General features: G+C 43.9%; 53 protein-coding genes, 1 pseudogene and 1 riboswitch (2 of these 55 running past the window's edge). Of the genes and pseudogenes, 28 read left to right on the forward strand and 26 right to left on the reverse strand.

Annotation, left to right across the window (positions count from 1 at the left end; genetic code table 11):
• Positions 1-1146, reverse strand: partial view of an alanine/glycine:cation symporter family protein gene (locus J8Z23_RS06940; protein ID WP_434635250.1) — the 5' portion only. 231 nt of this gene lie to the left of the window's left edge; the window shows 1146 of its 1377 coding nt (coding positions 1-1146); the start codon lies at positions 1144-1146; the stop codon falls past the left edge of the window.
• 122 nt (positions 1147-1268) lie between these two features.
• Positions 1269-1368: riboswitch (glycine riboswitch) on the reverse strand.
• A 527-nt stretch (positions 1369-1895) separates the two neighbouring features.
• Here J8Z23_RS06940 and J8Z23_RS06945 point away from each other — a divergent pair.
• On the forward strand, positions 1896-2054 hold the full coding sequence (locus J8Z23_RS06945; protein WP_005377784.1) for a hypothetical protein: 159 nt from the start codon (positions 1896-1898) through the stop codon (positions 2052-2054).
• 31 nt (positions 2055-2085) lie between these two features.
• Complete coding sequence (locus tag J8Z23_RS06950; protein ID WP_012841883.1) at positions 2086-2820, forward strand: hypothetical protein; 735 nt, start codon at positions 2086-2088, stop codon at positions 2818-2820.
• Positions 2821-2911: 91 nt separating this feature from the next.
• Here the strand turns inward: J8Z23_RS06950 and J8Z23_RS06955 are convergent, their stop codons facing one another.
• Both J8Z23_RS06955 and J8Z23_RS06960 read right to left on the reverse strand, forming a co-directional pair.
• Positions 2912-3295 (reverse strand): hypothetical protein, encoded by a 384-nt coding sequence (locus J8Z23_RS06955; protein ID WP_012841882.1) that lies wholly within the window; start codon positions 3293-3295, stop codon positions 2912-2914.
• Between the two features lie 100 nt (positions 3296-3395).
• Positions 3396-3761, reverse strand: coding sequence for a VOC family protein (locus tag J8Z23_RS06960; protein ID WP_005393412.1), 366 nt, complete (start codon positions 3759-3761; stop codon positions 3396-3398).
• A 219-nt stretch (positions 3762-3980) separates the two neighbouring features.
• On the opposite strand from J8Z23_RS06960, the gene J8Z23_RS06965 reads away from it, so the two are divergent.
• Positions 3981-5237 (forward strand): MFS transporter permease, encoded by a 1257-nt coding sequence (locus tag J8Z23_RS06965; RefSeq protein ID WP_301658810.1) that lies wholly within the window; start codon positions 3981-3983, stop codon positions 5235-5237.
• 113 nt (positions 5238-5350) lie between these two features.
• On the opposite strand, the gene J8Z23_RS06970 is transcribed toward J8Z23_RS06965, so the two are convergent.
• The 11 genes from J8Z23_RS06970 to proV all read right to left on the reverse strand — a co-directional run bounded on the left by J8Z23_RS06970 (position 5351) and on the right by proV (position 17462).
• Entirely contained in the window at positions 5351-7300 is a 1950-nt protein-coding gene (locus J8Z23_RS06970; protein ID WP_420666752.1) for an LTA synthase family protein, read from the reverse strand.
• Positions 7301-7486: 186 nt separating this feature from the next.
• Positions 7487-8899, reverse strand: a complete 1413-nt coding sequence (locus tag J8Z23_RS06975) for a sensor histidine kinase (RefSeq protein WP_434635251.1) — start codon at positions 8897-8899, stop codon at positions 7487-7489.
• Entirely contained in the window at positions 8889-9545 is a 657-nt protein-coding gene (locus J8Z23_RS06980) for a response regulator (protein ID WP_109168399.1), read from the reverse strand. The genes J8Z23_RS06975 and J8Z23_RS06980 overlap by 11 nt, the downstream gene beginning before the upstream one ends.
• 3 nt (positions 9546-9548) lie before the next feature.
• Positions 9549-10184, reverse strand: coding sequence for a tetratricopeptide repeat protein (locus J8Z23_RS06985; RefSeq protein WP_258644451.1), 636 nt, complete (start codon positions 10182-10184; stop codon positions 9549-9551).
• A gap of 14 nt (positions 10185-10198) precedes the next feature.
• Positions 10199-10993 (reverse strand): SDR family oxidoreductase, encoded by a 795-nt coding sequence (locus tag J8Z23_RS06990; RefSeq protein WP_048626330.1) that lies wholly within the window; start codon positions 10991-10993, stop codon positions 10199-10201.
• Between the two features lie 8 nt (positions 10994-11001).
• Complete coding sequence (locus tag J8Z23_RS06995) at positions 11002-11685, reverse strand: TenA family transcriptional regulator (protein WP_434635252.1); 684 nt, start codon at positions 11683-11685, stop codon at positions 11002-11004.
• 25 nt (positions 11686-11710) lie between these two features.
• Positions 11711-13270 carry an AMP-binding protein gene (locus J8Z23_RS07000; protein ID WP_434635253.1) on the reverse strand — a complete coding sequence of 520 codons (1560 nt, stop codon included), beginning with the start codon at positions 13268-13270 and terminating at the stop codon, positions 11711-11713.
• 80 nt (positions 13271-13350) lie between these two features.
• Positions 13351-13962 (reverse strand): thermostable hemolysin, encoded by a 612-nt coding sequence (locus J8Z23_RS07005; protein ID WP_434635254.1) that lies wholly within the window; start codon positions 13960-13962, stop codon positions 13351-13353.
• Positions 13963-14178: 216 nt separating this feature from the next.
• Complete coding sequence (proX, locus tag J8Z23_RS07010) at positions 14179-15186, reverse strand: glycine betaine/L-proline ABC transporter substrate-binding protein ProX (RefSeq protein ID WP_005393392.1); 1008 nt, start codon at positions 15184-15186, stop codon at positions 14179-14181.
• Positions 15179-16270 (reverse strand): glycine betaine/L-proline ABC transporter permease ProW, encoded by a 1092-nt coding sequence (gene proW / locus J8Z23_RS07015; protein WP_434635255.1) that lies wholly within the window; start codon positions 16268-16270, stop codon positions 15179-15181. The genes proX and proW overlap by 8 nt, the downstream gene beginning before the upstream one ends.
• A 4-nt stretch (positions 16271-16274) precedes the next feature.
• Positions 16275-17462: a glycine betaine/L-proline ABC transporter ATP-binding protein ProV gene (proV, locus tag J8Z23_RS07020; protein WP_005393388.1), complete on the reverse strand. Its 1188-nt coding sequence runs from the start codon at positions 17460-17462 to the stop codon at positions 16275-16277.
• 438 nt (positions 17463-17900) lie between these two features.
• On the opposite strand from proV, the gene J8Z23_RS07025 reads away from it, so the two are divergent.
• The 7 genes from J8Z23_RS07025 (at position 17901) to J8Z23_RS07055 (ending at position 26434) form a co-directional block, all read left to right on the forward strand.
• Positions 17901-19781: a DUF294 nucleotidyltransferase-like domain-containing protein gene (locus J8Z23_RS07025; protein WP_006741594.1), complete on the forward strand. Its 1881-nt coding sequence runs from the start codon at positions 17901-17903 to the stop codon at positions 19779-19781.
• Positions 19781-20527: a 3'-5' exonuclease gene (locus J8Z23_RS07030; protein WP_434635256.1), complete on the forward strand. Its 747-nt coding sequence runs from the start codon at positions 19781-19783 to the stop codon at positions 20525-20527. Before J8Z23_RS07025 ends, J8Z23_RS07030 begins: the two co-directional genes overlap by 1 nt.
• A gap of 191 nt (positions 20528-20718) precedes the next feature.
• Positions 20719-22380 carry a BCCT family transporter gene (locus J8Z23_RS07035; protein ID WP_005393381.1) on the forward strand — a complete coding sequence of 554 codons (1662 nt, stop codon included), beginning with the start codon at positions 20719-20721 and terminating at the stop codon, positions 22378-22380.
• Positions 22381-22692: 312 nt separating this feature from the next.
• Positions 22693-23226 carry a diaminobutyrate acetyltransferase gene (gene ectA, locus J8Z23_RS07040; protein ID WP_005393379.1) on the forward strand — a complete coding sequence of 178 codons (534 nt, stop codon included), beginning with the start codon at positions 22693-22695 and terminating at the stop codon, positions 23224-23226.
• A 34-nt stretch (positions 23227-23260) separates the two neighbouring features.
• Positions 23261-24526 (forward strand): diaminobutyrate--2-oxoglutarate transaminase, encoded by a 1266-nt coding sequence (gene ectB, locus J8Z23_RS07045; RefSeq protein WP_301658817.1) that lies wholly within the window; start codon positions 23261-23263, stop codon positions 24524-24526.
• 15 nt (positions 24527-24541) lie between these two features.
• Positions 24542-24928 (forward strand): ectoine synthase, encoded by a 387-nt coding sequence (locus tag J8Z23_RS07050; protein WP_005393369.1) that lies wholly within the window; start codon positions 24542-24544, stop codon positions 24926-24928.
• A gap of 84 nt (positions 24929-25012) precedes the next feature.
• Positions 25013-26434, forward strand: coding sequence for an aspartate kinase (locus tag J8Z23_RS07055; protein WP_005393366.1), 1422 nt, complete (start codon positions 25013-25015; stop codon positions 26432-26434).
• 252 nt (positions 26435-26686) lie between these two features.
• Here J8Z23_RS07055 and J8Z23_RS07060 read toward each other — a convergent pair.
• From J8Z23_RS07060 to J8Z23_RS07085, 6 genes and pseudogenes are all read right to left on the reverse strand, one after another.
• Positions 26687-27588: pseudogene (locus tag J8Z23_RS07060) on the reverse strand (cytochrome-c peroxidase).
• 380 nt (positions 27589-27968) lie between these two features.
• Entirely contained in the window at positions 27969-29120 is a 1152-nt protein-coding gene (locus J8Z23_RS07065) for an ABC transporter permease (protein WP_301658818.1), read from the reverse strand.
• Positions 29117-30283 (reverse strand): ABC transporter permease, encoded by a 1167-nt coding sequence (locus J8Z23_RS07070; RefSeq protein ID WP_434635257.1) that lies wholly within the window; start codon positions 30281-30283, stop codon positions 29117-29119. Before J8Z23_RS07070 ends, J8Z23_RS07065 begins: the two co-directional genes overlap by 4 nt.
• A gap of 22 nt (positions 30284-30305) precedes the next feature.
• Positions 30306-31286 carry an HlyD family secretion protein gene (locus tag J8Z23_RS07075; RefSeq protein WP_301658820.1) on the reverse strand — a complete coding sequence of 327 codons (981 nt, stop codon included), beginning with the start codon at positions 31284-31286 and terminating at the stop codon, positions 30306-30308.
• Positions 31287-31289: 3 nt separating this feature from the next.
• A complete protein-coding gene (locus tag J8Z23_RS07080) occupies positions 31290-32705 on the reverse strand; it encodes a TolC family protein (protein WP_301658821.1) in 1416 nt (471 codons plus the stop codon).
• A 130-nt stretch (positions 32706-32835) separates the two neighbouring features.
• Positions 32836-33063, reverse strand: coding sequence for a hypothetical protein (locus J8Z23_RS07085; protein ID WP_005377125.1), 228 nt, complete (start codon positions 33061-33063; stop codon positions 32836-32838).
• A gap of 477 nt (positions 33064-33540) precedes the next feature.
• Here J8Z23_RS07085 and J8Z23_RS07090 point away from each other — a divergent pair, with 477 nt between their 5' ends.
• Positions 33541-35160, forward strand: coding sequence for an ATP-binding protein (locus J8Z23_RS07090; RefSeq protein ID WP_134646509.1), 1620 nt, complete (start codon positions 33541-33543; stop codon positions 35158-35160).
• Positions 35157-35843, forward strand: coding sequence for a response regulator (locus J8Z23_RS07095; protein WP_006741509.1), 687 nt, complete (start codon positions 35157-35159; stop codon positions 35841-35843). The genes J8Z23_RS07090 and J8Z23_RS07095 overlap by 4 nt, the downstream gene beginning before the upstream one ends.
• Positions 35844-35920: 77 nt before the next feature.
• On the opposite strand, the gene J8Z23_RS07100 is transcribed toward J8Z23_RS07095, so the two are convergent.
• Together J8Z23_RS07100 and J8Z23_RS07105 are read right to left on the reverse strand one after the other, a co-directional pair.
• Positions 35921-38056, reverse strand: a complete 2136-nt coding sequence (locus J8Z23_RS07100) for a TonB-dependent siderophore receptor (protein ID WP_434635258.1) — start codon at positions 38054-38056, stop codon at positions 35921-35923.
• Positions 38057-38174: 118 nt separating this feature from the next.
• Complete coding sequence (locus tag J8Z23_RS07105) at positions 38175-39107, reverse strand: helix-turn-helix domain-containing protein (RefSeq protein ID WP_434635259.1); 933 nt, start codon at positions 39105-39107, stop codon at positions 38175-38177.
• Between the two features lie 539 nt (positions 39108-39646).
• Here J8Z23_RS07105 and zwf point away from each other — a divergent pair.
• The 4 genes from zwf (at position 39647) to J8Z23_RS07125 (ending at position 44106) form a co-directional block, all read left to right on the forward strand.
• Complete coding sequence (zwf, locus tag J8Z23_RS07110; protein ID WP_434635291.1) at positions 39647-41149, forward strand: glucose-6-phosphate dehydrogenase; 1503 nt, start codon at positions 39647-39649, stop codon at positions 41147-41149.
• Entirely contained in the window at positions 41146-41862 is a 717-nt protein-coding gene (gene pgl / locus J8Z23_RS07115) for a 6-phosphogluconolactonase (RefSeq protein WP_005397368.1), read from the forward strand. The genes zwf and pgl overlap by 4 nt, the downstream gene beginning before the upstream one ends.
• A 37-nt stretch (positions 41863-41899) precedes the next feature.
• Positions 41900-43348, forward strand: coding sequence for a decarboxylating NADP(+)-dependent phosphogluconate dehydrogenase (gene gnd / locus J8Z23_RS07120; RefSeq protein ID WP_005397369.1), 1449 nt, complete (start codon positions 41900-41902; stop codon positions 43346-43348).
• 230 nt (positions 43349-43578) lie between these two features.
• Positions 43579-44106 (forward strand): hypothetical protein, encoded by a 528-nt coding sequence (locus tag J8Z23_RS07125; RefSeq protein WP_434635260.1) that lies wholly within the window; start codon positions 43579-43581, stop codon positions 44104-44106.
• A 10-nt stretch (positions 44107-44116) separates the two neighbouring features.
• On the opposite strand, the gene J8Z23_RS07130 is transcribed toward J8Z23_RS07125, so the two are convergent.
• On the reverse strand, positions 44117-44320 hold the full coding sequence (locus J8Z23_RS07130; RefSeq protein WP_005397371.1) for a hypothetical protein: 204 nt from the start codon (positions 44318-44320) through the stop codon (positions 44117-44119).
• A gap of 575 nt (positions 44321-44895) precedes the next feature.
• Between J8Z23_RS07130 and J8Z23_RS07135 the strand changes: the two genes are divergently transcribed.
• Positions 44896-45033, forward strand: a complete 138-nt coding sequence (locus J8Z23_RS07135) for a hypothetical protein (protein ID WP_012841759.1) — start codon at positions 44896-44898, stop codon at positions 45031-45033.
• 60 nt (positions 45034-45093) lie between these two features.
• Here J8Z23_RS07135 and J8Z23_RS07140 read toward each other — a convergent pair whose 3' ends face one another.
• A complete protein-coding gene (locus J8Z23_RS07140) occupies positions 45094-46854 on the reverse strand; it encodes a sigma-54-dependent Fis family transcriptional regulator (RefSeq protein ID WP_434635261.1) in 1761 nt (586 codons plus the stop codon).
• A 239-nt stretch (positions 46855-47093) separates the two neighbouring features.
• On the opposite strand from J8Z23_RS07140, the gene exaC reads away from it, so the two are divergent.
• Positions 47094-48614 carry an acetaldehyde dehydrogenase ExaC gene (gene exaC / locus J8Z23_RS07145; RefSeq protein ID WP_012841760.1) on the forward strand — a complete coding sequence of 507 codons (1521 nt, stop codon included), beginning with the start codon at positions 47094-47096 and terminating at the stop codon, positions 48612-48614.
• Positions 48615-48747: 133 nt separating this feature from the next.
• Here exaC and exsE2 read toward each other — a convergent pair whose 3' ends face one another.
• Together exsE2 and exsC are read right to left on the reverse strand one after the other, a co-directional pair.
• Complete coding sequence (exsE2, locus tag J8Z23_RS07150) at positions 48748-49053, reverse strand: T3SS regulon translocated regulator ExsE2 (RefSeq protein WP_005397379.1); 306 nt, start codon at positions 49051-49053, stop codon at positions 48748-48750.
• Positions 49054-49061: 8 nt separating this feature from the next.
• Positions 49062-49508, reverse strand: coding sequence for a type III secretion system regulatory chaperone ExsC (exsC, locus tag J8Z23_RS07155; RefSeq protein ID WP_005397386.1), 447 nt, complete (start codon positions 49506-49508; stop codon positions 49062-49064).
• Between the two features lie 387 nt (positions 49509-49895).
• Here exsC and J8Z23_RS07160 point away from each other — a divergent pair, with 387 nt between their 5' ends.
• The 10 genes from J8Z23_RS07160 to J8Z23_RS07205 all read left to right on the forward strand — a co-directional run.
• On the forward strand, positions 49896-50318 hold the full coding sequence (locus J8Z23_RS07160; protein WP_434635262.1) for a YscW family type III secretion system pilotin: 423 nt from the start codon (positions 49896-49898) through the stop codon (positions 50316-50318).
• 600 nt (positions 50319-50918) lie between these two features.
• Positions 50919-51779: a helix-turn-helix transcriptional regulator gene (locus J8Z23_RS07165; RefSeq protein WP_006741517.1), complete on the forward strand. Its 861-nt coding sequence runs from the start codon at positions 50919-50921 to the stop codon at positions 51777-51779.
• A 148-nt stretch (positions 51780-51927) separates the two neighbouring features.
• Positions 51928-52908: a T3SS regulon anti-activator ExsD domain-containing protein gene (locus J8Z23_RS07170; RefSeq protein ID WP_434635263.1), complete on the forward strand. Its 981-nt coding sequence runs from the start codon at positions 51928-51930 to the stop codon at positions 52906-52908.
• Positions 52909-52920: 12 nt separating this feature from the next.
• Positions 52921-53349, forward strand: coding sequence for a YscB family type III secretion system chaperone (locus tag J8Z23_RS07175; protein ID WP_074191269.1), 429 nt, complete (start codon positions 52921-52923; stop codon positions 53347-53349).
• Positions 53346-55220 carry a type III secretion system outer membrane ring subunit SctC gene (sctC, locus tag J8Z23_RS07180; RefSeq protein ID WP_152814879.1) on the forward strand — a complete coding sequence of 625 codons (1875 nt, stop codon included), beginning with the start codon at positions 53346-53348 and terminating at the stop codon, positions 55218-55220. Before J8Z23_RS07175 ends, sctC begins: the two co-directional genes overlap by 4 nt.
• 5 nt (positions 55221-55225) lie before the next feature.
• A complete protein-coding gene (sctD, locus tag J8Z23_RS07185; RefSeq protein ID WP_434635264.1) occupies positions 55226-56527 on the forward strand; it encodes a type III secretion system inner membrane ring subunit SctD in 1302 nt (433 codons plus the stop codon).
• Positions 56514-56717: an EscE/YscE/SsaE family type III secretion system needle protein co-chaperone gene (locus J8Z23_RS07190; RefSeq protein ID WP_012841766.1), complete on the forward strand. Its 204-nt coding sequence runs from the start codon at positions 56514-56516 to the stop codon at positions 56715-56717. Before sctD ends, J8Z23_RS07190 begins: the two co-directional genes overlap by 14 nt.
• A gap of 17 nt (positions 56718-56734) precedes the next feature.
• A complete protein-coding gene (gene sctF, locus J8Z23_RS07195; RefSeq protein WP_005395161.1) occupies positions 56735-56983 on the forward strand; it encodes a type III secretion system needle filament subunit SctF in 249 nt (82 codons plus the stop codon).
• 3 nt (positions 56984-56986) lie between these two features.
• Complete coding sequence (locus tag J8Z23_RS07200) at positions 56987-57346, forward strand: YscG family type III secretion system chaperone (RefSeq protein WP_047009830.1); 360 nt, start codon at positions 56987-56989, stop codon at positions 57344-57346.
• A protein-coding gene (locus J8Z23_RS07205; protein WP_434635265.1) for a YopR family T3SS polymerization control protein crosses the window boundary here: on the forward strand, positions 57343-57671 show its 5' portion. Its footprint extends 307 nt past the window's final position; 329 of the gene's 636 nt are visible here — the first part of the coding sequence; its start codon is at positions 57343-57345; the stop codon falls past the right edge of the window. The genes J8Z23_RS07200 and J8Z23_RS07205 overlap by 4 nt, the downstream gene beginning before the upstream one ends.

A 57671-nucleotide genomic window follows, 5' to 3' on the forward strand; every position in this document is an offset into this window, starting at 1 on the left:
GAGGAACACAACGCAACGCTCACCGTAGTAGTTCCATCCAAGAATGGTTGTGAATGCAAAAAACATCAAACCAATTGACACCAGCATTGGGCCAAATGTATCCGCATTCAAACCTACCGCAAAGGCATGAGTCGTCATTGCTGCACCAGAAAAGTCGCTTTGCCATGCGCCAGTAAGGATCAACGCTAGGCCCGTCATGGTACAAATAATGATGGTATCAAAGAAGGTACCTGTCATTGAAATCAGGCCTTGTTTCACACAAGAGTCTGTTTTCGCTGCCGCTGCTGCCATAGGCGCGCTACCCAAACCAGATTCGTTTGAGAATACGCCACGAGCGATACCTGATTGGATCGCCAACATGATACTTGCACCTAAGAAACCGCCAGTCGCTGCTGTTGATGTAAATGCTGATACCAACACTAATTCAACGGCGTTGAACAATTGGTCTGCATTCATGATGATCACGCTTAAACACGCCAACACGTAAAATACAGCCATGGTAGGAACCACTTTTCCTGCAACGTTAGCAATGGATTTGATGCCACCCAAAGTTACGAAAGCAACCAAAAGAGTCAGTACAAAGGCAGAGAGCTCACGGTCAACACCGAGAGATATCTCACTTGCATCCAGAATCGCGTTTACTTGTGGAAACGTACCAATACCAAAACAAGCAACACCCAAAGCAAACACTGCAAACATGATCGCGAGGGCTTTTGAGCCAACACCGTATTGCAGATAGTACATCGGGCCACCAATCATTTGGCCTTTATCATCGACTCTTCGGTATTTAACCGCTAACAAACATTCGGCGTATTTAGTCGCCATTCCGAAAAGGGCGGCGAGCCACATCCAGAATAGGGCACCTGGTCCACCAAGTTTGATCGCGGTGGCAACACCAACAATGTTACCAGTACCAATCGTTGCAGAGAGCGCAGTACAAAGTGCTGCAAAGCTAGAAACGTCACCTTGTTTATCATATGACTTATCTTTACTGAATACCATCGCTAGCGCTGTTGGGAGATGTTTAAACTGGATCAAGCCGAGGCTAAAAGTGAAGTAAACACCGGTACCCACTAGCAAAATAAGCAGTGGTGGACCCCAGACAAAATTATCGATGGTTTGTAGTAAAGATTGTAGGTCGTTCATGATTTCCCCTTAATAAAACAACTAATAAGGAGAAGAGGGAAAGGACGAGATCAACGATCTCTAAAAGAACTAAGCTATTGGTTGTAGGCGGGAAGGCCAAGCAAAATAGTTAGGTTGTAACTTTCCACTCCTCTGTCCTTTTGCCTGAGAGTTTCACCTTGCGTGAGTGCAAGACTTGCTCCTTCGGCGACCGATTTAACGGTTCTCTCCAGAGGTTCCTCCAACTACAGTCCCCGCTACCTAGGTAGCACCTGAAATAGTTAATTCTTCGGCGAGTTATGCTAATCAAATGTTAAAATTTGATTAATAACCACTCTCCTGCAGTCTTCATCGGAACAATTACTCAATTAAATGAGTAAAGGTTAGTTAATGATGCTGGTCATCATTAACGTGTGAACTCTATCATGTTTTTGGTCCATTTCAACACCCTATATCAATTTATTTTCAACGAAATAACCCTACTTATTTTCACGAAGCTACATTTACCAAGTTTTTGTGTGAGCAACTGCATAAACAAAACTCATTGGGCTAGGAAATAGAACCAAGAATACACTTCAGAACGATAAATATGTTTCGATTATTGCGGTATAAGTTATTCAATTGAGAACACAAATTTGATTAAAATCGAAGCACTTATTTTAAAATCTACGCTAAGTTGACCTTATGGGGCGTATAAATGAGTTACAATAAATCTTTGTGAAACCGTCTATGGACCTAGGCAGTTTTTCATGAGTGGACAAGGAGGCGGTATGACCAGATTATTAGCCATTGCGGTGTTGATTGCAGTAGCATTTGTGCTGTTTCGTTATCGAACCAATGAAAAAGTCCAAAAAGCGACCGTTATAACATTAATTGGCGCCTTTCTGATTTATACAGCATCGATTATGTTTGCGGAATTGATCCGCTAGCAAAGTAAAAGAGTCCTTGGAGTAGTATACGGTGAGTTCTCAGAACAAGATGGAAGAACAAGACGACGTTGTTGTCATTGAAGAGCGTGACAAACGTACTCATATCTATATCGCGATTGCTGCGGTATTAGGCTTGGCATTTGGTGGCCTTGTTGGATCGATTGTCACTGCGAACAAGTGGGAATCGACTTATCATGTGCTAGAAGAAAAATACCAAGCGTTGACGCAAGATAAAACGCAGTTGGTGTCTCAAGTAAAAGTGCGCGAAGAAGCGCTCGACCAAGAAATACAAGATAAAGTCACTGAACTGCTCGTTGCGAAAGATGAAGCGCACGAGAAAGCGCTTAAGAAGTTACAAAAGCAATTGACTGAGGTCGAGAAAGTTAACTTGTCGCTAGAGTCTCAATTGAAACAACAGGCAGATAAGATCAATACGACGAAGTCGGAAAATGAGAAGTTGAGTCGTCAAGCGGATATGCAAGCGACTATCTTTGAACGATCGCGCGAGGTGTTTCAAAAAGAGCTGAAAATTTCGCAAGAATTGGAGTCTCTAGAGAAAGAAAGGGCGAAATTATTGCCTAAGATCGAGAAACTCAAAAAAGAGTGTGATGTATTTTTGGAAGGTAAATCTTGGGACGTGAAATCGGACGCGTGTGATAAACACGATGAAGCCAATTCACGACTAAGTCAGGTCGATCAAATGATTGAAGTTTATAAAATGGATCTCAAGCAAATCAAAGCAATAACTGAAGATATCGGCCTCTAGATCTTTTATACCTGATTTTGGAAAGTAAAAGGAGCTCTTTAAGAGCTCCTTTTTCGTTGCTAGCTTTAAACTCGGGAGCTAGCGTTTATTCTTAGATACGCGAGGCGTCATAGCCTGAAGCAAGCAGCAATTCTCGCTCATGTTTAATCAGTTGGGCGCGATCTTCAATCAGTTCATTGAGAGCTAGTGAGGGCTTGCCTGCTAAAGCCTTGAACGACTCAAAAGATTCCGCGGTGTCGATTTTTTCAATCATCTGACTGATGACATTACGAGCCTCACACGGGTTACTCGTAGTGGTAAAGTATTCCACTTGCTTTGCTGCCGATTTCATCTCTGTCAACAGCTCAAGTGGGCTGCTCTCTTTTGCTACCGCCATGTAGTTATCCAGCACGCGCTTTGCATAAAGCAGTTCTTTGAGGGGGATATCTCTTCCACTCTCGATTAGAGATTCGCTAAGGATCATACTTGAGCTCATGGGCATTCCTTCTTATATACTACGCAGCTTTTGATGTTTCCCTGAGTCTAATTTATTGAAGTCACATTGGGAATGGGTAAAAAGCATTTTTAACGCATTTTTATTCACTAATAAAAACGCGAATGCGATGTTTATCCGGATCGGTAGCCACAAAATTTAAGCCATACACCGAAGTCATTGGTGGTTGAGCAAACTCAACGCCCATGTTTTTCCAACTGTTGTAAACGTGCTCTAACGTATGGCGGTTGCGCACTGCAAATGATAACTCGGTGCCACCACCTTTGATGTCGCTGGAAGGCGAAAGAACATCACTTTGCTTGAGTGTCAGTTTTAAGCCATTTGCGAGTGGCATAGAAGCAAATGTTGGAGACAAAAACGTGACCTCACAATCAAATAGTTTCGAGTAAAAAGCTTGGCTTACGTGGATGTCCTCAACATAGAGGACGAATGAATTGATAGTTAGCATGGTCTGTTTCTCAATTTACTAGAAGTATGAGGTTGAATCTAACGGAAGGGTAAGACAGGCTCTGTCAGTAGACCAAGTTAAAGTACCTTGTTTGAAATAGTGAGAAGTATCACTTTCAATTTTATTGGCTCAGGATCGAGCATATGAACATATCGTTTGCTTTGTATTTGATTCCATTTATCTTCTCGACATTTCCTTGTCAAAAGCAATCCCGTTCATATGTGTAAAACGATTAGTTCACTGTTAATTATTATTTTTTGTGTTACATGTTCATTAAGTATTTCAGCAAAAAATATAGAAAAGAAAGAAAGTCAAATTTTAACTATCAATGAAATTAATAATAAAGAAAAAATTCGTGATCTTACAGAAATAGAAAGAGTGAGCCTTTCAACTATCTATCTTCTTTACAAAAATGGAGTGATAACGGAGAGTGAAGCAAACCAAGAGTTTGGACACTTTCTCGAAAATGAAGACAGAAAAAATGCCTTATTGAAACTCGCTCACATTGATGACGCTCAAAAAGAGCTGAAGCAAGCCGAAGAAAGCAGTGACTGGGTGAAACTATTTAACTTAGTTAACCTGATGAAACTATGTGGAGTGTTGCTTCTTATCGCTGCTGTTGCTTATTTTATCGCTCAAACCTACGAACTTCTTCGAGATATCGGTAGGGTATTTTGGCGACTTATTTGCACATTACCCGCGATTTGTTACCAGATTCTATTTGTTATCATTGGCTTAACCCTAGCCTTAGTTCCAATGATTATCAGTATCTCAGAAGCGCAATATGTTGTCATTTTTGGTGTGTTGCTCGCTTATGTCGCACTAGTATGGTGGACTATTCATTACGAAGAGCAGTCAGAAATTCTCCTAGAAAAACTCTCCTTGGGTTTACCAATTGGTATGGTTTGGTCTTTTTATCATGCTATTTACTTTGGCTTTTTTGCCATCCGCGAAGAGATCGCATTTTTACAGCTAGTGACATTTGCATGGGTTGTTCTTGGTATTGCAGTGGGAATTTTTAAGTTATTTAACTTTGAAGACAAACGTTACAAAGGAACAAAGTGTTTTTCTTTAGCGCTATCATCGACCATTGTTACTTGCATAATACTATTCTTAAACCAGAGTTCAGATTGGATTACGCCATATTACAAATTTACTTATTATGGGTTAGTGCCATTGCTGTTGTTGTCCTTTTCTATTTCGGGTTTTTATCTACAAAAACCAAGTTGGGTTAAAAAATTTTCAAATATTATGATGTTTTCACTCCTATTTATTAGCGCACCCTTACCAAGTTTTGGTCTGGATAATTTGTACGCTATGATTAATAGTGGTGTATTTGCCTATGGTTTTATCACGATAACAACGATGGTATTTCGGGTCAGTTTTCTGTTTGGCTTGATATCAACAAGCCTCGTTGTTTACGTGTTGGCCTTAGTCATCGAACACAATCCTGAAAAGTTCATGCTCTACATATGACTATGATTTTCTAGATACAAAGTGTGCGTTCCTCCATGTACTCTAAGAGTGAAGAGTCTTACAGAATAAAGAAAAGGAGCCAGTTGGCTCCCTTTTAACTGAATCAGCGGATATTAGTTGGTACGTTTCGAAGCGTACCAGTTGTTTTGATACGCCTTAGATGCAAACAATGCGTTTGCTTTTGCGCGTTCAATAACGGATTCATCGACTTCTAGCGGTTTCATGGTTTGGCTTTCAAAGTCGTACGCCAGGGTCGATACTTTTTCACCAGGAGAAAGCACAACTAGGTTGTCACGCGTTAAATAACCAAAGTTTTTGTCGTATTGCATCATTGCGCGTTCATCTTCGCGAGCCAGTGGTTTCGTTAAGTCACGACCAATCATCGGCGTTTTGGCGTCTACGCCAATAAGAGACAACAGCGTAGGCGGCATATCTATGTTGTTTGCGATACGGTCATCTTTACGTGGTTGAATGTCTTTACCAATGATCAATGCAGGAATGTGGAAGTGCTTAACTGGAACCAAGTTAGCGCCAGACACGCGGGCATCGTGGTCTGCAATGACAATGAAAATAGTATCATCCCAGTAGGATGAGTTTTTCGCTTTGTCAAAGAACGTACCCAAAGCGTAATCTGAATATTTTACCGCGTTATTACGCGTCATGTGTTCGGAATCGTATGGCTCAATTTTACCTTTCGGATACTCATAAGGGCTGTGATTGCTTGACGTAAAAACTAAGCTGAAAAAAGGTTTGTCGCTTTTTGAAAGACGTTCAAACTCTTCGTCTGCTTTGTTGTATAAATCTTCATCACTGACCCCCCAAGAGCCAACAAAGCTTGGGTTATTGTAATCATCTTCTTCGACGATTTGATCAAAACCATTACCGAAGAAGAAGGTTTTCATATTATCGAAGTTTGCTTCACCGCCATAAATAAATTGCGTGTGATAGCCTTGTGCTTTGAGTAAGTCTGCGATGGTAAAGAAGCCTGTTTGGCTTTTGCTTAGTTTCACCACTGCGCGAGAAGGGGATGGTGGAAAACCCGTGGTTACGGCTTCGATACCACGAACAGAACGAGTACCCGTTGCGTACATTTGCGTGAACTGCCAACCTTCAGCCATGAGTTCATCTAGGTTTGGCGTAAGAGGCAGACCACCCAAAGAACCCACAAATTGCGCTCCTAAGCTCTCTTGTAGCAAGATCACTAAGTTCTTACGTTTACCATGGTAAGTCGCGGGGTTACTGTTCATGGTTGGAAGTAATGTTGGATCAAAGTCGGACTTTTTTGACGAAGCGCGAACGAGATCCAGCATCTTTTGATTATCCATCTTGCCGTAGAACTGCTCTGCGCTTTTTTCTGACTTCATGCTGTTGACAGCAAACAGCAGTGAGTAAGATGAGTTTAATGCTAAGTCGTTAAGCAGTGGATCGTTAGAAAATGCCACCATGGCAGGGTTTAGTGGGCGGTGGCCTAAAGACGAGCGTGCGCCTGCAACACCAAGAAGCACAACAAAAATGGCTAATAGTGGGCGCCACTTCCATTTGATCTGCTGTGCATTGTCGGTCAGTTTTTTGCTCCACTTCCAACCCAAAACTAGAGTTAATGCCGTGCCTAACGCGCCAATAAACAGCTCTAGCTTATAGCCAGTCCAAAGCATGCCCATGACCTCTTTCGGATAGATAAGGTATTCCACAAACAGACGGTTTGGGCGTAGGTCATATTCTTGAATGAATGGTGCCGTTGCCAGTTCCATGTACACGAGAATCCAAAGCCCTACAACCATCCATATGCGCAATATCCATTTCCAGAAATGCCCAATCTTGCCGTTTAATGGCATTAGGGCTGAAAGCAGTGCAGGGAGGATGAATAACCAGCACAGTGTTGCAATGTCTACGCGTAGGCCTTGGCCTAGGATGTAAATTAAGTCGTTGAAAGAGTCAATTCGATCAAGTTGCCAAAAGGCGAGCAAAACGCGTGAGATAGACAAAAATATAAGTGAAAACAAAGAAAAAGCAGCAATTGGCTGCAAAGGCCCCCACACAGAGCCCTTAGATAAGTTTTTCATATTTATTCGAATAGTTTAATTGTTATGTTGTGTTGTTTTTAACAAAGCAAGCGTGAAATAAACGTGAATTATAATGTGGGTTTATGGTCGAGTAGTGTAAGTGTTGGTATGTCTATGTAAGTGTGGAATGAAACTCATGTTCGGCTGGAACATAAATTAAACAGGTTATGGTCTGTATCGCTTTTGTTAGCACTTTGGGAAAGTGATGACAAACGTATTCCTACTATTTTCTCTGGGAATGAGCTCAAGTGTTGCACGGTGTAGTGCTGTAATGTCTTTGCAAATTGACATCCCTAAACCCGCACCGTCGCCATGTTCGGAATGACCCCGATAAAACTGTTCGAAGATTCTTTCACGAGTTTCTTTCGGGATTTCTGGACCAGTATCGGAAATTAAGACTTTGATTGTATTATTGTTCTCTGTGACGCTGACTTGTATGTCACTGTGCTCGCCGGAGTAACGAATCGCATTATCTACGAGGTTACGAAATAACACCTCTAACAACATTCGATCACCGGATATAGCGATGTTGGAAGATGATAAACTGATGTCTTGCTTATGCTTCAATGCTAACGGTGCCAAATCAGCAACAACGGTTTGCAACAAAGGGGTTAGCTCAACGGTGTCGAATACACGTTCTGATAAGCTATCTACTTTAGCTAAAGTCAGTAGCTGATGGATAAGGCGGTCAGTGCGTTCAATGCCTTGCAGAATGTTGTGTAAATCTCCTCTCAGTTGCTCCGGATCATTACTTTCAAGTGCATTTTCTACGTTAAGACGAAGGATTGTTAGTGGGGTTTTTAGTTCATGCGCTGCAGCACGTGTAAAGCGTTTCTCTCTTTGCCAGGCTAACTCTAGTTCAGAGAGGAGAGAGTTGAGCGAATCGACAAGTGGTGCGAGTTCAACGGTGTTGTCTTTTACATGAATGCGATCTAATCGGTGTACGTTTCTTTGTGTGATGGCGGTGCGCAGGTCGTTAATCGGTCGGAAATGTTTATCGATCAACCAAAACAGCAAAAGCAACAAAGCTGGTAGTATCAGCAATTGTTCTATTGATGTGGATAGGGCAATTTCGTGGATGATCTCTTTACGTATCTTGTATTTTTCTGCAACCACGACGTATTCATTATCATGTTTTGTTTGTGGCAGTGAAATCTGAAATGTACGCCATTGTGTACCGTCTTTTACGATATCAGCGTAGCCGTTATTATCAAAGGACGTAGAGAGTGCGTGCAAGGTTTGATCAGAGCTCCAGAGCAGTGTGTTGTCTCGATAGAATTGAAAAACCAAGTTTTGTTCATAAGGGTGGCCGAACGTTGTGACATTATCATCGTCAGACTTTGACATTGACTCAATGTTTTCCATCCACTCATTAAATAATTCTCGATGGTTAGCGAGAGTCCTCTCTTCCGTTGAAATTGAGAGCGTCAGCAACATTAATTTTGCGGATTGTCCAAGCCTAGCGTCATAAACTTCTTCGACCTCGTGCTTCGCAGATTGGAAACTGAAATAAAGTGAGATGAGTAAGAGAACACTTACCAACACGCCTACTGATAGAGTTAACTGACGTTTGATCGAGTACGATTTCTTATCTTTCAAGAATGTACCCCACACCGCGAATATTTTTAATGACCACTTTGGGCGCTTTTTTACGCAAATTGTGAATATGAACTTCGATAGCGTTGTCGCTTGAACCTTCATCCCAGCCGTGCAGTGATTGTTGCAATTGCTCCTTACTTTGCACGCGTCCGGCGTTCGTCATCAAACTGGTGAGGATTTTAAATTCATTGCGTGTGAGTTTAAGCGGCTCGTCATCGTAGCGAATGCTTTGTTCCGATAAGGATAAAGATAACTGTCCAACTTGAATGATTTCTTCTGCACTACCGGATTGACGGCGAATCAACACACGCAAGCGAGCGAGCAACTCTTCGAGTGCAAACGGTTTTCCGAGGTAGTCATCTGCGCCGCCGTCGAGGCCTTGAACGCGATCGCGAATGTCGTCTCGTGCGGTAAGTATCATCACTGGGAGCTTAAATCCGCCTTTGCGAATATTACGCAGAACTTCCAATCCATCGATATCGGGGAGAGTGAGATCCAAAATTACTGCAGTGAACGCTTCTGTTTTGAGTGCGCTAGTCACGCCAGAGCCTTTTTCCACCCAATCCACGGTGTACCCATGGCGACTTAATGAAGTCACCATGGATTGACCGAGTAGTTTGTCATCTTCTACGAGTAATAAGCGCATGGATTATTTCAAACTCCCAAGAGTCGCTTTAATTTCCAGTTTTCGACCTTTATCCGCCAAAGGTCGGTCAGGGCGAGGTGACGCCTGCATTGCGCGAGTCAAATACACTTTCGCTTCCTTGTCTCGACCTTCTTCTGCAAGGAAGTCTCCATAAAAATAGTTCGGATCGATGCCTTTTGGATTGATCTCTAACGCTTTTTTCAACATTTCTTCGGCTTTATCGTCATCACCAAAGCCAATTGGCCACCCCGGAACTTTGTAATACAAAGAACCTAAACTGGTGTATGCAGATCCATCAAGCGCTTGCGGTGAAGTTGCGATTACTCCTTCGAGTAAAGATTTGGCTTCTTTGGCGAGTGATAGTGCACCCAAGCCACCTTGAGCACCAGCCAGCGATGCTTTATTGATTGCCAGCCAAACAGTGAGTTCGGGATTGCCCGGTTCTCTGTCGAGATAAATACTGGTTTTGGCAATCGCGCGATGGAAGCATTGTTCCTTTTCGTCTCCATCGGGTGTGCTGTACTGACATTCCGCCCATTTCTTTTGAACCTGTTGCAGTGGAGTATTACTTGCCAACGCAGCGGTCGAAGCTAACGTTGAACAAACCGTCAAAGCGCAAAATAGTTGTTTGGTATTCATCGTCTATGTCCTCTTCAGTGACTGACTCGGTTTACGTATTGGTGAATGGTTTCTTGCTGCTTACGAATCGCAGAAGAAACCACGCTTGGAAGCAGTTGATTGATGCGCGCAAAAAGCTTTTCTGGCCAACCAATCCATTTCGCGGAAATTTCTTTTTCCAACATGGTGACAACGTGATCGGCTACAACTTGCGGCGAGTCCGTTTTGTTACCCAGTTGTCGATTCATTTCATTGACGGCATCGCTATTGAGCGAGGTTTCTGTCGCTCTTGGTGCCAAATACAGCGCACGGATTCCGGTTGCGAACAGCTCTCTGTCGAGCGATTCGGTAAAACGGTGCAACCCCGCTTTTGCCGCGCAATAGGAGGTATAGCCTGGGTAGCCAATTGAGCCGAATGTGGAACCTATATTGAGAATCACCCCAGGCTGCTTTAACCACGTTAACGCCGATTGACACAGCAGCATCGGCGCAACGAGATTGAGTTGGATTTCGTCTGTAATCTGCGTTGATCGTTTGTGGCTTAACAACGAGAAATCGTTGCTGCCCGCATTGTTAATCAGTGCGTCCACTCTTTGATGTCGGCGCGCTCGAGCTTTAATCGCAGTTAATCCTTCTGATGAGGTGATGTCTGCAACGACTAGGTTATGGCGCTCTGGATTCGACAGTTCACGCTGTAGTGTTTGCAAGCTCTCTTCGTTTCGCCCAACAAGAATGAGGCTGGCACCGCGTTTTGCTAACTCTTGCGCGATGGCTTGCCCAATTCCGCCCGTTGCGCCTGTCAAGAGAATGGTGCTGTTGTTAATGATCATGCTTCACCTCACGCCGCTTGTTGGGTTGAGAAAGAAGGCAAAGAACGCAGCATTTGTCCGTACAATGCGAACACCATTTTTGCGGAGTCGATGATGACTTGTTGATCTTCCACTTTGGTGATTTTGTTCATCAGTGATTCAAAAAATTGCAGATGATCTTGGTCTAACACGCTGTGTGAAACTAGGTAAGTCATTGCCGAAGGCGGTAGGCTTAGCGTTGACTGGATTTTTTCAGCTATTTGGCCACCAATGCCGACGCTGGTGCCTTCTAATACCCACACCATGCCAAACAGCGCGAGTGGGTTGTGGCGGTCAATGTTGTGGTAAAGGTAGGAAACCATCAGTTCAATCGGTGCTCCTACTTGACCTACATCTTTGTTGTTGCGCACTGCTTCGGCATCGCCGCCGCACGCTTTGATGTCATTTAAAATCCATTCTTGATGGCCTTTCTCTTCCTCGATGTACTCGGCAATGGCATCTCGTACCCATTCGTATTCGCCAGGTAGTCGGCCTCCACACGCCATCAGCAAGGGAACAGTGTGCTTAACGTGATGGTAAGCTTGGGTTAGAAAGGCGATATACATATCTTTGGAAATGTTGCCTTGTTGAACGTCTGCGATGACTGGCGCAGTTAACATTGCTTGTTGAGCAGCGGCAGTGCTTTGTTTGAGTTGTTCGAAAAATAAAGTCATAACCTTCTCCTTAAGAAGCCGTTAACTAAGATGCAGTTTGGAAAGACGTAATGTGTTGCTGGAAGGGCAAATCGATGCGTTGGATCTTTTGCGCTTGCAGCGTTAATTCAGGCGTTGTGCTCGCTAATAACTGAGCCACATCATGTTCGATTTGATTTCGTTTGAGCTTGCCGTTATCCGTGTACCAACCAGAGATGGCTGGTGGGTTGTCAAGTAGCAACAAGGTTCGGATTTGAGCGTAATCGGGTAGGGTTTGGTTCAATGTATGAACCTTTGCTTCGACGTCTTCGCTATTGGCAATGACAGCGCATAATGTTTGTTGGCTATCGCCCGTAACGATCAGTGGCGTCATCGGCAAAAACGCCAACGCTTCTGATTCAATCCATTCCGGTGAGACATTTCTGCCATACGCGGTGACGATAAGGTTCTTCTTACGTCCCGAGAGAGAGACAAAGCCTTGTGCGTCAATTTGGGCTAAGTCGCCAGTCGCTAACCATTCTTGAGTAAACGGTTCATTCAAATAACCAAGAGCAACGTTGCCTTTGACGAGCAGTTCACCATCTTCCGCGATACGAATCTGAGCGTGGGGAAGCGGTTTGCCACACGTTCCTGCTTTAAATGCGGCTGGTGTATTCAAACAAACAACAGAGCCACATTCAGACAAGCCATAACCTTCAAACGCAGGGATGTTCAGTGCATGCGCGGCGTTAATCAGTTGAGACGACACTCTTGCGCCGCCAACGGCGACAAATTTTAGAGAATCCACAAGAGAGGGCTGCTGTTTCGCGATCTGAATGAGCGCAAGCAATAAAGCCGGTGTTAGCACTAAGCTTTCTGGTTTGATGGTCGCTAATGCTTGTGCAAACAGACGCGGTTCGAATTGGCTTGAACCGAGTAGGCCGGTTTGTGCTCCGGGTAAAATATATGACGTCACGCCCAACATGAGTGGAACATAAACGCCGGTTATGTTCTCGAGAAGTGTCGATAACGGAAGCAGCACTAAGTGCGAGTGCGCCGTGCCGTTTACTGCATCGGCGAGCGATTTCGCCACCAAACACAAATGATCATTGCTTAAACACACGCCTTTAGGCTGACCAGTCGAGCCAGACGTAAATGTGATTTTTCCGGTTTCTGGTAGATAAGCTGCCTGTGTATCTTCATCTCCCAACTGGTTACGACGCAGCAAAGGCAAATTGGTAATGGAAAACGGATGGTCTTGCTGATTAAAGCTTTGCTTAGGGTTAGAAGCCAACCATGCTTGCCAATCGCCGACTAAAGCATCGACGCGTGATTGCTCTAACGTATGTTCAACCTGTGCATCAGAGAAAAAAGTCGGAATAGGTACGACGACTATGTCTGCCGCCATCGCCGCCAAATCAACAATGGCCCAATTGATGCTGTTTTCTGCGCGTAGCGCGAGTGCTTTGATGTTCTGTGCAATAAGTTCGGCGGCAACGAGTTCGATCTTGTTTAACAATTCAGAGTAAGTCAGTTCAACGGTTTGATTTGCTTCGTAGCCGACAAGTGCTACTCGGCCTGGTGTCGTTTTTGCCCATTTTGTAATGGCATCGAGGAGAATATTCATACGTCACCTATATTCTGGCGTGGTTTTTAACCAAGTTGTTCTGGTTGTGTTTGCGGTTTTAACGACGTTTACTTTTCTATCTAGGCTTGTTTACGTTTTTTTTCTTGGACTAATCGAAGGCGTTCGAGTCCTTTTTGCAAATTGCCAGCTAACACACGCGGTTGATGCTCGTAGTACGCCCCCCAAGTGGACTCGGCATCGGGGACTTTATTTTGATCGGCCTGCGCGATGATATGAGGCTCCAATCCTAGGCGCGCCATCATGGCGTGAAGAGGGTCTGTTGCGGTGAAGATGCACCATTCAAAACCGAGATTGACCAGCATTTCTGCGATCAGGTAGAAGTGCAGAGATGACATGCCCTTAGCGAAAGATGCCAAGTGACCAAACTCCACTAAGTTCGAACGTTTTACGTCGCAGTTAAATACGTTAGAAACCAGCTTTTGGGCGTCGTCTTCTAAATACTGTTCAAGGAACAAAGGTTCATCTTCGGCGATGCGAAAGCCGCATACGGAAATAATTTGACCGCCGTCAATGAGGGTTAAATACGCCGGCATAAACTGTTTGAGCTCGGCAAAGAATGCTTCTTGATAACGCTGAGAAACATGCTCGATAACTTGGCTCCAAAGCGGATGCATTGGATAGACGATGTCTAAAGTAAAGCCATCTACAGAAATTTTTGCATGGTGTTTCATGAGCGCTTCCTTTGTTTGATTGGTTATCAACAAAATAAAACGCGAAACTTAAGAAACTCTTAAGGAATGAAATTAAGTAGAAACTTTAAGAAAATACTTAGGATCAGGGCTCAATATTGTTGTAACCCTTTTTACTACGGTGAATAAAATTAGAGCCAACCGATGTGATCGGTTGGCTCTAAAGTTAGGTGTCACGTATTTTAATGGTCGTGTCGGTTACATGGCTGCTTTTTTAGCTTCGTCTACCCATGCGTCGAACTTTTTCTGGTTCGCTTTGATCCAGCCATTTACATGAGACTCGATGTCTGCTGAGCTGTTCTTACCTTGGCTCATCATCATATTCTGCGCACTAACATCATTGATGTTTAGCTTGATGATTTCAAACAGCTTCGCTGCTGCTGGGTTCTTTTCAGTAAACTCTTTGTTCGCAACGATGCGCATAGAGTTCATCTCAAAGCCGTAGTTCTTACCGTTCTCTAGTGTTGTGTCGATGTCCTTACGCTCACCAGGAAGTGAAGAGAATGGCACTTCTAACCAAACAACATCTTTACCCGGAACTAAGACGCCACTTACCCAGTAAGGTGTCCAAGTGTAGTAAAGAATCGGATCGCCTTTTTTGTAACGAGAAATCGTGTCAGCGATAATCGCAGCGTAGTTACCTTGGTTGTGCGTTACTGTGTCACGAAGCTTGAACGCATCCAACTGATGCTCAACGACCATTTCACAACCCCAACCTGGGTTACAACCTGTTAAGTCCGCTTTACCGTCACCGTTGGCATCGAAAAGCTTGGCCAGTTTTGGATCTTTTAATTGACCAATATTTGTGATGCCATATTTTTCAGCGGTTTTTTTATCGATCAAGTAACCTTGAGCAGCACCACTTACATATTGACCTTTGCGGAAAAACTTATCATCACCGCCAGACATTGTGTACTTATCGGCGTGAAGAGGGAACCAACCTACTGCTAAGAAAGTGGCGTCGCCTTTAGCAATAGAGGTATAGCCTACGTTGTAATCCACTTCTTTAGTTGGTTTTACATCGTAACCAAGCTCTTCAAGTGCACGGTTTACGATCAATGTTTGAAACGTTTCCTCTGCAACGGTTGATTGAACTGGCTGAACAGTCACACCTTCACCCGGTAGTTCGCTTGCCACACCATAAGTTGAAAATGCGATAGTACTTAGAGCTCCAACAGAGAGCGCTTTCTTCCATGAATTATTCATTGATGTTTCTCCTAAGTTTTAGATCGTCTTGGTTCGTCTTTGTTTTCAGTTTTAATAGGTATGAAACAGGACCTGTGTGATACCAGCGAAGCTTGGTGTTACCCGCATTAACCCCTAATACTTGGGTAATACGGTCTAATAAAATGGCAAGAATTACGATGCCTAAGCCACCGACAGCAGCAAGACCCATATCAAGTCGGCCGATACCACGAAGTACCATTTGGCCCAAGCCGCCAACCGCAATCATTGAAGCGATCACAACCATAGAAAGTGAAAGCATCAAGGTTTGGTTTACCCCTGCCATAATCGTTGGTAACGCCAATGGCAATTGGATGCGGTAAAGCATCTGTTTTTTGTTTGCCCCGAAAGAGTGGCCCGCTTCGATTAGCTCTTCAGGTACTTGCTGAATCCCTAAAATAGTCAGGCGCACAACGGGAGGCAGTGCGAAAATGATGGTTACTACAACGCCAGGAACGTTACCAATACCGAATAGCATAACGATTGGCACTAGATAAACGAACGCGGGGGTCGTTTGCATTGCATCGAGTATTGGTCTAACAAATTTGGCTGCGGTTTGGCTTCTCGCCAACCATATCCCCATCGGTAGCCCGATAAGCAAACAGAAGAAGACGGCGGTTAAAACCAGTGCGAGCGTTGTCATCGCGTGTGACCACGCACCAATTAGGCCGATAAAAACAAGGGATACAAGTGTTGAAAAACCGAGTTTTACATTGGAAAACTGCCACGCCAGCAAAAATAAAATGAGCACCATGATAGGCGCAGGTGTAGACACCAAAGCAGTTTCAAACGAGGTAAGAATAAAGTCGATTGGAACTCGAATTGCTTGGAAAACAGGGCGACCATGTTCCACCAACCAGTTCAATCCCGATTCTACCCAGCTATCAAGTGGTAGAACCGCATCTTGGAATGGGTTCATAATGTCGAATGGCGCTTGCTCTACAGTTTCTGAGCTTAACCAGTCATTACTTGGGGCAGCGTCAGCACCTGCACCTTGTGACCAAGGATCATCTTGTGCAGGAGCGGTATTCGACCAGGGATCATTGTTAGTTTGCTCTGAAGACATCGTGTTAATCCTTATCTAGTGTTTGTAGAAGACGTGATTTAGTCACGACACCAAAGTAAGTACCTTGCTCATCAACGACAGGTACGGCATAAGGAACGCCTGCAACTAGCCCCAAAATGTCATTGATTGACTGCTCTGGCTGAAGAGTGACTTCATCCGTCAATTGAGCACTGGCTAGAGAGCGGTTTTCTTTGTGAGCCAAACGTAGTGAGTCAAGAGACACGATGCCGGAATATCGGCTAGATTTATCGACGACAATGCCGTAATCACGGTCATGATCCATCAGAATCTGCATCGCTGAGCCTGGGCCATCATTTTCCGATTTCTTAAAGACGGCGGCTGGCTTCTTGCGAGCGATATCTTTTGCTGTCAAGACACTTGCGATGTTTACGCCGCGGAAAAACGCTTCGACATAATCATTTGCTGGACTGTGCAATATTTCATCAGGTGTGCCAACCTGAACAACCTCACCGTTTTGCATGATGGCGATACGATCACCAATACGCATTGCTTCATCCAAATCATGAGATATGAAGACAATTGTGCGTTTGTCATCGTTTTGTAGACGAATAAGCTCATCCTGCATCTCAGAACGGATTAATGGGTCTAAAGCGGAAAACGCCTCGTCCATTAATAGAATGTCTGGGTCACAAGCCAATGCCCTTGCTAGACCCACGCGCTGTTTCATACCACCGGATAACTCGTCAGGGAAAGATTCTGCATAAGGGTCTAAGCCAACTCTTTCCAAGGCGGAAAGGGCACTTTTCTGACGTTCATTAACATCAATGCCAGCAAGTTCTAAACCGAATGCAGCGTTTTCGATCACCGTCATGTGAGGCATAAGTGCGAAACTTTGAAACACCATTGAGATATTGTTGCGACGAACTTCTCGAAGTTCGTCTTCAGAGATATGGGCAATATCTTTCCCTTTTAGATAAACACTGCCTTTCGTTGGCTCAATGAGTCGGTTTAGGAGTCGAACGAGAGTAGATTTTCCCGAACCAGAAAGCCCCATGATCACGAAAATTTCACCTTCGTTAATGGTGAGAGATACATCGTTTACGCCGACTGTTAAACCTGTCTGTTCAAAAATACCGTCCTTATCGATACCTTTTTCGATAAGCGAGAAGGCTCTTTCTGGGTCTTCTCCAAACACTTTATACAGTCCCTTAACTTCCAGTATGGGATCCATGTTATCTGTCCTTTTTTGTGTGTTTATAACTGTTTAACGATTTGTACTCTAATTAATTTTAGTTCAACTTTCAACGAATGGAGTTCGGTTAACAGGATTTTATGTGCATACAATAAACAATGAAGGTGGTGTGGTTAAATAGTGTTTTTATTAACAAAAATAGACATTTATGGTTGGTTTTGTCTTCGCTTAACTTTTCCATGACATTGGTTTGAATTTATTTTGAAGTTTTTAGTACATTTCAACTCAGCCCATCTGCATAGCTATAAGGAGAAATAGATTAGAGGTCTATATTTAAAAACATTAGAGCTCTAATGTTTGGTTGGAGTTTTATTCTGCGAACTAGGTTAGGTGTTGTTATTCTTAGATTTATTCATTGATTGATTTCAATCTTGGTGATATTTATCGCTGTAGTTTAGGCAACGTATGGAATAAAAGATGGAAGCCGAACAGTTAGAAGTGCTCAACTTCATTAGCCAGTACCCACCTTTCGATGATCTACCCGAAGAGCAGTTAAAAAAGATCGCTCTAAATGCCGAGGTTGCATACTTTCGGCAAGGCACAGAGATACTCAATTTTGGAGACACGATCCGCGACTTATATATGGTGAGAAGCGGCGCTGTGGAGATCTACCGACGTAAAGGCGAACTCTATAACAGGATTGACGCTGGTGGACTGTTTGGACAGATGGGGTTGTTAATGAACAACCGTGTGCGTATGCCTGCCAAAGCGATAGAAGACACCTTGGTTTACTGTATTCCGGAGGATATTTTCAACGAGCTTTGTGATGAGTTTGAAAACTTTGCTGACTATATGGAACTGGAAGACAGCGCGCGCTTGCGAAGCGCAATATCCAGCCGCTCAGAAAGTAATGACTTTACCACTGCCAAAGCACGTAAGATCTTAGCGAGAGATCCGGTAACGTTGGAGGCGACGGCATCGATTCAAGAAGCCGCGATACTGATGGCGGAGGAAAATGTCACCTCTTTGCTTATTGTTCGCCCAGCAGAAGAACTCACAGAAGAAGACGATGAACAACTACTTGGAATATTGACTGATCGCGATCTATGTATTCGCGTATTAGCTCAGGGCATTGATACCAATATCCCAGTGAGTGAGGTCATGAGTTATGACGTGGTGTCTCTGGATTACAACGCTTATGTCTTTGAAGCCATGTTAACCATGTTGCGCTACAACGTGCACCATCTCCCTATTTTAAAAGATAAAAAGCCGATAGGAATTATTGGCATGACGGATATTGTCCGTTATGAATCTCAAAACAGCTTGCTGCTCGTTAGCTCTATCTTCCAACAAACCAGCGTTGAAGATCTCAAGCAAGTTTCTGAACAAGTGAAAGACTGTTTTGTGCGAATGGTGAATGAAGATGCCAACGCTCATATGATTGGTCGAGCCATGTCGGTCATTGGTAGTAGCTTTAAACAGCGTTTGGCTGAATTAGCAGAGCAAGAGCTTGGCCCTGCGCCAATTCCGTATTGTTTGGTCGCTATGGGATCGATGGCCAGGGATGAGCAGTTAATTGTAACGGACCAAGACAACGCCCTTATTCTCGACAACAGTTATGATGTTGAGATGCACGGGGAGTACTTTGAAAAGTTTGCCAAATTTGTTTGTGATGGTTTAGCAGCATGCGGCTATGCTTACTGTACTGGCGACATTATGGCAACCAATCCAGAGTGGCGAAAAACCCGAGCGGAGTGGGAGGAGTGCTTTGGCAACTGGATAGATAACCCAACTCCTGAAAGGTTGTTAAACAGTAATATCTTTTTTGATTTATTAGGTGTTCATGGGCGAGTGAAGTGGGCGGAACAATTAAGCAGCTTTATTGTTAGGCGCGCGAAAAGAAACAACCGCTTCCTTGCATGTATGGCTTACAACGCGATACGTCGTACACCGCCATTGGGCTTCTTCAAAGATTTTGTTATGGAGAAAGATGGTCGTCACCGCAATTCTATTAACTTGAAAAGAAGAGGTACTGCGCCATTGGCAGATTTGATTCGAGTGCATTCATTGGCAATTGGTTCCCGTTCGCAAAACTCGTTTGACCGTTTAGACGATATCAATGATGCGGGCATTTTACCTAAAGGTCGAGGAATGGACTTGAGGGATGCAATGGAATTGATTTACATGGTTCGAATTCGTCATCAAGCACTCGATATCGAAAATGGAGATGAACCAGATAACAACATTGAGCCAGAGAACATGTCAGAGTTTGAGCGCCGAAACTTAAAAGCTGCTTTCCAAATCCTTAGTAATGCACAGAACTTCATCAAGTTCCGATACCAGAGAAGTAGCAAATAATGTGGTTCTCAAAAAAGGCAGCAAAAGATCAGCCGTTGTTGGATACGTCTCGGACGCCAGAGTGGTCAACGTTATTCAAACAGCTCGCGAAAGAAGCAAGAGACGAGAGGCTCAAACGTTATTACTCGACACCGATGGCTAATGGGGAAACACCAATTGAGGAAGTGCCATTTGTCTCGGTAGATTTTGAAACGACAGGTTTGAATGCGGAAGAGGATGCAATTCTCACGATTGGACTTGTGCCGTTTACCATTGATCGTGTTCAATGTAGTGGCTCTGCGCATTGGGTTGTTAACCCTAATCGTGAGTTAAACGAAGAGTCAGTCGTGATTCATGGCATCACTGATTCTGAAGTCAAAAACGCGCCCCAATTAACCCACATTTTAGGGGAAATATTGGATGCGCTGTCAGGCAAAGTTGTGCTTGTTCATTATAAAAATATCGAAAGGCAGTTTTTTAATAACGCGTTGCTAAAAAGCATTGGGGAGGGGATACAGTTTCCCGTTGTCGATACGCTAGACATTGAACACGCGATACAGCGCCGTGAATGCAGTGGCCTATTCAATAAGTTAAAAGGTAAGAAGCCAGGCTCTGTCAGGCTGGGGCATGCTCGTGAAAGGTATCACCTTCCTGCTTATCAACCTCATCATGCTTTGACCGATGCGCTGGCAACTGCTGAACTGTTTCAAGCACAGTTGCAATATCATTTTAATCGAAGCATGCCAATCTCTTCGATTTGGCAATAAGCGTTGTTTATGATGAAGACAATAAAATGCAATGAAAGGTAGGGGGCTTTGCGATTATGATGGCGGACTGAGTAACCGCTTATAAGAACTATGTTTTTTGAACATGTGCTTGGTAGTGATGGGAGGTTTCATCACTCAAACTCCGACGAAAGTAATTTAAATTTGGTCACGTATTTTTAAGGAGATTATCCGTGAGCACCGATAATAACGGTGGCATTCAACGCCCCGATGGAAAGGTAAACGCGATAGACACTGACTATCAAATTGGTCAGGATAACGTCGCGTTAAAAGTAGGCCCGTTTGGCCTTGATATTCATAACCGTGTTTTTGCAATTTCTGGTTTAGCAATCATCCTATTTGTTGTAGTAACACTATTATTTCGAGAACAGGTAGAGCCGTTTTTCGCAGATCTAAGAGCGGGTTTGTTACACCATTTGGATTGGTTCTTTCTCGCATCTGGTAATATTTTTGTCATTGTCTGTGTTGGGTTGATTTTTACACCGCTAGGTCGTGTACGAATCGGCGGTACAGAAGCGACGCCAGATTATTCATATGCGGGTTGGCTGGCAATGCTCTTTGCAGCAGGTATGGGTATCGGTCTGGTGTTCTTTGGTGTATCAGAACCTATGTCTCATTTTAGTTCTGCTATTGGTGGCGTGAACGTTGAGAATGGTGTTCGTACTGACTGGGCCCCTCTAGGTGGTGCAGAAGGCGATGCAAGTGCTGCATCTGCACTAGGCATGGCGGCGACGATTTACCACTGGGCGCTTCATCCGTGGTCAATCTATGCGCTATTGGCCCTTGGTTTGGCGATTTTCTCGTTTAACAAAGGCTTACCACTTACCATGCGATCCATTTTTTACCCACTGTTTGGTGAGCGTGTATGGGGTTGGACTGGTCACATTATCGACATTCTTGCGGTTGTAGCGACAGTTTTTGGTCTGGCAACGTCCCTAGGTTACGGTGCGTCTCAAGCCGCAACGGGTTTGAACTTCCTATTTGATGTTCCAATGACGAATACTACGCAGGTACTATTGATTATTGGCATCACCGCACTCGCTTTAATCTCAGTTGTTGCGGGACTAGACAAAGGCGTGAAAATCTTATCTGAGATCAACATGGGTCTCGCTGCGCTTTTACTGCTTTTCGTTATTGTTGTCGGCCCGACGATCGCGATTTTAACGGGCTTCTTCGAAAATATAGTGTCATATGTGGCTAATATTCCTGCCCTATCAATGCCATTTGGACGAGAAGACGTAAACTATTCTCAAGGTTGGACAGCATTCTACTGGGCTTGGTGGATTTCTTGGTCACCATTTGTCGGTATGTTCATTGCGCGTGTATCTCGTGGTCGTTCCGTTCGTGAGTTCATTATTTGCGTTATCCTTATCCCTTCTTCTGTTTGTGTGTTATGGATGACCGCTTTTGGTGGTAACGCTATAAGCCAATACGTGAGCGATGGTTATGAAGCCGTGTTCAACGCGGAATTACCGTTAAAACTATTTGCCATGTTAGATGTGATGCCGCTAGCTGAAATTACATCTTTCGTCGGTATTATTTTGGTGGTGGTATTCTTCATTACCTCTTCAGACTCTGGTTCACTGGTTATTGATACTATTGCTGCGGGCGGTAAGGTCGATGCGCCAACGCCTCAACGCGTGTTCTGGTGTACGTTTGAAGGCTTAGTTGCGATTGCATTGATGCTTGGTGGTGGCCTAGCGGCAGCTCAAGCAATGGCCGTGACCACAGGCCTACCATTTACGATTGTTCTGCTTGTTGCAACGGTTTCCCTAGTAAAAGGCCTGATGGATGAACCTCGTCCAAAAGCGGTTTCTAAGAAGAAATCGAAATAACCAACATCAGCAGTTAAATATTTGAATAAAGCGGCATGCGAAAGCATGCCGCTTTTTTTTATTTTTGAATTTTTGCTGAGAAATGAAGACCATGGAGGACTGTTTTTTCTGTTCGTTTTTTATACTTATTCTTTAAGTGATTTTTTAATAAATTAGACCTCGAACTATTTTAAGATTTGGTTAAATGGCATATTGTTGTGATTTATGTCACAAAAATATCGATAAAAAGGCGGATTATTTGATTTTTAGTCGCGAGGAATGCCCATAATAAAAAGGAAATTTAATTAGACCTCAAAGGATATGTATTTCCACATGATCACATCAGCACCTTGGGTTCTTTATCCAGAGATTGGAGAAGACTCAAGTAAAAAATGGATTTTTCGTGAGCCTAAAATCTCTGATGGTGACGACATTTACAGCTTAATTGCAGACTGTCCTCCATTGGACATGAACTCATCTTATTGCAATTTCCTACAGTCTACGCATTTCAGCAAAACCAGTATTTTGGTTGAGCAAAAAGGCGAAATCGCAGGTTTCATTTCCGGTTATCAGAAACCAGACGAGCAAGACGTTTTATTTGTCTGGCAAGTTGCAGTCTCACCTCGCTTCAGAGGTCATGGTTTAGCATTCCGCATGTTGAAAGAACTTCTCACCCGAGAGGAATTGGGCGGTGTTAAATCGGTAGAAACTACCATCACGGAAGATAATAAAGCCTCTTGGGCATTGTTCAAAAAGTTAGATGCGATGAATGGCAACTCTGGCCAAGTAAGCACATTTTTGGATGAAGAAGCCCACTTTAAAGGCAAACACGATACAGAATATTTGTATCGCATTCCTCTCAAATAATCCTCAAACAATAGGAATTAAAAACGGTCTCATCATGGATATTTTCAAAAAGCAGGAATCCAACGTACGCTCATATTCAAACAATTTCCCAGTGGTTTTTCGTAAAGCGAAAGGCTGCTGGCTGGAAACAGAACAAGGTGAACGATACTTAGACTTCCTTGCTGGAGCGGGATCTCTAAATTACGGCCATAACAACCCAGTACTTAAGCAAGCACTGCTTGAGTACATTGAGATGGACGGTATTACTCACGGTTTGGATATGCACTCAGAAGCGAAAGCATCGTTTCTTGAAGCGTTGGATACTTACATCCTTAAACCAAGAAACTTGGACTACAAAGTTCAGTTTACTGGCCCAACCGGTACTAACGCCGTTGAGGCAGCACTTAAGTTAGCGAAAAAAGTAAAAGGTCGCGACAGCGTTGTTGCATTTACCAACGGTTTCCACGGTTGTACAGCTGGCGCACTGGCTGCAACGGGTAACCAGCATCACAGACAAGGTAACGGTTCTAGCTTAAGTAACGTCACTCGTATTCCATTTGAAGGTTACGCTGGCGTTGATGGTCTAGCATTGTTCGAAACCATGCTAAACGACAACTCTGCAGGTCTGGATAAACCAGCCGCTGTACTTCTTGAAACTGTGCAGGGCGAGGGTGGTTTAAATGCTGCTTCAAACGAGTGGTTACAACGTTTGAGCAAAATCTGTAAAGCCAACGACATTCTTGTGATTGTCGATGACATTCAAGCTGGCTGCGGACGTACAGGTACTTTCTTTAGCTTTGAGCCGTCAGGTATTCAACCAGATATCGTGACGCTATCGAAATCGATCGGTGGTTACGGTTTACCAATGGCCGTCGTGCTACTCAAACCAGAGCTAGACCAGTGGAAGCCAGGTGAGCATAACGGCACGTTCCGTGGCAACAACCATGCATTTATTACCGCGGCGAAAGCATTAGAAATTTATTGGGCAAATGATGATTTTGAAACACACATCAAGCAGTGTTCAGACAAAGTAAGTGCTGTTATTGATCGCTGCGTTCGTCGCTTCCCACAAATGTTTGTACAGAAAAAAGGTCGCGGCATGATGGTTGGTATTGAGTGTATCAACGGTGATATGGCATCTGAAATCGCGAAAAACTGTTTCGAAAACGGAATGGTAATTGAGACAGCTGGCCCTGACGACGAAGTCGTTAAGTTCTTCTGCCCACTTACGATTAGCGAGTCAGAACTAGACCAAGGACTAAGCATCTTTGAAAGTGCAGTGGAAACCATTGCTGCGAAACATTTCAAACAAGCATCTTAATAAGGATTATTAATTATGATCGTCAGAACACTCGATGAGTGTCGCAACAGTGAGCGACGTGTGGTTTCAGATAACTGGGAAAGTGTCCGTATGTTGTTGAAAGATGACAACATGGGTTTTTCTTTCCACATTACTACGATTTATGAAGGTACTGAAACACACATTCACTATCAAAATCACCTAGAATCGGTTTTTTGTATGAGCGGTGAAGGTGAAATTGAAGTCGTTGGTGGAGAAACTTACCCGATTAAACCGGGTACGTTATACATCCTTGATAAACACGATGAGCACTACTTGAGAGCTTATAAGAACAAAGAAATGGTAATGGCGTGTGTATTCAACCCACCAATTACCGGCGCTGAAGTGCACGATGAAAATGGTGTTTATCCTCTCGTTGACTAAAAGATAGAGGTGGGGTGCTTGTCGCCCCACGATCAACTATCTCTTCTTTTTTCTTTTAAAGTTACCAATCAAAAAAGGCTTATCATGACATTTACCGTAGAAAAAATCGGCGGTACATCAATGACAGCATTTGATGCTGTTCTCGACAACATTATTCTTCGTCCTAAATCGCCATACAATCGTATCTTTGTCGTCTCTGCATACGGCGGTATGACCGACGCGCTACTCGAATGTAAAAAAACCAGTAAGCCAGGTGTTTATCAGCTTATCGCGAAACGTGATGACAAATGGGAAGAAGCGCTAGCATATGTAGAAAGCCGTATGCTGCTCACAAATGAAAATATTTTCGCGGACCCAATGAATCGTATCCGTGCAGATAAATTCATTCGCTCACGTATTGCTGAAGCAAAAAACTGTATTGCGAACATTTTAGAAACGTGTCAGTACGGTCAGTTTTCGCTACGTCAGTATTTGCCTCAAATTCGAGAGTTTCTGTCGTCTATAGGTGAGGCGCACAGTGCTTACAACACGGCACTGAAACTAAAAAATATGGGTATTAACGCTAAGTTCGTTGACCTGTCCGGTTGGGACAATCAAGCGCCAAGAAGCCTTGATGAATCGATCAGTGATGCGTTTGCTGATATCGATGTGTCAAAAGAACTGCCAATCGTTACAGGTTATGCTTACTGTAAGGAAGGCCTAATGCACACTTATGACCGAGGTTATAGTGAAATGACATTTAGCCGAATTGCAGCGATAACAAAAGCGGATTTAGCGGTAATTCACAAAGAATATCACTTGAGCTCTGCAGACCCGCGTGTTGTTGGTCCTGAAAAAGTTTTGCCAATTGGTAGTACAAACTATGATGTAGCAGACCAACTTGCTAACCTTGGCATGGAAGCGATTCACCCAAATGCAGCCGCAGGTTTACGTGAGAGTGGTATTGAGCTACAGATTAAAAATACATTTGAACCTGAACACGAAGGCACTTTGATCTCTTCAAGCTACCGCCCAGAAGAAGACAAAGTCGAAATTATCGCAGGTAAAGAAAAGGTGTTCGCACTGCATTTGTTTGACCAAGCGATGGTGGGAAAAGCTGATAACGTTAGCTACGAATTAATGGAAATTATCTCTGATGCTCGCGTAAGTTTAGTTGGTAAAGAGATGAACGCGAACTCTATTACTTACTATCTAGGTGGCAGTACTGATAGCTTGAACAAAGTATTGTATAAAGCTGAAAAACGCTATCCGAATGCGTCGATTAAAGGCCGTATGGTCGCGCTGATTTCAGCCATCGGTTCTCAAATTGACACTAACAAGACACTAGCGAAAGGTGTACTTTCTTTGATGAACAATGGCGTAACGCCAGTTGCACTTCACTCATCAATGAGAAATGTAAACGTTCAGTTCGTAGTGGGTGATAAAGAATATCAGCGTGCGATTTGTGCGTTGCATGATGAGTTCTTTCAGAGCAATAGTTTAACTAAATCGGTTAATGTGGCTTAGTTTATTTTTTGTCTAGCCATGAAGGGGGCTTCCCTCTTCATGGCTAGTTGCCACTAAAAAAGAGCAAGAAAGTGATAGGTTTGCAATAAATCCATTCTGCGGCTCTAGAAGGTCTTTCTACTATTAGGGACATGCTTTGATGATGGTGATTGTAGATTCCCCAAGAACCAGTACCTTTCCATATATTGGTTAGACAAAGCGTTTAAATGTTGCCTACTGAATGCCATTAGTTTCAATTAGATAGAGCAAATCTTAAATATTCGGCCTTGCAGTTTCATGGGTGGATGGTGGTAAGTGGGGTAAAGTGATTCGTGGTTGCTCACCTGTTAGAGAACGTGAGAATTCAGTGATTTTGGTGGACTATTCTTTCGTTAGCTTTTGACCAAGTTGCAGATCGGCTAGCATTTCTACCGCCTCCTGAAGATTACAAACTGAGCCATCATGGAAGTACGGGTAGGTGAATTCTACGTTACGTAAGGATGGGACTTTGAATACGAACTAATGGCTTTGCGGTCAACATTTGGGGGGTCTGTGGCAAATGGCTTCACTAACCCTATTTTTTGATACATTTTTCCACTAGCTAATGGTCTGCTATGACAAGCGGTTTAAACAGTTGATAGCCTTCAACCTGTGCTTTGGTGAGCGCACCGTGTGTTCTCTTTCAACCATAAATCAAATGGCGCGTTTGGCGTACAAATGCCGCGATAGCATCGGTTACGTTATTAATGGTTATGTTGTCGCTTCCATGGATTTGCTGAAACCACTCGCGATATTGAGGGATAGATTGAAGAGTGTCGACCAGCAAGCCGCAGGCCCTATTGCGGATCTTTTGCTCGTCCATTCCAAAACTGCACGAAATTCAAATCTGAATTAAACACCGTAGGTGAGTTAATCGGGCCAATGGTTCATTGGTAACCAATTGAGCTTGATAAGTTATCAACACTACCTTGCGCGATGTTATGGCAAGAGTCACAAGAAATGATGTTCGACGTCGACAGCCAAGGCTCAAACCATAGCGTTTTACCCAATTCAATATTTTTACAGTCGATCTCAGTAATGGGTTCGATGACCTTGATGGGTTCACTGTATTGACGCTTAGCATGGGCACCGAAAGACAATATAGATAAAACACTCACTGAGATAAGACTTTTCATAATAACTTCCTTTGACGCGATTTTCGACTTTCACTAGAGCGTCGTACTTCTTATGAAAACGCTGATAAAACAGCTATTGGTACGCTCGAAAATTACGGTATAGGAAAGGTATTATTCGATAAACTGCAAAAAACGATGTTAATAAAGGTGGTTGATTTTTGCACGTTAAGCTGGTGCGGGCTTTTGTGATTATTGGTTATAAATCTGCTGCAAACTTGTTACGGGCGCTTAGAGTTATTTATCGGCTGAATCCTTGATTAAAGTTAATTTCAATCTGAGATTGTGAGGTGCTCAAATACAAAAAAGGGGCGACATTTCGCCCCTCAGCTCGTCCATCAGGTTTTTGATTTGTGATTATCTCTTTGAGCTGTAGAGAGAAATCAACTTAGACTTTCTGTTACAACTGGCTTGTTATTGCGCTTAGCAATCCAGTACGCAACGCTACCCCAAAGCACGGTGAGTGCCCAAAGTGCCGTCCAATGTGGAGCGACTTGTTGCCAGGTTGCCCCCATTTGGTTTAGCGCTAAGAAAGCTTTGATCGCCCATGTACTTGGACTTAAATCTGCAATCCATAGTAGGGGAGCAGGAATGGCTTCAATCGGCCAAATAAAACCCGCCAAGAAAATGAGAGGCATAGAGCTCACGAGGACGACTAAGGTAACCAGTTCACGCCGAGGTAATAAGTAACCCAGCCAGAAGCCTAGTCCGCAGCAACCTAAAAAGAACGGGAACAACATGGCCAGTAGTTCGCCCGCGTTGGCGATATGGTTTACGCTTAAACGTTCGAAGCTAAAACCAAAATAATAGGCGCCGAGTAAATAATAAATTGCCACAAATACTAACGTTCTCACAAGCAGCAGCGATCCCGTTGATACTTGAGACCAGTAGCCACGACCATGACGCTGTGTTCCCGTTTGTAATCCAACCGCCATGATCAACGTTTGCTGTAAAATCAGAACAAATACTGCTGGCACTACGTATTCGATGTAACCCATGGTTGGGTTGAACGTCGGTTTCATATTAAGCTTAATAGCAGAGTAATTATCGCTAGCCATACTCATGGGCACACCATCTATCACCATTTTACTGACTTTCACTTGGGCCCCTAATGTGCCTCCCGCTTGGGCCAATCCCTCTACCACGGTTCCGTACACGAGAAAATACGAGGCGTCCGCAGCGTAGGCCAGAGTCGGGCTTTTACCTAGCATTAGGTCTTTGTAAAAGTGTTCTGGTATGACTAAAAAACCGGTGATCTCTCGTTGTAAAAATGCTTGTTTTGCATCGGCAATCGTATGAAGTCGAGTAACTACGTTGACTTGTGGAGTGGCATCAACCATACGCTCCAGCTTTAAACTCGTCTGACTACCATCTAAATTAACAATCGCGATTGGTTGTTCACGAGGCGTTTGTTGTGCATAAGGCAAAGGGTATAAAAACGAGTAAAATACGACACCACCAAACACGGTCAACGTAACGACTGGATTGGTTAGAACGGCCTTAAGTTCCGCTTTAATCAGTTGCCACAATGTCATACCGCCTCCTTCGCTTGGCGTGTTGATGAAGCTGTTCGATGTTTACCCATCAAGGCTGCGGTAATGAGCAGGGGCACAACGTAACCAATCATAGGCCATAGCGAGCTTAAAGATTGTGCGGTCGATGCTCCATAGCTTGCTTGACTCACTTGTACTTCAATGTAATGGGTAATCGGCAATAATGAACGCCATGCATAAGCGAGCGTGTTCATGTCAGAAACTGGGAATGTAATTCCCATGAACGCGAAACTTGGAGCCGTAAACGCGCCAGCAAAACTCATCGCACGTGCAGGGTCCATCGACAAGAAGAAGAACAACGCTCCCATAATGATACAGGCGATAACCGTCACCAATTGTGCTAGTAGCATAACCACAAAACTGCCTTCCATTGGCCAATCAAGCACGGAATAAAACCAATACAAGAACAACGCACCTTGCGCCATAAAGACCGGAATGTACTGACTTAATAGGGAAGTGAGCTTGGCGTATGGCTTTTTGCCCAAAAATGCAAAGCCATTCTTTCCACCATAAATGCGAAAGTGCGCGGTAAGAATCAAAATAGTGCTTACTACAATACATATTTGCCAAATGGCTGGCACGATAGCCGTTACCAAAAATTGTGCGTAGTTATTGTTACGGTTAAATAATGCGGTTATTTGTGTCGACACGGGTACAGCCTGTCCAGCCGCCGCTAACGTTGTGGTGTTACCTTTAGCCAAGTTGCTCATTACTTCAACCTGAGCATCGAAATAGCCTTGTGCTTGCGCAACGGCAGAGTTGATCAATTTCGCTACCAAAATGTACTGACTGTTGTAAAAGACAGAGAGTTGAGGTTGGCGGTGCTGGAGAATATCTTGATCGAACTTAGATGGGATGACCGCGTAAGCGTAGATATCGCCTTCAATCATCGCATTTTTTGCTTCGCTTGCACTGGTGTAGTGATAATTAACAGCCAGACTCGACGACGCATCCAAAGATTGAATGAGCTTTCGAGAAAGTTGGGAATGTTGTAGATCAACCACACCGATTGGCAGATCCCGGGCAATGCCCGCAGAGAACACTCCCCAAATCATCATTGCGAGCAAAATCGGTATCCAAGTAAGGCACGAAAGCAACCACTTATCTCGTCGTAAGATATGCCGCTGTGAAATCTTAATCGTCATAGCATTAACCTAGTGGTTGTGATTAAAGTTCAACGACAACACTCATTCCCATACGCAGTTCAGGTTCGGGTTGAGCTGGACGAGCTTCTACTTCAAAGGTACGAAGATCAAAACCTTGAGAAGCATCGGTTGCTCTCCACGTTGCAAAGTCACCCATAACGGCAACATGCGTTACTTTGAACTCAACATTTTTATTTAAGGCAGGCAAATAGGCATCAAAGGTTGCTCCTTTTTTAAAGTGTTGAAGGTAATCTTCACGCACATTAAGTGTCGCCCAGGCATCTTCTGTATCTATCACAGTAACAACCGGGAAGCCCTGAGGTGCTAATTCACCACTTTGAAGTAGAACTTGAGAGACTTCGCCGTCAAACCAGCTGTAGATCTGAGTATCTTTCGCATACGCTTCTACTTCGGCTACGGCACCTGATGCCATGCGCGCTTTTTCCGCCGCTGCCACTTTGGTTTCACTTCTCGCGCCTTCTTTTGCCATTTCGTACATTTGAAACGCGGCACTTTCGGTGTATTTCGCTGCTTGCCATTGCGTTAAAGCTTCATCGCGCTTTTGTTCTGCAACCACGCCATCGTTATAAAGGTTATTCACACGATTGTAGGTTTTTTCCATTAAATTCGCAGCGGCTTTGGCTTTCATCCACTGATCTTTTGCTGCTTGGATTTGTTGCTCACGTGCGCCTTTCTCAGCTTCTTGAGCTAAGGCGTCCGCCGCTTTTTCACCTGCTTTTGCTTGTTCTAACTTCGCTTCAATTTCAGGACTATGAAGGGTAAAAATAAGCTGGCCTTTCTCTACATCGTCGCCTTTACGGACCATGACCTCATCAATACGCCCTGGAACTTTTGAGGAAATGCTGTATTGCTGGGCTTCAATTAATCCCTGTAAGCGGATCGGTTCAGGTCGATAGGCTTGGTAAAATTGATAGCCAACCCAAGAGACAACACCCAAAGCACAAAGTGAGAGTAAAACGGGTTTTAGTGATTTAGCTGCCATGATTTATTTCACCTCTTTGGATGTTGAAGCAGGGATATAAGCGGTATTTTGATATTGTTCGAAGCTGTTCATTTCACTGCTCAATGCGAGTAGTTTGGTTAAAGATATTAAATAGCGGAAACGCGCCGCTGAACGTTGTGTTTCTATACTCGCGACATAAAGTTGTGCATCCACAACATCCAGAGAAGACGACAGACCCTGAGTAAATGCTTTTTCACGCAAGCGCAGGTTTTCGTTCGCGAGTTCAATGCTAGATGCGAGCCCTTGTACTTCATCAATGGCTTGCTGAGCCTCCAAGTATGTCTTTTGGACTAACAGCGATAAGTCTTGTTTTGCTTGGGACTTTAATGAATCGACCTGTGAGACGACGCTTTGAGCTGCTTTGACTTTTTCGCTTCGCCCTGATGATTCAATCAGTGGAATGCTGACACCAACACCAATTAACCAGTCAGGCTTCATTTGGCTTGCGAGAGAATCGTCTTCATACAAGCTGTAGTCGCCGTAAAGATAAACTTCAGGATAGTATTTCCCTTTTTCTGCTTTGATTAAGCTAGAGGCTTGTTTGTGTTTAGCGCTCAGAAGGTCTAACCCCGGATAGGTAAGCAACGTTTGATCGACAAAAGCGGTTAGAGGGGGAAGACTGTCGTTGATAAACAAAGATTCAGCGGGCTCTACGGCATCATCTTGCGCGAGTAATTTACCTAATGCAGCCTGAGCGATACTCAAATCGCTGGCAGCTTTACGTGTTTCTACAGATGCTTTATCTAAAGAAGCCTCGGCTTGCAGGCGCTCAACGTGCGCGATTTGTCCTTGCTCTTCAAGCTTAATGGCAAAATCTCGATGCTTTTTTAGCCCAGCTTCAACCGCTTGCCGCGTTGCGAGTACTTCCTTTGCCAGCACGACAGAAAAGTAGTACTTCGACAAATCTTCAAAGCGCGCTTGTTGTTCCATTAGAAGCTGGCTTTTCGCCTCATCTGTTTTGCCTTCTGCTGCTGATTGAGCAGCAGAAATACGACCACCAGTAAAAATTGGCCAAATGGCACGAATAGACGAAGAGAAAATATCGCGTTCGGTTATGGTCGAAGTGGTATTAGCTAAGGCTCCAAAAATAGGTTGAAAAGCAGGAGGTACGTTAATGTGTGTTCCTGTGCTGTCTAGGATCTGTTTTCCCGACAGCGTGATATCGGTATCTAAACGCGTGTAATTCGCGCCAATGGTAACCTGAGGTAAGTTGAGATTGCTGGTGGCACTCTCTTGGTATTGGTAATTCTCGACGTTTGAGCGTTGAGCTTTAAGAGAATAGTTGTTTTCTAGCAATAACTGCCATGCGGTATCAAAAGTGATCGGTGCCGCATGACAGGCAAGGGAAATCGAGCTGCTAAGTAAGCCCAGTATCCAAAACTTTCCTGTTTTTTTCATAATGGCTGCTTTGTCGTAGAGTATAAGCTCTAATATAAAGGATTCGTAACTTGGTGTTAAGTAGGAGGGGAAATTGGGTAGTAGTATGCGCCCAGTTATGTTTGTGCTGGGCGCGGGAGATGTTACAAGTTTACTTCGTATATGGACAGTGAAACTCTGCTCTCCACTCAAGCTGACGAGAACCTCGCATCGTATTCAATAGGTCTTTTCCACTCATTTGAGGGAACGATAACAGGACCTTGAGATCAGAAGTACCGCCTCCGTTTTTTTCATAAGCCCTGACGTGTGTAAACGTTGAATACATATTCTCTGACAGCATCGCCTTATTCAGGCATATTCCAAAGGTATCGCGTTCCATGTTTGGTGTTCCTTCTAACTATAAATGCACCTCTGTTTATAGTTTTCCAGTTTTCAGATGGTGTCTAAGTGTTTGTCATATAGTCAGTATTTGTGTTTTGTTTTATTTGTGTCCAAATCACTGACATCAATGTTGAGCTTTTAATAGACTTCCAGCTTCACTGCTTTCTAACCGAAACTCTTAATGGTTTCGTTGATTAAAAATTATACGTTGGAAAGTCTAAAAACGCCTCAAAAACCGCTAAAATCGATGTGATCACGATCATGTTTTAAAGGGCAATTTATGTATGGAATTGAGTATCAGAGAGGAATGCTAAATTTGGTGAACGGTTGTAATTTTATGTTTCAGCTCGTCGATTAATTAACCGTAAACTCTGCGGTTTGCTTGCCTTCCTCACAGATTTATCACCGCAACAAAGCCATGCTGTTAACTGAGTGTTAACGTAATCGCTTGGGAGTGAATCATAAGGATGTATCAATGAGTTGGAAAACGATCAGCTTTCGTAAGCGAATGCTCATTATTATGACGCTGTCGGGGTTGATAGAGCTTCTATTGCTTGTCGCTGCAGGATTCACTTATCTCAAAATCAATCAAGAGCAAGAAATGGGAGAAAAAGCACTGAGTGTTGCCCGTTTTTTAGCAGACTCCGCCGTTGTTCGCGAAATGGTCGTAACCCAAAATCCCCAGCCATACCAACTTCGTTTCCGAGAATTAACCGAAGCCATCGGTGCTGCATTCATCGTTATTGGCGACCATGAGGGAGTGCGATTAATTCACCCCGTTGATGAGCGATTGGGTAAACCAATGAGAGGTGGCGACAATCGTCGAGCGCTAGAGCAGGGATTGTCTTATGTTTCGACGGCACAGGGCTCGTTAGGTTATTCAGTTCGTGGTAAAGCTGCGATTTTTGACGAGCAAGGGAACATCATTGGTGTGGTTTCGGTTGGCTATTTGCTCGACCGGCTGCAAGACCGCATCGAGCCATTTTTGGCCTTTTTGATCTTCATGGTCATCGTAGTTGTTGTCGCTAATGCCATTGTATCCAATTATGCGTCGAGAAAGTTTCAGCGCGCCATTTTGGGGTTCGAGCCTGAAGAGATAGGGCGGTTGTACGGCGAATTAGAAGTGACGATGAGTACCATTAAAGAGGGCGTGTTAAGTATTGATGCCCAAGGGATACTTCGCTCGATCAATCGTAGCGCCTGTCAGATTCTCGGTATTGATAGAGAGGCAGCTCTTAATAAACCGTTGACTGAGACGTTACGCGATAGTGACTTATATACGGTGCTAGAAACCGGACAGGAAGATCATGATATTGAGATATTCCTTAATCATAAACGTCTGATCGCAAACCGTTCGCCAATTTATGTGGATGGAAAAATAGTGGGGGCAGTATCGAGTTTCCGTTTAAGGGATGAAATCAACGACCTAACCGAGCAGTTATCACAAACCAAAGAATATGCAGATTTATTACGTTCGCAAACCCATGAGCATCGAAATAAGCTAAACACCATTAGCGGGTTAGTTCAGATGGGTGAGCTGGATGCGGTGCAAAAGTTAATTGGGCAAGAAACCGCACACTATCAAGCGATGATCGAATTTTTAAGAGACACCGTTAAAGACCCGTTAATTGCTGGTATGTTGCTTGGAAAAACTGAACGTGCTCGCGAGTTAGGCTTACAGCTGGTGGTTGAAGAAGGCAGTCGTTTGGAGCCTCTGCCTGAGTGGCTAAATTCGGAAGACCTTGTCACCATTCTGGGCAACTTAATTGATAACGCTTTCGACGCAACGTTAACCTCGATTCGTGATGAATCGAATGTCGCATCGGAGCGCAGAAATATCGATGTGTCAGTGAGTGATTACGGAAATGAAGTGATACTTGAGGTGATAGATCAAGGTTGTGGTTTACCAAGCGATATAGAGCCGCAGGTGCTATTTAAAAAAGGGGTGTCGACGAAATCTCGTCAAAATCGGGGGGTAGGATTGCATCTTGTCAACCAGTTGGCTACTCGATATCACGGCCATGTTGAGATGATGCCCAACACAAATTATGGAACAAGAATAACGGTGTATTTACCCAAGGAAGAACAATTATGAGTATGGCGACTCGCGTAATGATCATTGAAGATGATCTGGCTATTGCTGAGCTGCACCACAAATACTTAAGCCAATTGGCAGGTTTGGAAGTGGTCGGCATTGCGACCACGAGAATGGAAGCGGAAATGCAACTCGATATTCTTAAGCCAGACCTCTTGTTGATGGATGTATACCTTCCTGATGGAACAGGGCTTGAGATACTCAATACATTACGTGCGAACAACCAAACGTGTGATGTCATTTTGATTACCGCGGCAAGGGATGTCGATACGCTACAACAGGCAATGAGAGGGGGAGTCGTTGATTACCTACTCAAACCAGTGATGTTTCCACGCTTAGATGCCGCACTGAAAAAGTATGTGTCCCAACGCCAACAACTAGACATCGCAGAGAGTTTGGATCAGAACCTCGTTGATAAAATGCTGCAGTCTCACGCCAATCAAGACAACTTGCCGAACCGATTACCGAAAGGGATTGATGGTGTAACCTTAGATAAGATCAGAGAGTTGTTCCCAAATGGTAGTGTGCTTACCGCTGATGAGGCAGGCGAAAAGATCGGTGCTAGCCGAACAACGGCAAGGCGCTATTTGGAGTATCTGATCAGCACTGGTGAACTAGAGGCTGATTTAAACTATGGGTCGGTAGGTAGGCCTGAAAGGTGCTATAAGAAAGTGATACGGTAACGTAGGTTTTGATGCTAAATACGAAATGAAAGCGATGGCTTGTTTTAAACAAACCATCGCTTTTTCGCGCTAAGGAGTTAGAAATTATATTCTAATTTCGCTTCAATAGAGCGCTCAGCGCCAAACCAACAGTTATTTTTGTCGTAACAAGAATAGTATTCTTTATCGAATAGATTGCTTGCTGAAAGGGTGACGCTAGCCCCTTTCATTGATTCAGATACTGTTGAGAAATCGTAACTTGCTGCTAAATCAAACAAGGTGTAGTCAGGCACTTTTTCGCTGTTTTGAGCATCAATTTGTGCTTCTCCGACATAGCGAACGCCAGCACTGGTACGAAGGCCTGAAAGATTTCCTTCAAAGAAGTAGTTGGCCCATAAAGAGGCCGTTTGCTCAGGTACCCAAACCGGCGTTTTACCTTCTTGGTTGTAATAACTGTCCTCTGTAATCTCCATATCGGTATACGTGTAGCCTAGAGTGAAATCAGCTTGTGCTGTGGCTTGCCACTTTGCTTCTAGTTCAACACCCTGTGATACCACTTCGCCAGCTTGATAGTTCGGTGCATAAGGATTATTCGGATCGGTCGAGATCGCGTTTTTCTTCGTAATATGGAAGAGTGCTAAGTTACCTGAGATATCACTAGATAATGGTGCGTATTTAAAGCCTAACTCCCATTGATGACCGGTTGATGGCTCAAACGCTTTACCAGAAGAGTCGGCACCCGCAATTGGCTCAAAACTTTCCGAGTAAGTAAGATATGGCGAGAGACCAAAGTCTAGCTCATACAAACCACCGACTCGGAAAGATACGTTGGTGTCGTCTAACTCTTCCTTGCTGTTGGATATTGTTCCTAGATAATCGCTCACGGCGTCTGTATTTGAATCGTATTTATCCCAACGAATACCTGCAATCATTACAAGTTGGTCGTAACGAACTTGATCTTGCAAATAAACGCCAATTTGCTTCGTTTTGATATCTAAGTTTTGTTTGTATTGGAAATTCAGTGCATTACGATCAATGCTGTTGTGGTCAGGATTAAAGATGTCCTGAGTTAGCGAATACCCAAGCGTATCTTTGTATTTTACATCCGAATCTAGATACTGATAATCAAGTCCGAACAATAAGTTATGTTCAAAGTCTCCCGTTTTAACGTAGCCAGATAGTTGGTTGTCAATCACAAAGGATTTGGACTTTTCATCGGTTAAATAGGCATTTCGACCAACGGTACGGTTATCCGCTTCAAGTGCACCGTTATATGTGTTTTCCTGATAGGCATCGGCGGTCATGTAGCGGGCATTCTGTAGAAATTGCCAATTGTTGTTAAAGTCGTGTTGGACTTTGTAACCCATCATCAGAACTTCGCGTTCGTAAGTGTTCCAGTCCTCATCCCCCAAATAAGTGCTTGGTGACATCGAGCCAAGTGGGTTGTCAATCACTGAGCCAGACGCTGGCACGGTAGTGTAGATACCTGCTGATGGATCATTTTGATAGTAAACATTCACGTTGACTAAGGTGCTTTCTGTCGCTTGCCAATTGAAAGATGGAGCGAGGACATAACGTTCGTCTTCAGACGTATCGGCTTGACCATCTCGCTGTTTTGCGAGGCCGATAATACGGTAATCAACATTAGAATCACCAATTTGTCCTGTGGTGTCGAACGTCAGTTCTTTTAGGCTGTTAGTCCCAGTACTAATCGAGACAGAGTGCGAAGGTGTTGACTGAGGCGCCTTGGCGATAATATTGACCATGCCTCCTGGTGGAATATTGCCGTAAAGAACAGACGTTGGCCCTTTAAAAACCTCGATTTGTTCAAGGGCAACGGAATCGACCTGAGGTTGAAGGTTCCAGCCGTTGTACAGCAAAGGAAGACCATCATAAAAGTTGGTGTAGTTAATAAAACCACGAATATTGAATAGGTCAAGTCGGGAAACGGCACCGCCACGCAGCTCTGTATTTACGCCAGGCGCGTAACGCAATGCTTCGCTCACCGAGTTTACGCCGCGCAGGTCCATGTCATCTTTAGTGATTACCGTGATCGCTTGCGGCGTTTCTTCCGGTTCTAAAACGGTTTTAGTTGCGGTGTTTCGGTATGTTTCGCCAAGTACTGTGATAGTTTCGTGCTGAGAAGTGCTCTCAGTGGCACTGGCGTGACCAGCAATAAGCGCGGATACCACGACTGCAACCGCAGAACGATGAAATCGATTCGGACTTTCCATAATTATTAATTCCACTACTTTTTATTTGTTGATAATGATTGTTGTTTGCATTCTATAGCGAAAGAAATAGGAAAAGTTAACAATTTGGTGCAAAGCCAGAACCTAAGTGCTTAGGCTTCTATCTAATGGGAGTGGCTTCGTTCGGTTTGACAGGTATCCAGTAATGCATTTGGGCATTCTCGCTCTCAACATCATAGTCTTCTGGATAAACTTCTAACTCGTAGCCATCAATACCGTGATAATTGGAATAGGGGAGCCAGTGCAAAATGAACCACTCAAGCGTCGCCGCTAGATTTGATGCTTTACCTATGTGCGTAATCACTGCGTAGGTTTGCTTAGGAACAACCAGAAGATTAGGTTCTTGCGTAGAGCCTTTGGATATTGAAGTTCTTGACGCTGAGTTGTACTCATAACCGGCCCAATACTCGAGTTGCTGGTTGCTTGAATACGCTTTTGTTACGTCAATCACACCAAGATAGTTTCTTTCCAGATGAGTATGGTTTTCTGATGAATAGAGCTGTGACCACAGCGAGGGCACCTTGGATTGGAAGTTGGGCGTTGCGGAAAACAATCCATAAATAGGTTCATGATAACCAGCAAGCACAAAAGCAGGTTTTGTTTCTATTCGAACTTCGATAAAGCACTTATGTCTATTTTCGTCTTCTGGTGTATCGCGCAATGTTAAAGGTTGCCTCAAGCCCGTTAGTTGCTGAGCTTTACGATAATCCCGAGGACTCTTTGAAAACATATTTTTGAACGCTCGACTGAATGCATGTTCAGAAGCAAACCCCATTTCTATCGCAATATCTAACGAGCGATCTGATGTATGGATTAAGCGTTCAGCTGCAAGGCTTAGTTTAAGCTCTCTAATATAGTGAGCGACGGACACGCCAGTGTGTTGCTGGAAAACGCGTTGCAGTTGCCAACGTGACCAGCAGCTTGCTTTCGAGATTTCATCCAAACTAAGTGCGATATCTAGATTGTTGTGAATGTAATCAAGCACAGAGTGTATTCGGTTTATCGGGTGCAGATTCTTTGTGCTTGGTTTCATGACATTCTACTTTCGCATTAATAGTATCCTCATTATCTTTAATTGAGTATCATTATCAATAGGGTGAGAGGATAAAATTCAGGCTACATAGATCACAATAAAATTGTAATGGATTGCAAGGGTGGGTAAGGATTGTCCATATTAGAGTTTTTGCTTAATTTTTGTCTTACGTTAGTGCAACTTTTTTTATCCATAAAATACAAATATTTATGATGTTTTGTGCAACTTATTTAAACGTTTGCACTGGCAAGTGTTGATGTAAATCAAATAGTCGTAGACAATACTGCACCGTGTCGGACTCTCCTCCAGCGAGTACAGTGTGTACTTTTGAGACATAAGTGATCTAAATGACCTTAATACGTCGTGTTTCCAACAGATTTGGGAGTGCTACTTCTTGAGGTTCTTTGGGCCTATAGACTTTACCTATCAACGTAATAGGTAAGACCAATTTTCTATTTTGAGGTGCCATTGATAGGGTTGGCTCATCCTTTAGCCGTATCCGGGCACACAATAAGTACCTCGTTTTTAAGGGAAAGATGATGGTAATACCAGAAAACAGCAGCATCGTTATTTTTGGTGCTTCAGGTGACCTTACATACCGTAAGCTCATTCCTGCTTTATACCACCTCTATGCGAACAAGCAGCTTCCAGAAAATTTTGCTATTCTGGGTGTAAGTCGCACTGAATACAGTGATGAGTCTTACCGCGCGAAGCTGAAAAAATCGCTTCAGGAAATGGAAAAGACTGAGCCAGAAACGCTTGATGCATTTATTAACCATCTGCACTACCAAGCTATCAATACTTCTGACACACAAGATTACAGTAAGCTATCTTCTCGTTTAGACCAACTTGCTGACGAATATCGTTTCGATCAGCGCAATACGCTTTTCTACTTAGCAACCCCACCAAGTTTATACAGTGTGATTCCTGCAAGTCTTGCAGCACACGGCCTAAACAAAGAAGAAGATGGTTGGAAACGCCTGATTATTGAGAAACCATTCGGTTATGACCTTGAATCAGCGCGTATTCTGGATAAAGAAATTCACGAGCACTTCCAAGAGCATCAAATTTACCGAATTGACCATTACTTAGGTAAAGAGACGGTACAAAACCTTCTTGTACTTCGTTTTTCAAACGCGATGTTTGAGCCGCTTTGGAACCGTAACTTCATTGATTATGTTGAAATCACGGGAGCAGAATTCCTCGGCGTAGAGGAGCGTGGTGGTTACTACGACAACTCGGGTGCCGTGCGCGATATGTTCCAAAACCACCTGCTACAAGTATTGGCGATGGTTGGTATGGAGCCACCTGCACAGATCAATGCAGATTCGATGCGTGATGAAGTCGTTAAAGTACTCCAGTGTTTAAAACCTTTGGACGAAAACGCTCTGCGTAACGATCTAGTATTAGGTCAATACACCGCTTCTGAAGTTCGTGGAAAAAGTCTACGTGGCTACCGTGAAGAGCCGGGGGTTGCAGATGATTCTCGTACCGAAACGTACATCGGTTTGAAAGCATACATTAACAACTGGCGTTGGAATGGCGTGCCATTCTACGTGCGTACTGGTAAGCGTCTTCCAACACGCGTGACTGAAGTGGTTATCCACTTTAAACAAACACCGCACCCAGTGTTTGGTCAAAACGCACCAGAAAACAAGCTGATCATTCGCATTCAGCCAGACGAAGGCATTCAAATGAGCTTTGGCTTGAAAGAGCCAGGCGCAGGTTTTGAAGCGAAAGAAGTGAAAATGAACTTCCATTACGCTGACCTACAAGAAACGCAAATGCTAACTGCGTATGAGCGTCTTCTACTTGATGCTTTGAATGGTGATGCTACGCTATTTGCACGTAGTGATGCGGTGGAAGCGTGTTGGCAGTACGTACAGCCAATTTTAGATTTTAAACAAGATCCACAATCCCTCTTCGGGTACGCATGCGGCACATGGGGTCCTAAAGAGTCAGACGACCTGCTACAGCGTGATGGTCGCGCTTGGCGCTTCCCATGTAAAAACTTAACAGATACGGATTACTGTGAACTATGATCAACCATAAGATCTACCAAACAGCAGAGCAGGTAGTTGAAAGCCTAGCTAACGACATGAAAGCGTTCAGCGAAATGGGCCGACCTGTTCACATCTCTCTTTCTGGCGGCAGCACTCCTAAAATGCTGTTCAAACTGTTGGCTTCAGAGGCTTACGCAACCTCTATTCAGTGGCAAAATCTCCACTTCTGGTGGGGTGACGAACGTTGTGTCGCACCTGACGATGCGGAAAGCAACTACGGAGAAGCGAACGCGCTACTGTTTAGCCAAGTAAACATTCCAACAGAAAACATCCACCGTATACGCGGTGAAGATGACCCTAAAGTGGAAGCGGAACGCTTTGCGAAAGAGATGTCAGAGGTGATTCCGACTGAAAACGGAACCCCTGTGTTTGACTGGATCTTATTAGGTGTTGGTGCAGATGGTCACACAGCTTCTCTGTTCCCTGGCCAAACGAATTATGATGATGCGAACCTATCTCTTGTGGCGTCTCATCCTGAGTCGGGCCAGCTTCGTGTGTCAAAAACGGCACGCGTTTTAGAAGCAGCAAAACGCATCAGTTACTTAGTGCTTGGTGCAGGAAAAGCGGACATCGTTGAAGAGATCAACAGTTCACCTGCACACGCACTGCCATACCCAGCGGCTAAGATTCAAGCGAAATCTGGTCTGACGGAATGGTATTTAGATTTGGACGCAGCAGCAAAAATTGCTTAAACGCTGCTCGTCAATGAAACAAAATTGGAGAGAAACAATGAAAGGTGATATCGGTGTAATTGGCCTAGCGGTAATGGGTCAAAACCTTATCCTAAACATGAACGATCACGGCTTCAAAGTGGTCGCTCACAACCGTACTGCTGCTAAAGTAGACGAGTTCCTGGAAGGTCCAGCAAAAGGCACGAACATCATCGGTGCATACTCTCTAGAAGAACTAGTAGAGAAGCTAGAAACGCCACGTAAAGTGATGCTAATGGTTCGCGCGGGTGACGTGGTAGACAAGTTCATCGACGCTCTAGTCCCTCTACTAGACAAAGGCGACATCATCATCGACGGTGGTAACACGAACTACCCAGATACAAACCGTCGCGTTGCTGCACTACGTGAAAAAGGTATCCACTTCATCGGTACTGGTGTATCTGGTGGTGAAGAAGGTGCGCGCTTCGGTCCATCTATCATGCCTGGCGGCGCTCCAGAAGCTTGGGAAGCGGTTAAGCCTATCTTCCAAGGTATTTCTGCGAAAACTGATGCAGGCGAGCCTTGTTGTGATTGGGTTGGTAACGACGGTGCGGGCCACTTCGTTAAGATGGTTCACAACGGCATCGAATACGGCGACATGCAGCTGATCACAGAAGCTTACCAGTTCATGAAAGACGGTCTTGGTATGTCTGCAGACGAGATGCAAGCGGTATTCGCTGAGTGGAACAACACTGAGCTAAACAGCTACCTTGTTGAAATTACGGCTGACATCCTTGGCTACAAAGACGAAGACGGTGAGCCTCTAGTTGAGAAAATCCTAGACACTGCTGGCCAAAAAGGTACAGGTAAATGGACGGGTATCAACGCTCTAGACCTAGGTATTCCTCTAACGCTAATCTCTGAGTCCGTATTCTCTCGCTGTCTATCTGCACTAAAAGATCAACGTGTTGAAGCTGAGAAACTGTTCGGTAAGACAATCACGCCAGTAGAAGGTGACAAGCAAGAGTGGGTTGACGCACTACGTCAAGCGCTTCTAGCGTCTAAGATCATCTCTTACGCTCAAGGCTTTATGCTAATGCGCGAAGCATCAAACGAGAATGGCTGGGACCTAAACTACGGTAACGTTGCTCTTATGTGGCGTGGTGGTTGTATCATCCGCAGCGCGTTCCTAGGCAACATCCGTGATGCATACGAAGCGAATCCAGAACTAGCATTCCTAGGCTCTGATGATTACTTCAAAGGTATCCTACAAAACAGCCTAGTAGCATGGCGTAAAGTGGCGGCTAAGTCTCTAGAAGCAGGCATCCCAATGCCATGTACGACTTCTGCACTAACGTTCCTAGACGGTTACACAACAGCTCGTCTACCTGCGAACCTACTGCAAGCTCAACGTGACTACTTCGGTGCTCACACTTACGAGCGTATCGACCGTGAGCGTGGTGAATTCTTCCACACGAACTGGACTGGTACAGGCGGCGACACAGCGTCTACAACTTACGACGTGTAATCCGCAGTCAGTAAACGGATAAAAGCAAAAGGGTGCCCAAGTGGCATCCTTTTTTGTGTCCGTAAGATATTGAGATATTGGTAGATTTGAAAGTTACATCAAACCTTGACTCGTTACGCACTTCTCAGAAATGGGAAAGCATGCTTTTGCTAGCAGTTTAATATTTTTTTCGAAGATGAAGCTAAGCCGCTCTCTTGCATCTCCTCAACTACAAGGTCAAGGTAATAGAAATGACACAACAGAAGGCCCCATTTTACACAGCTTTCGTGTTGCTTATTTTCATATTACTGATCATTTACTCCATTTATCGCCTTTATCATCATTTCGCTTTCGAATCTCTACCGCTTCAGCTCAGTAGTGGCTTTCAAGTGGTCTACATTGATGCGTCATATGTTTTAAGTATCGCAAGCTTACTCTTGTGTCCTACATTATTGGTTTATATTTTATTTGATCGAACGACACAGTTAGTCAAAGTGCCGATTAAAGTGATAACCATAACAGTTGTCTTGTCCCTTATCGTTGCTATTCCAGTTCAAATTTTGGAATTTGGGCGATTGAAGTATATTGCAGAAAATAATGGTTACTCAGCGTGCCCACCTTTCACAATCGCGTCCAGTGGGATGTCGATTGAAGCTATGGTGAAAGATGAGAGGCTTTGCTTGGATGCTGAGATTAATCGCATTGCGGTGTATGGCTATTTTCACGAACTCGAACGGATTGATAACTATATCAAGTCACAGGAAAATTACATTCAATAGAAAAGAGCGCCTAGGCGCTCTTTTCAGTGGTCGTTTTCTTGTTTTGATAAAACCTGTCTTTGAGGTAGAGAATTGCGCTGACCACAAGAGCCACTACAGAAACAGTAAACAGGGCATACATGCTGAGAATCCATGCGAATGTAGCCGTCAAAAACGCAATGAAGGAAAACATTCTGCTGAAAGACATCACATGGCCAAGTTTGCTACTTTTCATAAACGCCTCCCAAAGCTGAGTGGGGATAGACAAGTGTGGTCATATACCACGCTTTGATTGTCTGTTCTTTTTTGGCGTTTCACACAAAAAAGCGGCTAAAGATTTCTCAAAAAAGGTGAAATATTGAACTGGTAGACAAATCCATAAACGGATTTACAAATATATGAATGCATTTGTCTATCACTTCAAAGTTTTTGCTGTGCAGATTAAGGCCTTTTAACGCTATTATTGCAGCCTTCGAGTTTACTAGGCGTAATTTCAAGTCAATAATTCCGGGAAGCTCATCCTCATTATCAGTCACGATGAAAATCACTTTTCTTTGTTTAACAATACTTTATTAAATATGCGTGATTGCATCAGTTTTGAGAATGAAACTAAGGTTGCAAGAAAGGCGAAAAAGAGTGCTAGGTAAGCCTTTGAACTACGCCTATAATTATCGCCCACATGGAGGATGTTTAATAAATGAACATCCTCTATTTTTTGAAACCAGCAACAAGGATCCAGTAAAACGTGTTTTTCTGGTGTTGTTTACGTTGACCAAGAAGGTGATTAACACAACAAATTGAGGTTCTAAGATGATTCTTAACAAGTACTTTGTTTTCATTCCGGCAGAATTGGATCAGGAAATACACAAGGACAACCAAGTGATCTCTGAGAAGGAAACTCAACGTCAGGCATTAGTAAAACAGGCGCAACAACAAGGCGGCCTGTAAGCTAGGTTTCAAATAGAAAGAGCACCGCAAAGGTGCTCTTTTTGTATCTGAGGTTATGGATTAACCCAATATGCCGAGGCTTTTCAGCTTTCTATAAATTGTATTTCGACTGACGCCAAGCATACGAGATGTTTTGCTGATGTTCCCCTGATTGGCTTGATATGTTTTGAGCAGTTTGTCTTCGACGGTTGCACGCAGTTCTAACGTGGGTTCGGCAGTGGTTGTTATGTCTTGAGCCTGGCTGAGCTTCTTGCTCAGGTGAGTCGGTACGTGAGCGAACTCTAACGTTTCTTCACCTTGCGCCATTAACGCGGATACTTTGATTAAACTATCGAGTTCACGCAAGTTTCCTGGCCAAGAGTAAGAAAGCAGCAGAGAAAGTAGGTGAGGACAGAGTTGTTGTTCAGATTCAGCGTGACGTCGATGAATATTCTCGATCAGTTGTTGCTTATCATCTCGCTCTTCGAAGCGAGGCAATTCGATGATCAAACCATTGAGGCGATAGTATAAGTCTTGACGGAACAATCCTTCGCTAACCAAGTTCTCGAGATCTTTATGTGTGGCCGCAATGATTTGCGTATCGACTTGAACACTTTGGTTTGAACCCACAGGAAGCACGGTTTTATCTTGCAATACATGCAGTAAACGGCTTTGAGCTTCCAAGGGTAAATCTGCGATTTCATCCAGAAACAAAATCCCTTTGTGTGCTTGGCGAATTTTTCCCTGATAGCCTTTGCTGTTTGCGCCAGTAAATGCACCAGCCACGTAGCCAAACAATTCGGACTCAACCAAATCTTTCGGTAGTGCGCCACAGTTGACGGAAACCAACGGCCCCGTTTTTCTCTGGCTGTTTTTATGTAGCGCTTTCACAAACTCATTTTTACCAACCCCAGTTTCTCCGAGAATCAGTAAGCTGATGTCTTTATCGATAACACGATTAGCTTGTTGCCAGCAATGCTCGACAGTGGAATCACCATAATGCAGATCATTGGAAGCGGTAACGGAACGAGACTTCACTTTTTTGTCGGTCAGCGGCTTTGTTTTGAACACGAAAGGATGGTCGGCACTTTGGATAGAAAGAATGTCGTCGAGCGATTGCCCGATGACGTTTTGTTGCGCGAGGAGCTGAGAAGCAACTTGGTTGTGCGCAAGAATCTGTCCATCTTCATTAGCGATGATAATGCCTTGCCATCCACTGTTTAGTAAGCCTTTTTCACACGCCAAATCCACACGAATATGCCCTTGTGGAATCAAGTTAAGCAATTGATTTTCAACTTGCTGAACCATGTTTTGTACCAGAACTTGCGTTGAGAAATCATGTTTCTTTTGTTCGCTGGTGATATCTAGCACACCAATCAAATGACCAAGATGATCGAAAATAGGATTGGCCGAGCAGCTAATAAAACGATGATGTTGGATGAAGTGTTGATCGCCGATGACTGAGACCGGTTTTGCTTCAACTATCGCAGTCCCAATCGCGTTGGTGCCTTTGATCTTTTCTTGCCAGCACGCACCAGAGCTTAGCGCAATTTCGGTCAACTTCTCGCGGAACTTAGGTTGTCCCCAACTGCCGATGATGACGCCGTCGGCATCCGTCAGAATTAAGCGGCTGTCACTATGAGCAAAAAGCTGATTAAACAGCGGGAGAGCAAACTGGGTGACGGTTTCCAATAAGAAGTTGAGTTGGTGACGCCTATCTTGAAGTGTCGCTGGTGTCACTCGAATATCTTCAGGGCGTCGACGCTGTTTTAAACCCGCCTGTTCACTTCGGATCCATGAAGTTGAAAGCCAATTGTTATCGCTAATGTGTTGAAGTTCCATGACTGTACCATTTTGTCACAGTGAGGGTGTGCCATTTTGGAACACTTGAACATTGGTGTTCACACCATACATCCGCTCAAACATCGCTCACTTGGTTTGTTATCGCTTGGTAATCATAGTTTTACATTTAATTAACAACAAGTGTGGTGTAGTTGGCGTGTGACTTGCGTAATGCTCTTTGTGAACAGTGCGATACGACACTGCAATAACACATTGAACGAGAAACAAAAGGAAGAGTTATGATCTATGCACAGCCAGGTAGTGAAAATGCCATTGTTAACTTTAAATCGCATTACGATAACTTTATCGGTGGGGAATGGGTAAAACCAACGGGCGGTGAGTACTTTGACAATATCTCACCAATCAACGGACAAGCGTATTGTAAAGTTGCTCGTTCTGGCGAGGCGGATATCAACTTAGCATTGGATGCGGCACACAACATCAGAACTAAATGGGCAAAAACCAGTGTGACTGAACGCTCGAACATCTTGCTGAAAATTGCTGATCGTATTGAGCAGCATTTAGAAGAGTTGGCAGTTGCCGAAACTTGGGAAAACGGCAAACCAGTTCGCGAAACCTTAGCTGCAGACTTACCGCTGGTCGTGGATCATTTCCGTTACTTTGCTGGCTGTATTCGCGCACAAGAAGGCAGTGCGGCGGAGCTGGATGAGCACACCGCAAGCTACCACTTCCCGGAGCCGATTGGCGTTGTTGGTCAAATTATTCCATGGAACTTCCCAATGTTGATGGCGGCTTGGAAACTGGCACCGGCACTTGCGGCAGGTTGTTGCGTGGTATTGAAGCCAGCAGAACAAACGCCAACGTCGATTCTGGTTCTTATGGAAAAGATCGGTGATCTACTGCCACCGGGCGTCATCAACGTTGTTAATGGTTTTGGTTCAGAAGCAGGCCAAGCGTTAGCAACCAGCAACCGCATTGCGAAACTCGCATTTACGGGCTCAACACAAGTTGGCAATCACATTCTAAAATGTGCGGCGGACAACTTGATCCCTTCGACTGTTGAGTTGGGTGGTAAATCTCCAAACATCTACTTCTCAGATGTTTTCGATTACGAAGATGAGTACCTCGACAAGTGTATCGAAGGTACGCTACTTGGCTTCTTCAACCAAGGCGAAGTTTGTACCTGTCCATCTCGCGTGCTGGTTCATGAAGCGATTTACGATAAGTTCGTAGAGAAATTGACGGAACGTGCGCAGTTAATCAAGCAAGGTAATCCGCTCGATACCGATACTCAAGTTGGTGCTCAGGCTTCTCAAGAACAGTTTGATAAGATTTTAAGTTACCTCGAAATCGGTCGTGAAGAAGGCGCAAAAGTGGTCTTTGGTGGTGGCGTATCTGAACAGCCAGAGTCAATCAATCAGGGTTACTACATTCAGCCAACGATGTTGGAAGGCCACAATAAGATGCGTATTTTCCAAGAAGAGATCTTTGGCCCAGTGATTGCTATCACTAAGTTTAAAGATGAAGCGGAAGCATTAGAAATCGCGAACGACACCGAATATGGCTTAGGCGCAGGCGTTTGGACGCGTGATGCGAACGTCGCATATCGTATGGGCCGTAATATCGAAGCTGGTCGAATCTGGATTAACTGTTACCATGCTTACCCTGCACACGCTGCGTTCGGTGGCTATAAAAAGTCAGGTATTGGACGTGAAACACATAAGATGATGCTGGATCACTACCAAAATACGAAAAACCTATTGATTAGCTACAGTGTTGATCCACTAGGCTTCTTCTAAATAAAGTAGTTAACAAAGAAAAAGCAGTACTAACCAAAACCCCGAGCCTTCGGGGTTTTTTATTGCATGGGCTTGCGGCTGGGAGGATGTATATCCGTGAAATTTATATTTTGAACCCATTTATATTGCGTGCTCAGGAACGTTGAATTACGGTCACTTTTCGTTCAAGTAGTTTTTCGACCGCGGTGTTTTGCTTTTCAAGACTAAACTGCTGATCAAAATCCAAGACGCGATTACAAGACTCAAGACTCGCAAACTGGTTTAAACACTCGCTAAGTTCTCTTTTAGAGCTCATTCGAGCCAAACTGCTTTCTGATGAAGAGAGTAGGGTCACTTTGCGGCCATGAAACGTTCCTTGTGGCAGAGCATCACTTTGCTGCGCTTGCTTTACTTCATGAACCGGTAAGTTAGTGTATTTAGATTGGATGTCGTTGGACATAGAGACACCTAAACTCTTAAGTCTAAAGTTTGTGGCATCGGAGCTACCTCAGCAGTGGCGACATGAGCAGACAATAACGACTCCCACGACTCACTTTGCGTCAACAATTCCGCCAAAGCAGTTTCAAAATACTCATAATCCAGTCGCTTAATGTTAATGAGTCGGTTTAAACAGAGTACATGTCGATGATTATCTAAACTAAAGAATAATTGATGCTCAGGCCAGTGATAATTAAAGGCTAGGAAAGAACGATAGAGATCGGAATTAACGATTTGAAGACCAACAATCTCAGCTTCGAGCTGGAGGGTTGTCGATTCAGGATGAAAGATGATATGCACTCTTAGATTATCATCAAACGCTAAGCTTACTTCATTTTCCGTTAGATGCAGTGCAGGCAAGCCTATTTGATGAGCAAACTTTAGCAAAATCTCATCGATAGTTTGGCGTGCTGACATAGGAATAGTCCCTTTTGAAATTTTATCAAGGAAAATATTAGATGTATCTCTTCGTGTTTATCAATATTGGTCGGTTGTTATTATATTTTGGTTTTTAATTTCGGTGAGCTAAATAGAACAGCGATAACAAATGTGCTCTGATGCATATTGTGGTGCTTCTTAGATATTTAAATATCTTTGTTCTCTAATATACCCGCCTAATTGAAAGTGTATTAAGGTGCAGTCACGATGAGTTAAATTAAATCTAATGTTAAATATGTGTTGTTGAAGAATGCGATTTATTGTCCGCTTGTAGTATAAATATAAGTTGATCTTTTATATTTTTACATAAAGAATTGTGTGAAATTAAAATGAACTAAGTCTATAAAATAAGTTTATGGTGTCATAATGAACAATTCTATGTGGGCTGGTTTTGTCGGACTATTCCTACTAAGTGGGTGTAGTCAATCTGTGCCGATTGTAAGGGAAGGTAGCTTTGACACAAAGAGTCAGGCGGCACTCTATGGTTGGGTTTCTGTCGATGGATACTTTCCACCTTCGATTACGTCTCTTGATGTGGAGATATGCAAAGTGATTGAAAATCAGTGCCTTAGGTCTGCATCGCAGCACTACCAAGGCGTTCAATTACCCGTACAGTATTCATTTTTAATTGCACCGATTCAAGCTGGTGACGGAAACATGAAGATAATTGGAAAGCTATACTCGAATGGGGAACTTGTAGCGGAAAAAGAAAAGAACTATTTATTTTCAGTGGAGGGAAAGCAGGAAAATTTGATGCTCGTGCCAAAAAAAAAACCAGATGAAAAGTAATCGGTTACATTTAATTAGACCTTACTAAATTATTAAAAATAAAGATTTGCACTTTCCTGTTGTGAAAGTTTTGTTGTTTTTTACAAACATTAATCACATGGTTTAAGTCATCGGGTCAGTTGTTTTTTAGACTTATACTTGTTGCAAAAATAGCATTCTTTATGATTATATCTCGCTCCTTGAACACGTTGGCTTGGCGTTTTAGGCTATAAAATATACAATTTTAAGATTTTGGAAATTTCAGTTTGTTCGATAAACGATACCATAATCTATTTAATTTTATTCTAATGTATAACAAAAATCCTAAACTTTAATAACGAAAGGATATTTAAGTTTTGGCTAATAATAAACGCTATCTGATAAAAATAATAAAGACGGACAGCAGAGTTTACTAAGATAAACTTTTACCTTTAGGTAAGGGTAATGCTTAGGATATTCGCTAATTATTCGGGGGGTATGGTAAGTGATATGAACTTCTATGCTCTTTTCTTTGCTTCTTTAATTGATATAGCAGTACTTAGAAATAACAACAATCAAAGTATTGCTTTGAAAGTTTCTCAACACTCGTACTGAGAAACTCAAAATAATGAAGGGTAGAAAATGGATGTGTCAGGCCAACTAAACACAGAAAAGGTCGGCTCGAGCTCGCGAAAAATTCGTAGTTTTTCCCGCTATGAAAAATCTGACGAAGTATTTCACTCAGACCAATCTCACATTGTTGTCGTTCACAATGGTCAGCTTCGAGTTCAAACAGGTGATTGCACAATCGATGTTGCGGCAGAAAACGGGGTGTTTCTATCCCAAGGGGATTACTTATTCGAGTACTCGCCCTTAGACGGGGCATACAAAGCGTCGATTATAACCTACGACAACGAACTCGTTAGCCAGTTATTACAAAAGCACAGTGATCTTTTGATGATGCTGCCCAAGGTAGATAAAGTTTGTTCTGGCTTGTTTACTTTTGGTTTGAACATACTCGTAGAGCAAGTGCTTTCCAGCATGCAGACGCTTGAGCAACAGGCGTATCCAGATGCGATCATGTGCCTAAAATATGAAGAGTTACTCATTCTTTTGCTGCACGGCAAAGGGGGCGAATCACTCTATGCGTTGCTGTCACAACAAACTAACCGAACATCGGAACGGTTACGTCGATTTATGGAACAACACTACCTCAAAGAGTGGAAGTTGACTGACTATGCGCAAGAGTTTGGTGCTAGCTTAACGACTTTTAAAGAGCTATTTAATGAGCACTATGGCATTTCTCCAAGAGCTTGGATCAGTGAGCGCCGATTGTTGCACGCTCATAAACTCCTGTTGACGAGCAAGATGAGCATCGTGGATGTGGCGATGGAGGCTGGGTTTTCTAGTCAGTCTTACTTTACGCAGAGTTACCGCCGTCGTTTTGGAACGACGCCAAGCCGTGTACGTTCGGGAGACGATCAAGTAGCTATCGCGAAATGAAATGACTTGGGACTAAAATTTTCTGACTAATTTTGAAAGTCACTCATCAGCGTAAATTCTATTATGCGCCATGTAACAACGAACGATTAAAAATTATTACACCTCTTTCTTTCTGGATCGTTCGAGAGGGGTGCGGAGACGAACATAAATGAAAAAGCAGCATTGGCGACGCCGTTCGCTTTTTCCAGACAGCATTGTGACACAACGGAAAGTGACTGTTTTGCAGAGAGGAGCTCGATATGAAAGTGCTTCTAGATCAACGCAGGATTTCAATGTTGTGCACGTCAATCACCGACAATTGTTGAGTGAAGGCGTCATTAATTATGAACAGTTATCTTTACTTCAGCGCTTGTTGGATAGAAGCGTCGTCGATAGCCTGTGCGCAAGCCAGTTGGTGAAAACGTATCAAAAGCTCGGTGCGTCGCTTGACCGATTCGCCATGCGTTTATTTTTGGAAATTGGGTCGCAGCTCAGTGATAGCCGCACACTCGTGACCTTTGAACAAAGACTGGAATACATCAACGCGCGTCTTGGTTTTCGCTTCAATTTAGCGGCACCAAAAACGTTGATGCTTTGTTTTCATTTATCTCTAAACGAGTGGATTAACCGTCAAGTTGATCAAAGCGCTTTGCATGCCTCCATTAAAGTGGAACAGCTTATCAATCAGCTCGATATTCAAAAGGAATATTGGTCGAAACTATCGGGAGAGGACACCAGTGCGGTGTTTGTACAACAGCAACTCGATTTAATTGAGCGCCAACAGCACCAGTTGAAAGATCAACTCGGGACGTTGAGCGAACAACAGATGCAAGTGATTGAATGTCATCGTTCGTTAATTGAGAAGTGGCAACCGTCCCTAGACGAGCTTAAAGGGTTCGCAGAGTACACTTCTACGACTGCTCAGTTTATCTCTGAGTGGAAAAAGTGGTGTTCGGAAGTTCGACTTGAAGCTCCTGAGCTGAACGAAGTCTGGGATGCATGTGATGTGGTTTACAACGACCAAAATGCGGTTGCGAAAGTATGGCAGTGGTTCAAGAGAATGCAAATTGTTGGCGACATTGATCACTACTATTTTGACACTCAAAGCGGCCAGTGCGGCCAGGCTTGCAATCACCTCAGCCAGATTTAAATAGGGCGTTAAATGTTAGATAAGATGATGAAATCTTTAGCGGAAACGCTAAAGGTAGGGGATTTTATTGCCTCAGAAAATGGCTCTTACAACATCGAGGTTGATCAGTTGTCACTGACCATCAAACAACACGCATCATGGTTTTTATGGGAAGCAGCTTTACCCTTCCAGTTTAAAGAGCATCTAGATTATCAACAAGAACAAGCGTTACAACGTTGCATGCAGCTCTCATTAAAAACAATCCGTGAAGATGGCTGCGTACTAACAGCGAATGATGATCAGCAGCTGATTTTACAAAGCAAAGTGAGGATCGAGGACTGTTCGATTGAGCTGTTCTCTTCTTTGCTTTCTAAGCACGTTAATCTATGTGAGCGTTATATGGCATTATTGGAGCAAGAGCGCGTGAACCACACGATTAATCATAATGTGTGGTTGCCATGATGCGAAAAGTCTTTCCGAACATCAGACGTACTGCCACAAAGATACTGTTGTGTGCTGTGAGCTTTGCTCCGTTGGGATTCGCACAAGCAACAGACTTACACTGGCCCGAACAACCATTCCGATACTATGCAGATAACGACTCATTAAAAGAGTTGTTGAATAACTTTGGCGCAAACTATCGCGTTTCGGTTTCGGTGAGTGACAAAGTTAATGATCGAGTGAGTGGACGTTTTACTCCTGATGATCCGGCTGAGTTCCTCGACTACTTATCGCAAGTCTATAACTTGATGTGGTATTTCGATGGTGCCGTCTTACATGTCTATAAGGCGACAGAAACGCGCTCACGTTTACTCCAATTAGAATTATTGACCGCCAGAGAGCTACGAAGCACGTTAATTTCCACTGGAGTGTGGGATTCGCGCTATGGGTGGAGAGCCGCTGAAAGTAAAGGGTTGGTTTATCTTGCAGGTCCTCCACGTTATGTCGACTTAGTTGTACAAACGGCCGAAGCATTAGAAACGCGCCTGCTGCAGAAATCGAATTCAACCGACGAGTTATTCGTTGAAATAATTCCTTTGAAGTACGCTTCTGCAACGGATAGAGAAATTGCATATCGAGATCAGACCATTACGGTTCCGGGTATCGCCTCGGTTTTAAAGCGAGTCGTGTCTGGTGTTCAAACTCAAGTCACGAGCGCGTCGAGTAAAGAAGTTACCAGTTCAGATAAGCCTGTAAAAAGCAATAAAACCGCCTCAGTTCATGGCGGAGCAACGGTTGAAGCAGAGCCGGGCCTTAATGCGATTATTGTTCGTGATACTCAAGCGCGATTACCGCTCTATCGCAAACTGGTCGCTCAATTGGACCAACCGCAATCAAGAATTGAAGTTGCGTTATCGATTGTCGACATCAGTGCCAACGATTTAAGTCAGTTAGGCGTGGATTGGCGAGCGGGAGTGTCTGTCGGAAATAATCGAATTGTTGATATCAAAACAACAGGGGATGTGAGTTCGGGTGATGTGACTCTCGGCAGCGGACAAAATTTTAAGTCTTTGCTTGATTCAACCAATCTGAATTACCTGTTGGCTCAAATCCGATTATTGGAATCTCAAGGCAGTGCTCAAGTGGTTTCAAGACCAACACTGCTAACCCAAGAAAATGTCGAAGCGGTACTAAACAACAGCAGCACGTTTTACGTCAAGCTGGTTGGTAAAGAGACCGCAGCACTGGAAGAGGTCACGTATGGCACGTTACTGAGAATTGTCCCGCGTATCGTTGGTGACAGGTTTGCTGCCCGACCAGAAATCAATCTGAGCCTTCATCTCGAAGACGGGGCAAAGATTACCGATGGTGGTGTCGACGACCTTCCTTCCGTGCGTAAAACTGAAATCAGCACATTAGCGACGGTGAAACAAGGGCAAAGCTTACTTATCGGTGGTGTGTACCGAGATGAAGTGAGCCATCAGTTACGTAAAGTGCCATTGCTAGGAGACATCCCATATTTAGGTGCATTGTTTAGAAGTAATACCAACACTAAACGCCGCACGGTGCGCATGTTTATTCTAGAACCGCGAATCGTTGTGGATGGTATTGGCGATAGTGTGTTGATTGGTAATGAGTACGATCTGCGACCAAGCATTGGCAAGCTCAACAATATTTCCAACAACAGTGCTGAATTTAAATCGGTCGTCGAAGTGTATAGCTGCACATCAAAGACTCAAGCAGAGCGCTATCAGCAAGACTTATTGTCACAGCAACAGTCGTCTCAATTGACGCAGTGCCAATTGCCGACAGGGCAAAAGGGTTGGCGTGTAAAAGTATTGGAATGCGATGACTCACAAAGTGAGTGTGTGCGTCCATCAGAGGAGCCTTAACCGCGATGCAGCAATGGAAAATTCGTATTTTATCAGGCGTGCATTCCGGAGTTGAAGTCACCTTACCTGAGGGCGCTCTTGTGCTTGGCAGTGACGACTTTATCGCAGATCTCGTGCTGTCTGATGCTGGGGTCGAAGCTAACCATTTCACGTTGGTTTGCCAGCAAGACTCGGTCATTTTACGAGCCTGCAAAGAGGCAAATATTAACGGTGAAAACATCTCTGTTGAAGGTGATGGGATCGAGCTGTCACGCCATGCCGTTGTCTCTGTAGGCGTTGTGAAGTTCGCACTGGGGTACGCAGAAGATGCGTTAATCGTGAGTAACGTCAGCGACGAATCTAGCGAACAGGATACACCTGTTGTTGCTGTACAACGCTCTAGCTGGAAAAAAACAACGCTCATCGCCTTGCTTTGTAGTTTTGTCCCGAGTGTCATTTTTGCTGGTATGTGGTACAGCCAAGCTAACGGAAACAATAATGAGACTGTCACAGAAGCAGAACCCATTGTTTTGGTGCGCAACATCTTAGGCGAGCTCAAACTTAGCGACGTTCGTGTGGAATGGAATGCCGCCGCACGCCAAGCGGTTTTGGAAGGCTATGTTGAAGATCGAACTCAGAAACTCGATCTGCTTGGTCGAATTGATGTACTAGGTATCAATTACAAAAGTGACTTAAGAACGATGGAAGAAATCCGTCGCGGGGTTCGATTTATTTTGCGAAACCTCGGCTATCACCAGGTGAAAGTCGAAAATGGGGATGAGACGGGCACACTGTTACTGACGGGTTATATCGATGATGCCAGCCGCTGGAACCAAGTTGAGCAAATTTTAGAGCGAGACGTACCGGGCCTAGTAGCGTGGAAGGTTGAACTGCAAAGAGCGGGTGCCTACATGGATACGCTAAAAGCCTTATTGACGGATGCAGAGCTACTGAAAAAAGTCCAGTTGGTTACCAGCGGTGATCGCATCGAAGTACGTGGGGAACTTGATGATATCGAAACGACTCGATTTTACGGTGTGACTCGAGACTTCCGAGAACAATATGGTGAAAAACCATATTTAGTTTTGAAATCCATACCTAAGGTGAGTAAAGGCACCAACATCGATTTCCCGTTTCGTAGCGTTAACTTTGGTCAGGTTCCATATGTGATTCTGACCGATAACGTTCGTTACATGGTTGGTGCAAGAACGCCTCAAGGCTACCGCATATCCAGTGTTACGCCTGCTGGCATTGAGCTGGTCAAAGGCGGGCGGGTGATAACAATAGAACTCGGATACGAGGGCGAGACGAACAATGACAAATCTTGAACAAATTTTAAATAACGACAAAAACGGTGCGGAAGTGCACAAGATTAAGAGCAAGCTCTTAGAAGCACAAGCGGTGGTGAAACGTCAGTTGGATTTAGGGTGCTCACCACAGCAGTACCAATTGCTACTCAAACAGTATGAAGCTTACACCGCCGCACATGCGGTCGTTGAATCATACGAAGCGAACTAAAAATACGAGGAAGTCTTATGTCATTTTACGATGCTAGTAACAGTGTAAACCTTGATGATGTTAAAGCTAAGTTAGAAAAACAAGCGAAAGATGCCAACACAGAAGTGACGACTGCCATCAAGAACCTAGAAACAAACGCCGATGATCCATCTAAGCTGGCTGAACTTCAGCACGCGATCAACAAATGGTCTGTTGTTTACAACATCAATGCGACCACCACTCGTGCGATTAAAGATGTGATGCAGTCGATTCTCCAGAAGGTATAAAGCATGGAACGAGAAATGCGCCAATTGCTGGCTGAAATCGCGCTGATGGCAACCGGTATGCATCGTCATCAAGAAGCTAATACGATAGCGGACGGCCTTGAAGCAAGCTCTGGTTCTGAAGAGACCGTGGTGATGATTCGTGCAATGAGCCTTATGAATAAAGGCTTGTACGAAGAGGCTCATCAATTGCTCGAACCACTTTGCAACGCCTATCCAGATCTGATCAGTTTAGCAGCCCTTGCTTCCGCCAAAGCTGGTTTATTGAGCAAAGCGGAAAGTTGGGTAGAACTCGCATCACAGGGAAGCGAAGAAAGCCAAGCATTTGCTGCAAGCTTTTCTCAGGACATTAGGAACCTTGGATGATCGTTGATTCAAGTAATCTAACTCTTCAGCCTCAACCTCTGCGCCAATCGGAGTCGCGCCATTATGAGCGGAGCGATGAAGATAAGATGAGTGTGCTCATGGAGCGTAATGCCAAACAAGCGGAAGCTTCACACGCCTCTCCAAAAGAGACGTTAGAGAAAACAGAAGCGAAACTGGCGGACATCAAAGTGTGGCATGAATCACTAAAAGACGCAGATGTTGTCAGTAAACAAAGCGTCATATCGTCGTTGAATGAAGCGTTCTCCGATCCTCAAGTTAAACGAGAGGCAATGTGGTACGCCTTTTATGAGGCGAAGAGTGCAAA

The organism is Vibrio sp. SCSIO 43086 (assembly GCF_051132235.1).
Taxonomy (GTDB): Bacteria; Pseudomonadota; Gammaproteobacteria; order Enterobacterales; family Vibrionaceae; genus Vibrio; species Vibrio diabolicus.

Bases quoted from the DNA above. Each gene is read 5' to 3' on its own strand.
- J8Z23_RS06980 (WP_109168399.1), bottom strand. From the start codon at position 9,545: ATGCGCTTATTACTCGTAGAAGATGACAAACTACTCGGTCAATCCATG.
- J8Z23_RS07085 (WP_005377125.1), bottom strand. From the start codon at position 33,063: ATGGAACGCGATACCTTTGGAATATGCCTGAATAAGGCGATGCTGTCA.
- J8Z23_RS07100 (WP_434635258.1), bottom strand. From the start codon at position 38,056: ATGGAAAGTCCGAATCGATTTCATCGTTCTGCGGTTGCAGTCGTGGTA.
- J8Z23_RS07140 (WP_434635261.1), bottom strand. From the start codon at position 46,854: ATGGAACTTCAACACATTAGCGATAACAATTGGCTTTCAACTTCATGG.
- exsC (WP_005397386.1), bottom strand. From the start codon at position 49,508: ATGTCAGCACGCCAAACTATCGATGAGATTTTGCTAAAGTTTGCTCAT.
- J8Z23_RS06995 (WP_434635252.1), bottom strand. From the start codon at position 11,685: ATGACTTTATTTTTCGAACAACTCAAACAAAGCACTGCCGCTGCTCAA.
- J8Z23_RS07165 (WP_006741517.1), top strand. From the start codon at position 50,919: ATGGATGTGTCAGGCCAACTAAACACAGAAAAGGTCGGCTCGAGCTCG.
- J8Z23_RS06965 (WP_301658810.1), top strand. From the start codon at position 3,981: ATGTGTAAAACGATTAGTTCACTGTTAATTATTATTTTTTGTGTTACA.
- pgl (WP_005397368.1), top strand. From the start codon at position 41,146: ATGATCAACCATAAGATCTACCAAACAGCAGAGCAGGTAGTTGAAAGC.
- J8Z23_RS07105 (WP_434635259.1), bottom strand. From the start codon at position 39,107: ATGAAACCAAGCACAAAGAATCTGCACCCGATAAACCGAATACACTCT.
- zwf (WP_434635291.1), top strand. From the start codon at position 39,647: ATGGTAATACCAGAAAACAGCAGCATCGTTATTTTTGGTGCTTCAGGT.
- J8Z23_RS07090 (WP_134646509.1), top strand. From the start codon at position 33,541: ATGAGTTGGAAAACGATCAGCTTTCGTAAGCGAATGCTCATTATTATG.
- J8Z23_RS07005 (WP_434635254.1), bottom strand. From the start codon at position 13,962: ATGAAACACCATGCAAAAATTTCTGTAGATGGCTTTACTTTAGACATC.
- J8Z23_RS07050 (WP_005393369.1), top strand. From the start codon at position 24,542: ATGATCGTCAGAACACTCGATGAGTGTCGCAACAGTGAGCGACGTGTG.
- J8Z23_RS07080 (WP_301658821.1), bottom strand. From the start codon at position 32,705: ATGAAAAAAACAGGAAAGTTTTGGATACTGGGCTTACTTAGCAGCTCG.
- J8Z23_RS06945 (WP_005377784.1), top strand. From the start codon at position 1,896: ATGACCAGATTATTAGCCATTGCGGTGTTGATTGCAGTAGCATTTGTG.
- J8Z23_RS07170 (WP_434635263.1), top strand. From the start codon at position 51,928: ATGAAAAAGCAGCATTGGCGACGCCGTTCGCTTTTTCCAGACAGCATT.
- ectB (WP_301658817.1), top strand. From the start codon at position 23,261: ATGGATATTTTCAAAAAGCAGGAATCCAACGTACGCTCATATTCAAAC.
- ectA (WP_005393379.1), top strand. From the start codon at position 22,693: ATGATCACATCAGCACCTTGGGTTCTTTATCCAGAGATTGGAGAAGAC.
- J8Z23_RS06960 (WP_005393412.1), bottom strand. From the start codon at position 3,761: ATGCTAACTATCAATTCATTCGTCCTCTATGTTGAGGACATCCACGTA.
- J8Z23_RS07075 (WP_301658820.1), bottom strand. From the start codon at position 31,286: ATGGCAGCTAAATCACTAAAACCCGTTTTACTCTCACTTTGTGCTTTG.
- J8Z23_RS07135 (WP_012841759.1), top strand. From the start codon at position 44,896: ATGATTCTTAACAAGTACTTTGTTTTCATTCCGGCAGAATTGGATCAG.
- J8Z23_RS07175 (WP_074191269.1), top strand. From the start codon at position 52,921: ATGTTAGATAAGATGATGAAATCTTTAGCGGAAACGCTAAAGGTAGGG.
- J8Z23_RS07030 (WP_434635256.1), top strand. From the start codon at position 19,781: ATGTGGTTCTCAAAAAAGGCAGCAAAAGATCAGCCGTTGTTGGATACG.
- J8Z23_RS06970 (WP_420666752.1), bottom strand. From the start codon at position 7,300: ATGAAAAACTTATCTAAGGGCTCTGTGTGGGGGCCTTTGCAGCCAATT.
- sctF (WP_005395161.1), top strand. From the start codon at position 56,735: ATGTCATTTTACGATGCTAGTAACAGTGTAAACCTTGATGATGTTAAA.
- J8Z23_RS07000 (WP_434635253.1), bottom strand. From the start codon at position 13,270: ATGAATATTCTCCTCGATGCCATTACAAAATGGGCAAAAACGACACCA.
- J8Z23_RS07130 (WP_005397371.1), bottom strand. From the start codon at position 44,320: ATGAAAAGTAGCAAACTTGGCCATGTGATGTCTTTCAGCAGAATGTTT.
- proX (WP_005393392.1), bottom strand. From the start codon at position 15,186: ATGAATAATTCATGGAAGAAAGCGCTCTCTGTTGGAGCTCTAAGTACT.
- J8Z23_RS07055 (WP_005393366.1), top strand. From the start codon at position 25,013: ATGACATTTACCGTAGAAAAAATCGGCGGTACATCAATGACAGCATTT.
- gnd (WP_005397369.1), top strand. From the start codon at position 41,900: ATGAAAGGTGATATCGGTGTAATTGGCCTAGCGGTAATGGGTCAAAAC.
- J8Z23_RS07065 (WP_301658818.1), bottom strand. From the start codon at position 29,120: ATGACATTGTGGCAACTGATTAAAGCGGAACTTAAGGCCGTTCTAACC.
- J8Z23_RS07125 (WP_434635260.1), top strand. From the start codon at position 43,579: ATGACACAACAGAAGGCCCCATTTTACACAGCTTTCGTGTTGCTTATT.
- exsE2 (WP_005397379.1), bottom strand. From the start codon at position 49,053: ATGTCCAACGACATCCAATCTAAATACACTAACTTACCGGTTCATGAA.
- J8Z23_RS07200 (WP_047009830.1), top strand. From the start codon at position 56,987: ATGGAACGAGAAATGCGCCAATTGCTGGCTGAAATCGCGCTGATGGCA.
- exaC (WP_012841760.1), top strand. From the start codon at position 47,094: ATGATCTATGCACAGCCAGGTAGTGAAAATGCCATTGTTAACTTTAAA.
- J8Z23_RS07095 (WP_006741509.1), top strand. From the start codon at position 35,157: ATGAGTATGGCGACTCGCGTAATGATCATTGAAGATGATCTGGCTATT.
- J8Z23_RS07025 (WP_006741594.1), top strand. From the start codon at position 17,901: ATGGAAGCCGAACAGTTAGAAGTGCTCAACTTCATTAGCCAGTACCCA.
- sctC (WP_152814879.1), top strand. From the start codon at position 53,346: ATGATGCGAAAAGTCTTTCCGAACATCAGACGTACTGCCACAAAGATA.
- sctD (WP_434635264.1), top strand. From the start codon at position 55,226: ATGCAGCAATGGAAAATTCGTATTTTATCAGGCGTGCATTCCGGAGTT.
- J8Z23_RS07190 (WP_012841766.1), top strand. From the start codon at position 56,514: ATGACAAATCTTGAACAAATTTTAAATAACGACAAAAACGGTGCGGAA.
- J8Z23_RS06990 (WP_048626330.1), bottom strand. From the start codon at position 10,993: ATGATCATTAACAACAGCACCATTCTCTTGACAGGCGCAACGGGCGGA.
- J8Z23_RS06985 (WP_258644451.1), bottom strand. From the start codon at position 10,184: ATGAATACCAAACAACTATTTTGCGCTTTGACGGTTTGTTCAACGTTA.
- J8Z23_RS07070 (WP_434635257.1), bottom strand. From the start codon at position 30,283: ATGACGATTAAGATTTCACAGCGGCATATCTTACGACGAGATAAGTGG.
- proW (WP_434635255.1), bottom strand. From the start codon at position 16,270: ATGTCTTCAGAGCAAACTAACAATGATCCCTGGTCGAATACCGCTCCT.
- J8Z23_RS07160 (WP_434635262.1), top strand. From the start codon at position 49,896: ATGAACAATTCTATGTGGGCTGGTTTTGTCGGACTATTCCTACTAAGT.
- J8Z23_RS06955 (WP_012841882.1), bottom strand. From the start codon at position 3,295: ATGAGCTCAAGTATGATCCTTAGCGAATCTCTAATCGAGAGTGGAAGA.
- proV (WP_005393388.1), bottom strand. From the start codon at position 17,462: ATGGATCCCATACTGGAAGTTAAGGGACTGTATAAAGTGTTTGGAGAA.